This is a genomic window from Paenibacillus ginsengihumi DSM 21568 (assembly GCF_000380965.1).
Classification (GTDB): domain Bacteria; phylum Bacillota; class Bacilli; order Paenibacillales; family NBRC-103111; genus Paenibacillus_G; species Paenibacillus_G ginsengihumi.
In genome coordinates this window covers 1-49,987 of sequence record NZ_KB905583.1, presented here as the reverse complement: position 1 = coordinate 49,987, position 49,987 = coordinate 1, and the positions used below count along the sequence as shown (strand labels likewise).

Below are 49,987 nucleotides of genomic sequence, written 5' to 3'. Positions count from 1 at the left end.
GGAGCCGTGGTGTAGAGGCCTAACATGCCTGCCTGTCACGCAGGAGATCGCGGGTTCGAATCCCGTCGGCTCCGCCATGAGTTAGCTTCTTTGCAGGGATGAGAACCCGGGTGGGTTGGTCGGAGCGAAAGCTTCGAATGCAATTATAACTATGCCGTCGTAGCTCAGAGGCAGAGCAACGCACTCGTAATGCGTAGGTCGGAGGTTCGACTCCTCTCGACGGCACCATACTTATGGCGGTCGTGGCGAAGTGGCTAACGCATCGGATTGTGGCTCCGACATTCGAGGGTTCGATTCCCTTCGATCGCCCTTGTACATTGGGGATTAGCCAAGCGGTAAGGCAACGGACTTTGACTCCGTCATGCCTAGGTTCGAATCCTAGATCCCCAGTATTTCATTCTCCCAAAGTCAATATTCATGCTTGACTTTGGGTCCATCACGAGCCATTAGCTCAGCTGGTAGAGCACCTGACTTTTAATCAGGGTGTCGTAGGTTCGAGTCCTACATGGCTCACTTTTGTACGCGGAAGTGGCTCAGGGGTAGAGCATCGCCTTGCCAAGGCGAGGGTCGCGGGTTCGAATCCCGTCTTCCGCTCCATTTCATTTGCTGGTGTGGCGGAATGGCAGACGCGGCGGACTCAAAATCCGCTTCCCGCGAGGGAGTGGGGGTTCAAGTCCCTTCACCAGCATTTTAGCCGGGACGTAGCTCAGCTTGGTAGAGCACCTGGTTTGGGACCAGGGGGTCGCATGTTCGAATCGTGTCGTCCCGACCATGCTGCGGGTGTAGTTCAATGGTAGAACTCCAGCCTTCCAAGCTGGTAGCGTGGGTTCGATTCCCATCACCCGCTTTCTATAATGTCTGAACGACGAGGGCTAACGAGCTCTTTTTTGTTTGAATGAAGGCGAAACGTTGGTTTGAAGGTTCATTGATTTTTTGATGTTTTTATGATATTATATTCTAGCCTATGTCCCAGTAGCTCAGCTGGATAGAGCAACGGCCTTCTAAGCCGTGTGTCGGGGGTTCGAATCCCTCCTGGGACGCTCTTATTATATATAAGCGATGAACTCTCGCTGGTGCAGAATTCTGTATAGGGCGAGAGTTTTTTGATTCTACGAAGCAATAGCCAATAGAAGCCTGGCCGAAAGCGATGTGGCAAAAGCATGGAGGCATATGGCACATTCAGATTATATGGCTTATAATAGTAGAGATGGACAGGTGTGCTCGCAGAATGCCAGACTAGCAGAGGCAGCGGGCAAATGAGCAATGATTATGTTTAAATGGGGTGCTGAGATGAATTTCTTCGATTTGTCCGGAAAAGTTGCATTGGTCACTGGCGGAGCGGTCGGCCTTGGTGGAGGCATTTCTTTGGGCTTGGCGAAGGCCGGAGCCGATATTATCATCGTAACGAGCAACGACCGCAATCGCGAAACGCAGCAGCAAATTGAATCGATGGGACGCAAGACGCATACGATCGTCGCGAACCTGATGGAAGAGGGCGCAGTGGAGAAGGTTGTGAAAGAAGCGATCGCCGCATTCGGCAAAATCGACATTCTTGTCAACAATGCCGGCATTATTCGCCGCACGCCTGCAGCTGACCACAGCGCTCAAGATTGGCACGACGTCATTAATCTGAATTTGCATGCAGCCTTCTTCCTCTCGCAGCAGGTAGGGCGGCACATGATTGAGCAAGGTTCGGGCAAAATCATCAACATCGCTTCGATGCTCAGTTTCCAGGGCGGCATCAATGTTCCGGGATATACCGCATCCAAGCATGCGATTGCCGGCGTAACGAAGGCGCTTGCAAATGAATGGGCCAGCAAGAATATTCAAGTGAACGCTATCGCGCCAGGCTATATGGAGACCGATAATACGGCCGCTCTGAGAGCCGATAAAACGCGTAACGAGCAAATTCTCGTGCGTATTCCGGCAGGCCGCTGGGGCACGCCTGAGGATCTGCAAGGGCCGGTTATTTTCCTTGCCTCCCGAGCTTCGGATTACATGAGCGGCGAAGTGATCTGCGTCGACGGCGGATGGATGACAAGATAATGGCAGAGGGCAGCATGCAGAACCAAATGTTCCAGCCGGAGATTATCACTTTTGGAGAAACGATGGCGCTGATGATGCCGGACAATGCCAAGGGTATCGAGTATGCGTCGCATTTTCAAGGACTGTTTGGCGGTGCGGAAAGCAACGTGGCGATCGGCGTGTCGCGTCTTGGCCATCGCGTCGGATGGTTCAGCAGACTGGGCAAGGACCCGCTCGGCACGATGATTTTGAAGAAAATACGCGGCGAAGGCGTGGACGTCTCCCGCGTCGTACAGACGGCGGAGGCGCCTACGGGGCTTATGCTGCGCGAGGTCGTATCCGGCAAAACATCCGTTTATTATTATCGCAAAGGCTCAGCAGCGAGCACAATGAGGCCGGAGCATCTGGATGAGGATTACATCAAGCAGGCGCAATATTTGCACGTCACGGGCATTACGCCGGCACTCAGCGAAACTTGCCTCGAGACCGCGAAGGAAGCGGTGAGGTTGGCCAAGAAGAACGGAGTCAAGGTGCTGTTCGACCCGAATTTGCGGCTGAAGCTGTGGACTCTGGAAGCGGCTCGGCCGGTGCTGCTGGAGCTGGCCGAACAGGCGGATTATTTCCTTCCCGGCCTGGATGAGCTGAAGCTTCTCTATGAGACGGAATCCTTTGATGAGATCGTAGCGAAGCTGAGCGCCTTGCAGGGCGTCTCCATCATCAAGGGCGGAGACAACGTCACCTACATTGTGGAAAATGGCAAGGTCAGCTCCGTTCCGTACTTTGAAGCGAAGCAGGTCGTCGATACGGTCGGGGCCGGGGACGGCTTTTGCGCGGGCTTCATCGTCGGGCTGCTGAAGGGACAAAGCTTGAGCGAAGCGGTCCGGCTTGGCAACCTGATCGGTTGTATGGTCGTCCAAATGGAAGGCGACTGGGAGGGCATTCCGACGTGGGAGCAAGTAGAAGCTTTCCTGAACAACGTGCAGCACGTCGAACGCTAAACATCATATAGAAACGGATGATTCTGAATATGAAAAAGCTCAAATTGCTTCAGCAAATCTCGGAAGAAGGCGTTGTTGCTGTTCTGCGCGGCGAAACACCGGAGGAAGTCGTGGAAATGGCAGAGCAGGCGATTGAGGGCGGCATCAAGGTGATCGAAGTCACGATGACCGTTCCATTCGCGCTGCAGGCGATCGAGAAGCTGGCCAAGAAATATTCGAGCACGGCGAACGATAAGGGCAATTATGCCATTATCGGGGTAGGTACGGTGCTTGATCCGGAAACGGCGCGCGCAGCGATTTTGAGCGGAGCCGAATTCGTGGTCGGTCCGTCGCTGAATCCCGATACGGTTACCCTTTGCAACCGTTACCGCATCCCGGTCATGCCTGGCGTAATGACCATTCAGGAAATTCAGCGCGCATTGGAGCTGGGCGTCGACATCGTCAAGCTGTTCCCGGGCAACCTGTACTCCCCGTCGATGATTAAGGCGATCAAAGGGCCGCTTCCGCAAGCGAACATCATGCCGACCGGCGGCGTATCCTTGAGTAACCTCGGGGAATGGATCAAGGCCGGAGCGGTTGCTGTAGGCATCGGTTCCGATCTTACCACGGAGGCAGTCAAGACAGGAGATTACGGCCTCGTCGCCAAGAAAGCAGCGCAATATATCGAAGCTTACCGCGCCGCTAAAGCGTAAGAAACAAGCTAAGAAAAAGCCCGCTTCTTTGTTCCATAGGAACGAGGAAACGGGCTTTTTTTTCATATAAAACCGCCCTTCCAGGCTCGTTAAGCTTGAAAGGGCGCTTTGTCATGCGTGAGATTATTCTGTAGCAACGGATTGGTCGGCTTGCAGACCGACCGGAGCGATGCGCACGAAGTGGGCGCTCAAATCGCTCAGCAACGTCTCGATCTTCGCCGCGGCGTCCGGCTGGCCGGATTTGACGAGTTCATCGTGGTAAGCGCCGAGCAGCTCGTTCAGATCCTGGATGCTTTGTGGGCCGATCGGCTCGATTTTGACCTTGGCGCCTTTGGCGATCCGGCGCTCGATCGCTGCCTGATCGAGACCGAACTCAGGCACGAGGCGTTGATAAATGACGCCGCCGGTCATCCCTGCGCAAATCCACGGACCCGGGTCGCCCAAGACGACAGCGCGGCCGTTCGTCATATACTCGAAGGCAAAGCCCTTCAGGTTAGCGCGGTTTGCAATGCCGCCGAGTTCGTCCTGCAGCGGGGCGGTAATTTCTCCGCCAAAGACGACGTCCGCTCCGGAGAACCGGATGCAGGCGCGGGAGTCCGCATTGCCCTGGATCAGGAACAGGCCCTTTTGAGCGCCGTAGCCGAACGATTTGCCGACGGAACCGTTGATGAATTGCTTCAGCTTGCTGGGCGCCTTCATGATGGCGACGCGGCCGCCGAGCGACATTTTGCCGACGCCGTCCTCAGCGCCGCCGAGCACCCTGATGTTCACGCCGCGCGCATTGAATGCAGCGAGGCCGTTGCCTGGAATGGAACCATCGGTGATATGGATGGACACTTCCGGCAACTCGTCGTAGCTGCCGTCGAAACGGTCGCGCACCCGATGGCTCGAGTAACGGCTTCCGAGAATACGCGATTCGGCATCGACCTTGGACCATTTGCGCTCAATCGGTCCGTCCCAGGAGACGCTGTCCGGGAAGAACTCCTGGCCTTCGGCGCCGGCGGCGATCCGGATGTCGGAAGATACCGAGGCGGCAACCTCCGCATGCGCATCTTGAGCGGCGGCAAAGGACAACGGCGCCGGGCGCAAGAGATCGCTGAGATCGATGCGATCCAACTTGTTCACTTGCTGAAGCAGGTCGGAACGGCCGACAAGCTCCTGCAGGTTTTTGAAGCCGAGCTGAGCGACGATTTCGCGAATTTCCTCGCCCATGGAGCCGAACAGACGAACAAGCGATTCTACAGCGACATCGTACACCCGCGGAACGAAGCGGCGCAAGCCTTTCTCTTCGGCTTCCTCCAGCGAATCGATCTGGGTGGCGATACCAACGTGACAGGTATCGAGATGGCAGCCGCGGCACGTTGTGCAGCCGATGGACTGCATGGCGATGGAACCGAAGCCGACGCGGTTGGCGCCCAGCATCACCATCTTGACGACGTCAGCGCCGGACTTCATGCCGCCGTCCGACCACAGCTCGACCTTGTGACGCAGGCCGGCTTCGATCAAGGCGACGTGCGCCAGCTTCGTGCCGATCTCGGTCGGCAGGCCGACGTGCGTGATGGAATGAATCCGCGCTGCACCCGTACCGCCGTCGAAGCCGGACAGCGTGATGACGTCGGCGCCGGCTTTGGCCACGCCCACGGCGATCGTGCCGATCCCCGGGACGACGGGAACTTTGACGATAATTTTCGCCTTGCGTCCGCTGGCTTCCTTAAGCTCGGAAATGATCTGCGCCAAGTCCTCGATCGAATAGATGTCATGGTTGTTGGACGGCGAGATCAGGTCGGAACCGATCGTAGCGTTCCGCGCCGCCGCGATTTTCGCCGTAACCTTGGAGCCCGGCAAGTGACCGCCTTCGCCCGGCTTCGCCCCTTGCCCGATCTTGATCTCCAGGAAGGCGACCGCATTGGCCAGCTCGACGTTAACGCCGAAGCGTCCGGAAGCAACCTGAGCGCCGCGCGTCCGCTTGTAGCGACCGAGCATATCCTTGATTTCGCCGCCTTCGCCGTTCATCGTCACCATGTTCAGACGTTCGCCGGCTTCTGCATAGGCGCGGAACGCCGTCTCGTTCTGCGAGCCGAACGACATGGAGGAGATGAGCATCGGCAGATCATGTCCGCCAATGCCGATCTCAACCTCGGACGGGTCAAGCGGCTTGCGGCCATCGGACAACGCTTTTTCGTAATTGAAATCCGCAACGTGACGGATGGAAATCGGATTTTTCTTCTCTTCCTCGCGCAGCTTGCTGCTGTAGTCGCTGTAAGGAGCCGCGCCGGATGCCGCATCGCCGAGCGCTTTCCACATGCGTTGGAAGAAGCGGAAGTTTCTGGACGCTTTCGCCTTCGGATTGCTGAAGTCCGCGTAACGGGCTTCGGCATCCTGCTCCAGTTCGGCGAAGCCTGTACCGGCCTGCTCGCTGCCCAAATAGTTGACGATGTCGAGCACTTCGGCGACTTCCGGCTTCAGGCCGATGGATGAGAAGAAGCGCGTATATCCGCGCAGCTCGTGCGTGCCGATTGTGGAGATAACCTTCTCCAAGCCTTTCATGAAGGCCACGAACACTTTGCGCGCGCCGACAGCTCCGTCTTTGGCTGCTGCCGTCGCGAACAGGACGTAAGGCGACAGCACATCTGCGCCAAGACCGACGGCGACGGCGATGTCATGCAGATTGCGAATCGCCGCACTGCGCAGCAGGACGGTAACGTGGCGGCGCAGGTTGTCTCCGCTGCCGAGCTTCTGGGCGCGCAGAGCGATATCGAGCTTCGATACGGCCAGGTGCGGGTCCATCCACAGACGGTCGTTCTGATGAGCTGCGCTATCGTCGAGCACCAGCAGCTGCGTTCCGTTCCGGACGGCCTGCACCGCCTCCTCCGCCAACCGATCGAGCGCATCCTGCAAGGATGTGCCGCGGGCGAAGGTGAGGGAGAGCGTCGTTGTGCGGCCTTGATACAAGGCTTGCAGCTGCTCTTTGCTCGGTTGTCCGAGCTCCTGCAGCGAATCGACGCCGTTGCTGCCTTCCAGGACGACCGGATACAGAAGCTCCAGGCGAAGCTGATCGTCAGGCTGGCCGTAAATTGCAGGGCGCGGGCCTACGACGACGCGGGTCGAGAAATGCTCCATCTCCCGGTCGCGGTCGATCGCCGGGTTCGTGACGACAGCGACGCTTTCCTTGATAAAATCCGGAATATTCGTGCGTTCCCAGTTGAGAGCCGCATGCGGCGAGTCGTGGCCGAGCGAACGGATCGGCTCCGCGCCGGTTTCTGCCGTCGATTCGATCATCGAGATGCCGTCGCGATCCCAGCCGAAGGCGCTGTAGATCGAATCCGTCGGCACGATATCCGCGTCGGCTTCGGCCTGCACCTCGGGCAGCTCGTTCTTCAGGTGCTTGCGTAATCCGTCCAGCTTCAGACGGGCTCTGGCGCGCTCCAGCACGGCCTCCTGTACCTGATGATAGGAATAGACCTGAATATGCTCGCCCGGAGTCAGGACGACGCCGATTTTCTCCCCAGGGGCGATCGGCTTCGGATCGGCGACCATCTCGCCAACCGTGATGACGCCCTGCTCGGAGGAGAAGTAAAGCGACGTCTCGCTCTCCACCATCCACAGCGGACGAAGCCCCAGCGCATCGACGCTGAAAATGCACTCGTTGCCGTAGCGGGATACGATCGCAGCCGGGCCTTGCGCATAGTGGCCCCAGATTTGCCGATAATAGACGTAGAGATCCTGCAGCTCGGGACGATATTGCTTCATTTCGTTAATAATCGGAGGGAATACAATCTCCATCGCTTCGAACAGGCTGAGGCCGAAGCGGTGAATGAACGTTTCGATCGTCCGGTTCATATCCTGGGAGTCGCTGCCGCCGTCCACGAGCGGCACGCCGACCATCTCGGCTTCCAGACGCATTTTCTTAACAGTATTGATCTCCCCGTTATGACCAAGGAGAGAGAATGGCTGAACACGGAAAAAGCTCGAGGCCGTATTGGTGGAATAACGGTTGTGCCCGATCGTTACTTGGGCAGCAAACAGCGGATCGCGGGTATCATTGAAATATTTGGGCAAGATGCTCGCGGCGCCCATCACTTTGTAGGCAGCCGTCACATTGCTGAGCGTAGCGACATGAACGGTATACTTCTCTTCAATAGCGACATGAAGCTCGAACAGATGGTCGGCGATGTTCGCCTCCTGTTTCTCGCAGATCGCGGCGATCTGCCAAAATACCGGCTCGTCGTTTTTGCCGTTCGGTCCGAGCACGCTGCTGTCGACTTGATTCTCCTGCTCCAGAATGATGTTAACCTGGAACTGGGCGAACAATTCGCGAATGCCGTTCTGCATGTCCTGCACGCTGATGTCGAGCTTGCGCGGAACAAATATGTGCCCGATCGAAAAACGCGGGTCGTAAGCGAGCTTGCCGTCCAGACCGGCGTCCGTCAGCTTTTTCTCCCAGAGCGCTCTGGGAATGTCGGTCAAGATGCCGCAGCCATCTCCCTCGCCGTTAATGAAACCCGAGCGATGCTCGGTTTTTACCAATGCGTCGATCACTTTTTGCACATTGTTGCGGGAAGGATTGCCGTCTTTCTCGATGATACAAATGATGCCGCAGCTATCGTGCTCCGTTGCGAGCAGCTGTTGAAAACGGCCTTCGTTGCGCATAACTTCATTCATTCTTATGGTCAGCAGGCTGACCGTCACCTCCCAAAAAAAGTATCGTACGCCATTACTCCGCATCTTATACGTAAGGTTCGGTTCGCGCCGCCGCGCGGGCGACAGACGAAGCCATGCCGGCAGAAAAACGTTGCATATTCATACAAATATGCTGCATAAATTCCCCTAACTGCGATGGATCAACGAGCCTCGGAATTTTCCGGAGAGGGTCACGAGAAGAGAAAAAAAGTGACCGTCTCGACAAAATACGCGAACGCCGTTTTGGCCATCATGGCAAAAACCTTACAATATAGCCGTTTTTATAATGGTCAAAGTACATATAGAATAACATGAAAATGTCAACTCGACAATAGAACATTCCGGGTGCAAGCGATAATGAAAGCGATACCTGCAATGCATAACTGGTGAATAAAGCCAAAAAAGTCAGAACGGACGCGGCATCGATAAAGCCGAACGAAAGATACGGGTTGTCCTATAATAGTTCGTTTTTGGGGTGATAAAATGTGCTGATAACCGTTTGGAGGCGAAAAATGTTCATGGGCGAAAGCTCCATCATCCAGATCCCGGGAGCAAAAAGCAGCCCGCACGGCAAAGATCACGCAACAATTTTACCAGCCAAATAAGAGCAAATCTTGTAATGATATGTAACATTGGTACCCGTTGCTAGTTTTTCCGAAAGCGTAAGATGAACGGGCGGGTCATGAATGAGCGGAAGAATGTTCTGTGATGGCGGCAAAATTTACATGCTTCGGCAGACAGTCGCAGCGGCTTACGTCCCCGGATGAGTGAGCGGCTTGGCAGGAACGGTGCAGGAAGTGGCGTCCGGCTTGTCTGGACCCGTATCGGAAGCAGGCCAAGCCGGACAAATAACGATTAGGCAAGTCTGTACGAAGGAGCGCAGCGGATGATGCAACTCTGCTGCCGGATGTTAGGCTCCTTCGCAGCGGGTGTACGATATTAGAGCTTCGTGGGCTTCTCTGCGGCCAAGGCGGCGAGGGCGCGGTCTGCCGCCTGAATCGTCACGGCCACATCGTCCTCGGTATGAGCCGTTGTCAGAAACCATGCCTCGTACTTGGAGGGCGCCAGGCAGATTCCTTGATCCAGCATGAGCCGGAAAAACCGGGCGAATTGCTCGCTGTCCGTATCCTGCGCCTGGGCATAATTCGTTACCGGATGATCGCAGAAGTGGGTGGACAGCGCCCCGCAGATGCGGTTCACGGTCAGCGCGATGCCGTGGCGCTGCGCCGCGGCCGCCAGCCCTTCGGCCAGCGCGGCGCCGAGCTTGTCGAGGCGCTCGTATACGCCCGGCGCGGCCAGCGCTTCCAGGCAGGCGATGCCAGCCGAGATCGAGGCAGGGTTGCCGGCCATCGTGCCGGCCTGATAGGCGGGCCCGAGCGGCGCGACCTGCTCCATGATCGCCTTGCGTCCTCCGTAGGCGCCGATCGGCAGCCCGCCGCCGATGATTTTGCCAAGCGCGGTCAAATCCGGCTCGACGGCCGCGAAATCGGGCCCGCTGCCTGTTTGCTCGCGCAGCGTCCCCGGCGCGGAGCCCGCTGCCGGACCGGGCAGCCCGGCAAACGTCTGCGCCGCTCCGTAATGAAAGCGGAACGCGGTAATGACCTCGTCATAGATGACGAGCGAGCCGTTTGCGCGCGCCGCGGAGCACAGCCCTTCGAGGAAGCCGGGCTGCGGCATGACCATGCCGAAATTGCCGACGATCGGCTCGACCATGACGGCGGCGACGTCGCTGCCCCAGCGGTTCAGCGCTTCGTGCAGCGCGTCCAGATCGTTGTAAGGCACGGTGATGACCTCGTGGGCGATGCTGATGGGGATGCCGGCGCTGTCCGGGATGCCGAGCGTGGACGGGCCCGAGCCCGCCGCGACGAGCACCAGATCGGAATGGCCGTGATAGCAGCCGGCGAACTTGACGATTTTGCTGCGGCCGGTGTAGGCCCGGGCGACGCGGATCGTCGTCATGACCGCCTCCGTGCCCGAATTGACGAAGCGCACCTTGTCGAGCGAAGGGATCGCTTCTTTCAGGCGGCGGGCGAAGACGATCTCCAGCTCCGTCGGAGTGCCGTACAGCGTGCCGTTCCCGGCGGCGCGGCAGATCGCCTCCGTTACGCCCGGATGGGCGTGGCCGAGAATGATCGGCCCGTACGCGGCCAAATAATCGATATAGCGGTTGCCATCCTCATCCCAAAAATAAGCGCCTTGCCCGCGCTTCATAAAGACGGGGGCTCCGCCGCCGACGGCTTTGAACGAGCGGGAAGGGCTGTTCACGCCGCCGACAATATGCTGCAGCGCCTCGGCGTACAGCGCTTCGGATCGCTTGCGCGAAGAATGGTTCGACATCTTAGACGCATCCTTTCTTCTCTCATATTCGGCCCGGCTCTGCCGCGGCCGTGCTTCATATGTATAGTCTAAAAAAGAACAGGCCGCAGGTGCGGCCGTTCTAAAACATAGCGATAGTCACATAACGATAAACTCGTCATTCCATTATCTTCGGGAAGAGCCTCGTCCGGTGTCGTTCGAGACGGCCGCCGCGGGAGCTCCGCCGCCCGCCGTCGATGATTCGCCGCCGGCAGGCTCCGTCTCATCCGCCGGTTCTTCCTTGAACAAATCCTGCAAATAGGCGTGAAGCTTCTTCTGATTGGAGACCATGAGCACGTCTGCTCCGCCTACCCGCTTCTCGATCAGCAGATGGCTCGGCGGCACCTGCGCGCTGGCCATGCCTTCGGCCTTGGCGTCAAAGGCGAGCACCGCCAGCTTGAGCATATCGGTCGTCGACAGGTTCGTCTCGATATAAGGATCGACGCTGTTCAATATTTTCGGAAGCCGGATGATCGAGGTCGTGCTCTGCATCTTCTGGGCGACCGCCTGCAAAAACTTGCGCTGCCTCTCCGTCCGGCTGAAGTCGCTGAGCGCGTCGTGCCGGAAGCGCACATACTGCAGCGCATGCGTGCCGTCCAGGTGCTGGTAGCCTTTTTTCAAATTGATATCGAACTTATGCCCGTCTGCGGAGTCCGTATACTTCATGTCCTTCTCGACGTCGATTTCGATGCCGCCGATGGCGTCGACGAGCGCGATAAAGCCTTGGAAATCCGTATACACATAATATTGAATCGGGATGCCGAGCAGATCGCTGACCGTCTTCATGGCCAACTGCGGACCGCCGTATGTGACGGAGGCGTTGATACGGTCGTTGCCGTAGCCCGGGATTCGGACGTACGTATCGCGCAGAACCGACAGCAGAGCCGCCTTCTTGGTGACGGGATCGATCGACGCCACCATGAGCGTATCGGATCGCGGAATTTCATTCGGCTTGGAGGAGCGGGAATCGCCGCCGAGCAGCAGCACGTTGACCCGTTCCTTGCCTTCCCATTTCGGCGGAACGAGCGATTCCTCCGTCTTGTTGATCGGCGTCGTATTCAGGTTGCCGAATTTGCCCGATTCCGGACCGCCTTGAATATTATTGGCAAAATTGATGAATGCGTAAGCATAATAACCGATGGCTACCATCAGGAGGAGCACCAGAGCAACTGCAATGCGTTTGATCGAACGTATCATAAGATGGATGTCCTTTCGCCGGGAAGCCGTTCCCCTTTAAAAAATCGTATTGTATGATATTATCGGTGTGTCGAAAAAAATCAGGGGGATCGCTGCAGCCCGAATTTTCAACACCGCAGGTGACGACCGATGACGAAGGAGTCGTTCGTCATAGGCGTCTATACGTGCTATATAGGTTTTCAATAATAGCGGAGCTTCCATACCTTTAAACAGCAGGTAGTTTTTACATGACTCGTCCGATGGGTTACAATCATTATAAAAGGTTTCAGCCATAGCCCGCAAGCTTCGTCAAATTGCGACAGGAGGCGCAAAGCTAATGTATGCTATCGATGTGCGCAATTTGCGCAAGAATTTCAAGGTTCAGAAAAACCGGGAAGGGCTGAAGGGCGCCCTTCGCGATCTCTTTAATAGAGAATATACGGAAGTTGAGGCGGTTAAGAACATCAGCTTTCAAATTCCTCAAGGGGAAATATGCGGATATATCGGAGAGAACGGGGCAGGCAAATCGACGACGATCAAGATGCTGACCGGCATTCTCGTGCCGACCTCCGGGGAAATCCGGGTCAACGGCTTCGTGCCTCACAAGGAGCGGGAGAGCTTCGTGCGCGGCATCGGCGTCGTCTTCGGCCAGCGAAGCCAGCTGTGGTGGGATATCGGCGTGATCGAGTCGTTCCAATTATTAAGGAAGGTTTATCGCGTGCCCGAGGCGGATTTCAGGGAGCGGCTGGATGAGCTGACGGAGCGGCTGCAGCTTGGCGACCTGCTGAACAGGCCGGTGCGCAAGCTGAGCCTGGGCCAGCGCATGCGCTGCGAGCTGGCCGCTTCGCTGCTGCACAATCCGCAAATTTTGTTTTTGGACGAGCCGACCATCGGCCTCGACATCGTCGTCAAGACGGAAATTCGCGATTTTCTGAAATCGATCAACCGCCGCTACGGGACGACGATTCTGCTGACGACGCACGACCTGCAGGATATCGAGGCGCTATGCTCGAGAGTGATCATGCTCGACGACGGGCGCATCATTTACGACGGCGGCCTGGAGGAGCTGAAGGAGCGCTGGGGCCAGGGGAAAGAGGTCGTTCTCCGCTTCGCGGAGGAGGTGGCGCAGGAGCGCCTGGAGCAGCTGACCGCAGGGCTTGGCGTCGTCTGGACGGTGGATAACCGGCTGACGGCCAGCGTGTTCATCCCGTTCGGCAAGGCGAACGTGTCGGAGGTATTGGCCCGCCTGGTCGGGGCGATAGAGATTCAGGATATCAAAATTGTGGAGACGAATACCGACGATATCGTCCGCGAAATATACAAGTCGGGCTCGGCGTCGGCCGATGCGGCGCAAAGCCTGCAGCGGATTGCCGGCGGCTCCGGAGCAGCGGATGAGCAGGGAAGCCTCGGCTCCGGCTCCGGTAATGGCTCGCCCAAGGCGGAGGTCAGCCGTGCCGCGCAGGCGGCAACGTCCGAAAGCGACGAACGGGGCGTGAAAGCTCGTGTATAAAGCGTACGTAGAGATTATTCGCATGAGGTTTTTGATGATGCTGGCCTACCGGGTCAATTATTACAGCGGCATTATTATCTATGCGCTCAATATCGGCGCGTATTATTTTTTGTGGAAGGCGATCTACGGGGCTCAGGAGTCGCTGGGCGGCATGACGGTGACGCAGATGACGACGTACGTCGCCGTCTCCTGGATGGCGAGAGCCTTTTATTTCAACAATCTGGACCGGGAGATCGCCAACGAGATCAAGGACGGTAGCGTGGCGATCCAGTTCATCCGGCCCTACAATTATATCGTAGTCAAAATGATGCAGGGGCTCGGCGAAGGGTTGTTCCGCTTCGCGCTGTTTTCCGTGCCGGGGATGGTCATCGTCTCGCTGCTGTTTCCGGTCGAGCTGCCTACGGATCCGTTCGTCTGGGGCATGTTTTTGCTGATGCTGTTTTTCAGCTTCCTGATCAATTCCCAGATCAACATCATTACCGGCTTGTTCGCCTTTTTCCTGGAAAACAACGAAGGCCTGATGCGGATGAAGCGGGTCGCCGTCGATCTGTTCTCGGGGCTCGTCGTGCCGATGTCCTTTTTCCCCGGATGGGCGCAAGAGCTGATGAACCTGCTGCCGTTTCAGGCGATCACCTATTTGCCGGGCGCGGTGTTTACGGGCAAAACGGCGGGCGGCGGCGTCTATCATGTGCTGGGCATCCAGCTGATCTGGTTCGCGGTGCTGATCGTTCCGCTGTACGTCCTGTGGCGGGCTTCGCGGACGCGGCTGTTTGTGCAGGGAGGGTGAGGCTGACGTGCTCTTTTATGCGGGCCTAATCGGCGACTATTTGAAAAATTATATGAAAACGCGGCTGACGTACCGGTCCGACTTTTGGATCGAGGTCGTGTCGGACTTGCTGTTCAACGGGCTGAATCTGTTTTTTATTCTGATCGTCTTTCAGCATACGTCGCGGATCGACATATGGAACGAGCATCAGGTGCTGTTCATATACGGTTATTTTCTGGTGCCTTACGGACTGTTCACCACTTTCTTCAACCTGTGGAATTTTACCGAACGGTATATCGTCAAGGGCGAGATGGACCGGGTGCTCACCCGGCCGGCCTACAATCTGGTGCAGCTGATGCTGGAAAATATGGACCCTTCGTCGCTGTTCAGCGCGCTCACCGGCCTGGTTATCATGGGCTACTCATGGTCGCAGCTTGGTCTTGGGCTCGAATGGTACGATCCGCTGGTGTTCGTGCTGCTTGTTCTTGGCTCCATGGGGATTTACGGCGGGATATACATCTTTTTCACGTCGCTGTCCTTTTTCTCCGATGCGCCGACGGGCATTTTGCCGCTGCTGTGGAATTTGCAGAACTACGGGCGCTATCCGATGACGATCTACAACCGCTTGCTCGGTTTCGTGCTGACATGGCTGCTGCCGTTCGGCTTCGTCGGCTTTTATCCTGCAGCTTATTTCCTGGATCGGGCGAATTGGGGAACCTTCGCGCTGCTGACGCCGGCGGTCGGGCTGCTGTTTCTTACGATCGGGGTGTCGGTATGGAATTTCGGGGTCAAACGGTACCGCGGCGCGGGCTCCTGAAGCTTGTTTAACCGGCATTAAGCTCGGTTGTCCTTCCCGGGCCACAAAAGGTATGATAAAAGCATATTTCACAAGCGAAGGAGGACGACGATATGTCGCAAGTACAACTGGGCGAGCCTGTTCCCGATTTCGCGCTGCCCGCGCATCCCGGCGGCGAGCTTCGTCTGAGCGAGCTGCGGGGCAAGAAGGTTGTCCTGTACTTCTATCCCGCCGATATGACGCCGGGCTGCACGCAGGAGTCGTGCGAGTTCCGCGATTATAACGGACAGTTCAAGGAGTTGAATGCCGAGGTCATCGGGATCAGTCCGGACGATCTGGCCTCGCACAATAAGTTCGCCGCCAAGCACGAGCTGCCGTTCCCGCTGCTGGCCGATACCGATCATACGGTAGCCCGGCTGTTCGGCGTGTGGCAGTTGAAGAAGACGTTCGGCAAGGAGTATATGGGCGTCGTGCGATCGACCTTCCTGATCGACGAGGAAGGCAGACTAGCCAAGGAATGGCGGAAGGTAAAAGTAAAAGGGCATGTCCAGGAGGTGCTTGAAGCGGTCAAGGCGCTGCCGCGGCCGTGAACGCTCCGTTCCGGCATTTGTGCTTAAGTGAGTCCGGAATTATGCCGATTCAGGAGGCTGTCTCTCGCCAGGTTTTATAGCCGGGCTGGGGGAGAGCCTTTTTTGCTCAACCGCGGTCGCTCATCCTTGGATGGGCGTCGATAGATGGTTTTCTTACCAATGGGTTAGAACCGTTTTGGGCCGATCAATTGAAAGAATGTATACATTGGTATACAATGGAATTAAGATATAAGGAGTGCTATACGGTCGTGACGCCGGGCGTATTGTGAAAATTCGATTAAAGTGCTTCGGCCAATTTCCAGTACGGCAGGTGACGAACGAATGACGCAGGAATCGCGCGTCACAGGCGTCCAGCCCGATATTTGCGATACGATAAGAAGCCGTTCAGGCGTACAGGGGGGAGATCGGATGAGAACCGATTGGAGAAGGAAACTCAGACGGCTGGAACCGGCGGGGCGCTGGCTTGTTTTCTCGCTTGGGCTTGTCCTGATCGCCTGCGGCCTGGAGCTGTTTCTGACCCCGAACCGAATCGTTCCCGTGGGCGTGAAGGGCATCTCGGTCATCCTGGCGCATGTGACGGAAATGCAGATGGGCTTTTTTCTGCTGCTGATCAATGTGCCGTTCGTCGTGCTGTTCAAACGGGACGGCGACAAGCGCAGGCTGCTGCTCGCCCTGGTCGGGCTCACGGCTGTCGCCGGGCTGACGATTGTGCTGCATCCGTACCCGCCGTTGCTGGAGCATCCGCTGGCGGCCGCCGTGATCGGCGGGCTGACGCTCGGCAGCGGCCTGGGGCTTGCGATCCGCACGGGCGGTTACGCGGACGGGATCAGCGAAGCGGCGGTGCGGCTGAAGAAGAAGCTGCCGCTGTCCGTATCGGAGCTGATCATGATCGTCAATCTGCTGCTTTTGTCGGCGGCAGGCTTCGTCTTCGGATGGCAGCAGGCGCTGTATTCCATCATCGCTTATTTCGCGGCGTACCAGGCGCTGCGCGTGTCGCTTTCCGGCTACCGCCGCTACTGGATGGTATGGATTCAGTGCCGGGATGCGGGCTCTGTCCGGAAAGGCATCGTCTCTGCCTACGGCGACCGGGTGACTTTCGTATCGTCCGGCAATATGGACGACGGCGAGCTGATGGCTGTCGTCGAATCGCGGCACCGCAGGCCGATCCGGGAGCTGGCAGAGCGGATTGACGATACAGCGGCCGTGCGCATGGCGCCGATTGACGCGCAGGACGAGGCCTATTATTGGAGCTGAGACAGACGGCCGCGCCGCGCGTCAGGGGAGTGAGGTTCGTTCGGTCATTTCGGGCATTGCCTTGTTCATACGATGGGATCGGCGCTGCCGTTTGCCTGACTGGCGTCGCGATCATGCTGTGGGCGCCGAGGCCGAAACCGCCGCATCGGCATGAGCGGCTGCTTCCATCGTGCCGCCGAGCGCTCTAACGGAGCGCTCTTTTCCTTTTTGCGCCGCCTGGCGGTATTTCAGCCGATATTCCCTTGGCGTGACACCGATGTAATGCTTGAACAGCTTGTTGAAGTAGCTGATGTCGCCGATGCCGACGCGCTCCGCCACAGCGATGATTTTGTCGTCGGTATCGCGCAAATATTGCAGGGAGGCGTAATCCGGACTTCGTTGCGGTATTCCGTAAAGGTGACGCCGACGATGCGCTTGAATTTCGCGCGGAAGCTGCTCTGGCTCATGCCGCACATGCGGCTGACCTGCTCCAGGCTGAGCTGCTCGGCATAATGCGACTCCAAATATTCGCACAGCTATCCGATCGCCCGCGATTCGCCTGCCGGCGGCCGGGGCTGCACGAGGCGCTGCTCATAGCAGCGGCTGAGCCATACGAGCAGCTCGATCAGCAGCGCTTTGACGGTGATGCGGTAGCCAAGCGCTTTGCCGTTATATTCCTTGATGAGGCGGTTCAGGCGGCTTTTTGCCTCCTGTCCTTCATGCAGCGACAGCTTCAGGTGCGAGTCGAAGTCGGGATGGGGCTGCAGGAACGGCTCCACATAGAAGCAGCGTTCGAGCGGGGCGGAGCGGGACAGGGCCTGCAGCTCGGGAAGCAGGAAGGACGGCGTGAACAGGATGTTGTATACCTCCAAAGGGGCGGGGCCGGCGACGCGGTAATCGTGCTCGACGTAAGGCGGAATCACAAAAACATCTCCTTTGGACACCGGGATCGAGCAGCCCTTGTAAAGATGTTCCCCGCAGCCGTTCGCGATGTATACCAGCTCGATAAAATCGTGAACGTGCGGCAGCCTCGGCCGATCGGGCATCGTCAAGAATGGAACGGCGCCAAACGGAAAATCGGCACTCTCCAAATAGGTCTCCTTCGAATATAATCGCATTGTTCAAGCTCACCCTCGAATCGACGAATGAAAACCAACCTTCGCGATTTGCCCAAAACATTCGCTGAAAAATCCAAGACAAAACCTTCCCGTTACCTCAATATTTATGAAGGCGGCGAGTGCGCCATGCTGAAGTCGAATTTTGAAAAAGGGGGCGAACAGGGAAAGAAAACGATGGCAGTACGATGTCAATGAAATCGATTTCAAAGAAGGCGAGTCTTAAAAATCGGCGATGCCGCTATGCCCGCATGACCATCGTATCAAAAAGCGGTATCCGATTCCAAGGCGCCGCTGCACGGTTAAGCTAAGAATCCGAGGGGAGCGATTGCAGATGGTCCGCAAATATGCGGCAATGACGCTGGCCGTTGCGCTGGCGTCCGGCATGCTGGCAGCATGTGGAGGCGAAGAAGGGCCGGCCACGCCGGAGAAGCCGCCGATCGAGAACAAACGCACGGGGGAGGAGCCGGCCGAGCTCGTTATTTATGGAATGTCCAATACCGAGGAGGAGTTCAACCGGCGATGGGGAGACGATCTGCGCCAAGCCTTCCCCCAGTACACGATTCGCTACATGATGAACCAGAAAGGACAGTCGCTGCCCGAGCTGATTACGGCCGGCCAGCCAATCGATATCATTTTCGATTCCATCGGCAGCGCTCCGGCAAGCCTGATTCAGAACGGGTTCCAATACGATATCACCGAGCTGGCCCAAAAGCACGACGTCGATTTGAGCCGGTTCGATCCGGCTTTTCTCGATGCGATTCGGGAGCTGGGAGGCTTGTACGGGCTTCCTGTCAATGGCGGCGGTCTTGTCATCTACTACAATAAGGATATTTTCGATAAGTTCGGCGTTCCGTATCCAAGAGACGGCATGACGTGGGACGAATTGCTGGAGCTGTCCAGACAAGTGACGAGAAGCGAAGGCGGGAAGCAGTATGCCGGATTCGCGACCTCGGTCAGCCATATGATGAGGATGAACCCGCTGTCACTGCCGATCGTGAACGGCCAGTCGGAGATGGCCGTCATCGATAACGACGGCTGGAAGCGGCTGCTCCAGACGATGATTATCCAGCCGGTCGTTCAGGAGCGAGGGTACCGGGACTTGATTCGCGAAAGAAACGGCTTGCTGTTCACGAATGAATTCGTCAAGGATCAGAGCGTGGCGATGTTCATGATGAACTTCGGGCTGCAGTATGCGGTCAAGGAATTCGAGACCATCAACTGGGATATGGTGTCCGTGCCGACGTTTCCGGAGAGGCCGGGCATCGGCTCGCAGCCGTACCCGAACTATTTCTTCATTACGGCGACCAGCCAAAATAAAGATGCGGCTATGCAGGTGCTGAAATATGCGACCTCCGACGAGCATGTGATGAAGGAATCCCAATCCGGCAGCATCCCCGTGCTGAGAGACGAGCAGATCAGAGAGGCGTTCGGTGCGGAGACGATGTTCAAGGATAAAAATATGAAAAATGCCGTGTTTCACAACCAGTTCGCTCCGGCATACGCGAGGACGATTTACGACGACAAGGTCATCGGAGCGCTGAACAGCGGGATCATGAAGGTCATTGCCGGCGAGTCCGACTTGAATACGGCGTTGCGAACCGCGCAGGAAGAGGGGAACAAAGCGATCCGGGAGATGAAGGTGGCCCAATAACGCGAGCTGCTTTCAAAGAGGGACGGGCTGAACGCAATCGCCCGGCCTCGCGCAGCTGCCGTTGTGAGGGCGGCGGTCTTAAGGAGCTTTCGGCGCGCGGCGCTATCCTAATGAACCTTGGGGTCCAGGGTAGCGCCGATTTTTCGTTGTCATACATTCCACGCTCCTCCCATATAATCTAGCAAAATCAAATGGTAGACGAGGGCGACAAGCAAATTTCGTCATCGGTTGTCACCTGCGGGTGCCGACAGTTGGCTTGCGTTCATCATCCAATGATTGTAATAGATTTGACGGGGGGAGATCCGCATGGGAAGCAGAGGTCGGCGGCAGTTCAATGGCTGGAAGCGGTTCGGTCGGGCGGCGATGTGGCTGATTGCGCTACAGCTGTTGCTGCAGCTGCTCGCTATGTCTTTGCTGCAGGCAGAGACGGCGGAAGCGGCGGAAGGCAGTCCGGGAGACGAACGGGATTATGCCAGCTTGAGTCAAGGAATGCGGGTTAAGCGGGACAAGCCGTACCGCAGCCCGGAACGTCCGACCGTCTATTTGACCTTTGACGACGGGCCGAGCAAGCTGACCCCGGCGGTGCTGGATATTTTGAAAGAGGAAGGCGTCAAGGCGACCTTCTTCGTCCTGGGCAAGCAGGTCGAGGCGTACCCCGAGGTGGCGGGGCGCATCGTCAGCGAAGGGCATGCGATCGGCAATCACAGCTATAACCATGTGTACCAGGAGCTGTATTCGGACTTCGGCGCGTACTGGGAGCAGCTGCAGAAGACGGAGCGGGCGATCTCCGAAGCAACGGGCGCCGTCACCCCCCTGGTGCGGGCGCCGGGCGGCACGCATGGCAATTTCGACCCGTTCTATCATTATTATTTGGAGCAGGCCGGGTATACGGTGCACGATTGGAACATCGACAGCGGCGACGCGCGCCAAGCGGGCGTGCCGGCGCGGGACATTGTCCAGACGGTGGCGGCGGGCCCGTTCCGGCACGAAATGGTCGTGCTGCTGCACGACAGCGCCGGGCACGCAGCGACAGTCAAGGCGCTGCCGGACATCATTCGGCTGTTCAAGGAGCGGGGATATGAGTTTGCGCCGCTGGACGAGGAGGTGAAGCCGGTGCAGCAAGCGGCCGGCAAGCTCAAGTGGAAGCGAAGCGTCTCGCTGGAGCAGCATCTCGATTATGCTGCGGCGTCAAGGCAGTATGCGGCAGCGCGTCAGAAGACGATGCTCCCTCCGGAGCGGAAGGTCGCCCTGCAGGCGGCGGTGCGGGAACCGCTCCTGCCATCGGCCTCACGGCTGGCGCCGCTGCGCTACGCCGGCCCGCTGACCGTCAGGCTGGACAGCCGGGACATTCGGATCGCGCCGGATCGCTACTTTCTGCTGGACGGTTCCTTGCAGGTTCCGCTGAGAGAATGGGTGGAGGCGATGGGCGGCACGGTCGATTGGCAGCCGCAGACGCGCATCGCTGCGGCGGAATACGGACATCGGCGAATGGAATACGATCTGGGCCTGAACGAGCTCAGAGTGTACCGCCCGGGTCCCGGCGGCGTGTCTGAAGCGACGAAGATTCCTCTTCCGTCAATGGAGCTGCGGGACGGCATCATCTATGCGCCGCTTCGCTTGACGCTGGAGCAGCTTGGCGGCCGCATTGCCGATTATAGGTATGATGCGGCCCGGGACGGTTGGGAGGTGGAGGCGTCCGCCGTCAACCTGGGCCCGGCCTGGGAGAGCCTGCGCGCGCTCATGCCGTTGAGTGCTCTCGATGGCATAGGATGAAGCGGCTGCGGCCGGGCTTTTAAATCTCTGAAAAACGGACATACTAGCATTCATAGAATGCAAGAATGACGTTTTCAGGGAGGGATTTATTGTATGCCCAACAGTTCGCCGCTGACGGACGCGCCCCAGGCGCTGCTCGAGCGAATCGTCTATCAAATCGAGAAAGCGATCGTAGGCAAGAGGGAAGTGATTGAGAAGCTGCTGGTTTCGATGCTGTGCGGCGGGCACGTGCTGCTGGAGGACGTTCCCGGCGTAGGCAAGACGATGCTCGTGCGCACGTTGGCCCGGGCAGTGGACGGCAGCTTCCGCCGCATTCAGTGCACGCCGGATTTGCTGCCCTCCGACATTACCGGGGTGTCGGTATACAACCAGCGCACGTCGGATTTCGAGTACCGGCCCGGCCCGCTGATGGCCCATATCGTGCTTGCCGACGAGCTGAACCGGGCCACGCCCCGAACGCAGTCGGCGCTGCTGGAGGCGATGGAGGAGAAAAGGGTGACGGTGGACGGAACGGCGTATCCGCTGCCGGAGCCGTTCTTTCTGCTCGCGACGCAAAATCCGCTCGACTTTGAGGGCACCTTCCCGCTGCCCGAGGCGCAGCTGGACCGCTTCGTGATGAAGCTGCGCCTTGGCTACCCGCAGCCGTCCGACGAGATCGAGCTGCTCGGCCGCCTGGAGGAGGCGTCGCCGCTCGCCAAGGTGCGCACGGCCGTGCTGCAGGACGAGTTCGTCTTGCTGCAGCGCGAGGCCCGCTCGGTTCATGTCGACGAAACGATCAGGCAGTACATCGTCCAGCTTGCCGGCCTAACGCGCAGCCATCCCGAGGTGGCGATCGGGGCGAGCCCGCGGGCGTCGGTCGCCCTGCTGCGCGCCGCGCAGGCGTACGCGCTCATGCAAGGCCGCAGCTTCGTTATCCCCGATGACGTCAAGGAGCTCGTTGTTCCGGTATGGGCGCACCGGCTTGTACCGTCGCCGAACGCGCGCCTGGCGGGCCGCGACATGGAAGCGGTGGCGGCCTCCATCGCCGCTGCCGCGCCCGTTCCCGTACCGGCGCGGCGGGCGGCGGCAGGGCAGTAAGGAGGGCTTCGGGATGCTGCATGCGCTGCGCTTCGCCGTCCTTCTATTCCTGCCGGCCGGATTGTTCGCCGCCGCCACCGCTTGGGGCGGCCAGGCGTTGTGGTTTCTCGCGTACACGGCGGCTGCCGCATCCGCATACGCCTTGTTGTCCTGGATTTGCGTCCGGATCGCCCTGCGCCGCGTCGCCCTGGAGGAAACCGGCATCGGCCGCGCGGAAGCGGCCTACCGGGGAGAGGCGCTCCCGTACAGACGCCGGCTGAGCCTCAGCGGCCCGCTGCTGCCGGGGACATGGCTCGGCATCGAGGAGACTTGGACCTGCCGGGGCGCAGATCGGGTCGTAGCGCTGCGGGCCGCCGCGCTCTCCGGCTTTCGCGCCGCCGCCGAATGGGGCGGAGCGTGCGCCGTCTCCGAGCGGGGACAATATGTGCGGGAGACGGTGCTGCTGACCGCCTCGGACGCCTTCGGGCTGCTGCGGCTGAGCCGCAAGGTTCGCCTGCCGGGGCGGCTGTGGGTGCTCCCCCGGCCGTCTGCGGCAGGCGCCGCGGCGGCGTCCCGCGGCGGCGCCGGGGACCCGGCCAGAGCGGGCCTGGCCGCGGCCTGGGATGCCGTGCCGCTCGTCAGCGGCACGCGCCCTTACGCGCCGGGGGATCCGTGGCACCGGATCCACTGGCGCAGCAGCGCGCGCGTCGGCTCGCTGCGCGCGAAAGAGCTGGAGCTGCCTGCCGGCGGGCGGCAGCTCGTGGTGTTGGACGCGGCCGGGCGCGGGGTCTCCGCCCAGGAGACGGAGGCCGCCGTCGAGGCCGCGGCCGGTCTCGCCAAGCGCTGGCTTGAGCTTGGCGAGACGGTGCGCCTGGCCGCCGCTGACGGTGGCGGGCCAGGCGGCGCTTGGGAGGCGCGCGGAGCGGCGCGCCTCCCGGAGCTGCTGCGGCGGCTGGCGGAGCTGCCGCCTGCAGAGGGCGGCGGCGCGGGGCTGGCGCGCGCCGCGGGCGCCGCAGCCGGAGCGGTCAACACAGCCGGAGCGGTCAACGCAGCCGCAGTGGGCGCCGTAGCCGCCGCGGGCGTCGCAGCCGCCGCGGTCAACGCAAGCGCCGCGGGCGCTGCAGCCGCTGCGGGCGAGGCGGCCGCCCTCGCCGAAGCGGCGCTGCGCGAGGCCGGCGGCCTGGGCGCGGGCTGCGCGCTGACGGTGGTGACGCCGCGCGTGCTGCCCGGGCTGGGCGAGGCGCTGCTCGGCCGCCTGCCGGGCTGCCGGGCGCACATCGTCTATGCCGGCGGCTTGCCCGCAAGCGACGGGACGATTCAGGCGTGGGCCGGGCAGCTTCACGCGGCGGGCCTTCGCCTGACGGTGCTGGGAGCGCCGCCTGCAAGCGGTAGCGATGCGCCCGGGCTCGGCCGGATGGGAGGTGACGGTCATGGGCAACGCTCTGCTGGAGCATGATCGGCATCGGGCCGCGCGAATGGGGCGAGGCCGCGCCGTTGTGTCGGAGCCATCCGCGCCGCCGGCGTCTTCCGCCGCGGTTTCCCTGCTCATGGCAATCCTCCTGTATGTGCTGATGCTCGAATGGCTGTATCCGCTGAAGCGGCTGTCCGAGATCACGGATATCTACATGATCGGACCGTTCGCCGCGTCCTTCGCCTTTTTCATCGCGATCGATGCCTTGCGGATGCCGGCGTGGGGAGCGTGGACGCTGAAGGCCGCGTTCATCGCGGCGGTGACGGCCTGGCTGTACGGCGGCGCGGAGGCGCTGAGACTGGAATGGTGGGCGCACTGGGGCGAGGCGCTGGCGCTGGATGCGGGGGAAGGGCTGCGGGGACAGGCGAGCGATTGGGAGCCATCCACCCGGACGCTGCTGTTCCTTGCCGGCTGGAGCTTTTTTATCTCCGTTGTGCAGTCGTTTGTGAAGGAGCGCCAGCAGGTGCTATGGTTCGTGCTGCTGACGCTCGGCTATCTCGGCTTCATTCAGACCGTGTTCGCTCTGGATGTGCTGGCAGGCGCACTGCGCGTCTTGACTGCCGGGCTGCTGCTGCAGGGGCTTGTCACGATCGGCGGCTGGAAGCGGTGGGGCCTCGAGCCGGCTGCGTTGGAGGCGGAAGGGACGAAGCCGCGTTTCGCTATTCGCCCCCGGGAAGAGTGGCGGCTGCGCGAGGCGGCCCCGCTGCTGGCGATCATTGCTCTGTGCGCCGCGGCCGGTTGGCTGGGAGCCCGCTACAGCGGCAGCGAGACGCAGCTTGCCGGCTGGCCGCGGTTCATTCAGGCGTTCGAGCGATTTTACAACAATGACCAGGTGCCGCGGCAAGCGGCGAATACCGCCAAGGGAGTGACCGGTTACGGCTTAGACGATACGCTCCTGGGACGGCCGCTGACGCCGAACCCGAGCGTCGCTTTTAGCGCCTGGACGAGCCGGCCGACCTATTGGCGGGGGGAGACCAAGAGCAAGTACACCGGCCGCGGCTGGAGCGAGCCGGATCGCGGCCGCACGCAAAATATCGCGCAGGCGGCGATGGCCGTGCCGGACGAAGCGGCGCTTGCCGTGAGGCATCCTGTCGAGCAGCATGTGCTGCTGCAGGACAGCCGGCTGAACAGGCAGCTGTTCGCCGGAGGGGACGTCGTCCGGGTGGAGTCGATCAAGACCGCCAGCGGCGCCAGCCTCCCGGACCGGCTGATTTGGAAGCAGTCCGGCTCCGACCGGCTCCTCGTTCCGGCGCTGACCGATCCGGTCGTCTCGTACCGCTTGACGGCGCTGGCTGTCACCGACCGCAGCCTGCTGCGCGCTTTGCCGGAACAATCGGCTGACGCCGCTGCCGAAAACGGCGCGCTGAAGCCGTATCTTCAGCTACCGGACAGCCTGCCGGACCGAATCCGCGCGCTCGCCGAGCAGGTGGCCGGAGGCGAGGCTGCGGCCCTTGGCAAAGCGGAGGCGATCGAGCGCTTTTTGCGGACGAATTACGCTTATACGATGGAGGGCACGCGCATCCCCGCACCCGGAGAGGACTTGGTCGATCTGTTCCTCTTCGAGCAGAAGGCGGGATACTGCGACCACTTCTCCACTGCCATGGTCGTCATGCTCCGCACGCTCGGCGTCCCGGCCCGTTGGGCGAAGGGCTTCGCGCCGGGCGAGCTCACTCCGGCGGAAGGCAGCGCGGGAGGATATATGGCCAAGGTGCGCCATCAGGATGCGCATTCATGGGCCGAGGTATGGCTTCCGTCAGCCGGCTGGGTTCCGTTCGAGCCGACGCCCGGCTTCGGAGAAGGATCGAGCGGCGGGGGCAATCAGGCTCAGCCGGCCCAGCTTGCGGCTGACACGCCTGCGAGCGCGTCTGCCGTATCGGCGGATACGCCTGCGGAAAGGACGACGATCGGGGAGGCCCGAGACTGGGCTTCCGCCCGTTTGGCGGATCTCCGCCAAGCGATGGAGCAAGCGGCCGCGGCCGCCATGGAGCAGCTGAGCTGGACCCGCGAAGCGGCGCCGCTGAAAAAGCTGCCCGAAGGTCTCGCCGCTGTAGGGATCGGGCTCGCCGTTGGCCTTGTTGCGGCTGCGGGGGCGGCGCTGCTAGTGCTGCGGCGAAACCGTGCCGCGGGAGCGGGAAGCCTCGCTTCGTCTGCCGCAGCCTCCCGCCAGGCGGGTGTCCCCTTGCGCCTCATCGGGCTGCACCGGTATGGCGAGCGACTGTGGGGGAAGGTGCAGCGTTCCCTGGGACGGTGCGCTCCCTTCGATACGCTGCGCGAATACGCCGCCTCCCGCAGGCTGACCGGTCCCAGACAGCGTGCGCTGCAGGAGCTGACTCTGCTGATTGAGACGCTTCGCTACGATCGTCCTGCCGCACCTAGCCGGCACGTTACGCGCCGCATGCTGAAGGAAGCGTGGCTCCGTTTTCGGCGGGGCGAGTGATTGGATTGCAGCTAGGCCTTGGTTCGGGCTCGGGTTGTTACTTCCCCGGTCGTATTATGAAGAACAGGACGGTGTATTCATATGAGGGCGTCCCGTAAGTCAGCATAGCTGACGGAGGGGCGCCCCTCTTTTTTTTGAACTCCCGGCTCGGTAAGGAACGTCGCTGGCACTTGCGATCGGCCGCCCCGAGCTGCCGGGAATGGATGGATCGCTGTGCTAGCCTTGTTTGCTAGCCGTGGGCTCACGGTTTGCGGGGCGGACCTTAAGCTAACGCTAGCCACAGAGCTTATTTCACTCGAAACGACCGGTTTGAAATTGTAACGCAAGTGAGCAGCCTTATTTCGCATTTTGGGATATCCTTCTCAGCATTTTGGGCCAAATAGCGCTACTACGTTTCGTTACATTTTAAAAACGGTACGATTCAGCAAAATAGCGTTTGTCACGAGCGTTAGAGATGAGATTGTGCTCCAGACCTCGGTTTAGCGTATCCTTTAGGTATTTACTGCTTCAACCCGCTTTGTGGTTTACTCTCGCGCCTGGGCTAATCATGCTGATTGTTTCATCTTTTTCAAAAAAAACAATAAAATACAGAAGAAGGCCCTACCGTTCAAGGCAAAGAGCCTATGAAGCATAACGCCGATGATTTATATGGAGGCCAAGGATATGGAAGACATGGAAGTAAATTCGCATTGGAGGGGAAACAATATGTCTAGTACACCGGACCAGCAAAAAGTCTATATCATTCACGGCTACCGCGCATCGCCGGGCAGTCACTGGTTTCCCTGGCTGCGCGAGCGGCTTACGGAAGCTGGGGCGGACGTGGAAATATTGGCAATGCCGACGCCGCAAGAGCCGAAGCTGGATGCGTGGATTACTCAGGTGGAGGCTGCCGTTCGAGATATCGATAGCCATACTTATTTTGTGGCGCATAGCTTGGGCTGCATTACAACGCTGCGGTATTTGCAAAAGCAAAATCCGGCCAAGCCTATCGGCGGGATCGTCTTGGTATCCGGGTTTGCCAAGCCGTTGCCCGAGCTGCCGATGTTGGACGAATTCACGCAGCAGGCGCTTGATGATGAGCGGCTGATTCGCTCCGTCAAGCGGCGGGCGGTCATCGCCGCCAAAGACGATTCGATCGTCCCGCATGCCTACAGCAAGGAACTGGCGGAGCGGCTTCATGCCGATTTCTATGAGGTGGAGCATGGCGGCCACTTTTTGGAAAGCGACGGGTATACAGCGCTGCCGCTCGTTGCCGATGTGCTTGCCGGCATGATGGCCGAATAAGCGGAGCTCATGCTCAGCCGGGGAGTCGCCGCGCAGAAGATAAAACCGGCTGGAGCTTCATCAAGCAAAAGCGTGATTTGCAGTAACATTTTAACTTGATGCCGGCGGGGATTGCTGTTTGGGTGTCGGAGGCTTATAATAGTGTCTATTGATTTAGATCGAGACTAGGGCAGGAGGAAACCTTCGAATTATGGACAAGCCGAACGAAATAATTGTTGTGTTGGACTTCGGCGGACAGTACAACCAGCTGATCGCCCGTCGGATTCGCGACCTGGGCGTGTACAGCGAGCTGCTTCCGTACAATACCCCGGTGGAGAAGATCAAGGCGCTGCAGCCGAAAGGCATCGTTTTCTCAGGCGGTCCGGCCAGCGTGTACGGCGAAGAATCGCCGCTTGTCGATCCGGGCGTGTACGATCTTGGCGTGCCGATTCTCGGCATTTGCTACGGTATGCAGATGATGGCTCATCAGCTGAACGGCAAGGTGCAGCGTGCGGAGAAGCGGGAATACGGCAAGGCGGAGGTCGACTTTGCCGACAGTTGCAGCCTGGTGCACGGACTGGAGAAGCGCCAGACGGTATGGATGAGCCACAGCGATCTCGTCGTGGAGCCGCCGGCCGGGTTTGTCATCGATGCCGGAACCGAGCATGCGCCGATCGCGGCCATGAGTCATCCGGACAAACGAATGTTCGCCGTCCAGTTCCATCCGGAAGTGCGTCACTCCGTATACGGTAACGAAATGATCAAAAACTTCCTGTACCGCATTTGCGGCTGCGAAGGCTCCTGGAGCATGGAGACGTTCATTGAGGATACCGTGCGCGAGATTCGCGAGCAGGTCGGAGACAAGAAGGTGCTGTGCGCGCTCAGCGGCGGCGTCGATTCCTCTGTCGTCGCAGTGCTGATCCACAAAGCGATCGGCGACCAGCTGACGTGCATGTTCATCGACCACGGGCTGCTGCGCAAAGGGGAAGCCGAGAGCGTCATGGAGACGTTCGCCGGCAAGTTCGAGATGAAGGTCGTCAAGATCGACGCGCGGGAACGGTTCCTCGGCAAGCTGAAAGGCGTGGACGATCCCGAACAGAAGCGGAAAATCATCGGCAACGAGTTTATTCGCGTATTTGAGGAAGAGTCCGCGAAATTCGATGACTTTGCCTTCCTGGCGCAAGGCACGCTCTATACCGATATCGTCGAGAGCGGTACGGCGACGGCGCAGACGATCAAGTCGCACCATAACGTCGGCGGTCTGCCGGAGGACATGAAGTTCGAACTGGTCGAGCCGCTTAAGGCGCTGTTCAAGGACGAGGTGCGCAAGGTCGGCGAAGAGTGCGGCCTGCCAGCCGAAATCGTCTGGCGTCAGCCGTTCCCCGGCCCGGGCCTTGCCATTCGCGTGCTGGGCGAGGTGACCGAGGAGAAGCTGCATATCGTCCGCGAATCGGACGCGATCCTTCGCGACGAAATCGCCAAAGCCGGCCTGGATCGGGAAATTTGGCAGTATTTCACGGCGCTGCCGAACATGAAGAGCGTCGGCGTTATGGGCGACGCGCGCACATACTCCTACACGGTCGGCATTCGCGCAGTAACCTCGATCGACGGAATGACTGCCGACTGGGCACGCATTCCGTGGGATGTATTGGAGCGGATCTCGGTGCGCATCGTCAACGAGGTGGACAACGTCAACCGCGTCGTCTACGATATCACCTCGAAGCCGCCGGCAACGATCGAGTGGGAATAGCATACTAAAACCCTCTAAGTCCTTGATTTTTAAGGACTTAGAGGGTTTTTGCGCTCTAACGAAAGCTGAACTGAGCGAATAGCTGGTTTGTTTTGAAAACAAAGCACTGATTTTGGTTTTGAGCCGATTTTATAGGATTAATATTAGCTCTCGTTTAAAATCTCCAAAATTTTGAAGCGCTTCACTTAATATCTCTTTTAGCTCTATATGATTTCCAAAAACTAGGGACCGTACACTTTCATCAGACCCATCCAGCAACTCTTTTTCACTGTTTTTGGGGTATCGCTTCATGTGCAAACCAATGTATAATCATGGAAGAAGCACGGACTACGATGACCTGGCCACTATCGACACAAACCGTAGCGCTTGGCAACGCTTCAATGCACGGTGTTGCGATGTGGAATCCGGAAATACTTGTGAAACAACTTACCCTCGGTATTCGAAATTACATTGATCAGGTTTATGGAGGATGACAGGTGAAAGGGCAATTGGCAGGAGAGGGACTGCGCCGGAATTTCCGGCTGGGCGGGAAAGAAACGGAGTCTCTACGGTCATACAAGGTGCGCAGCTTGTTATCAGAAAGCGAGCTGGCTGTCGTATATATAGCCAGGGATCTAGACACGAATACGAAGTGTGTAGTCAAGGAGTTTTTTCCGAAATCGTTGGTACGGCGGGGGGATGACGGAAAGACCGTGCACCGCCTTTCGGGCACTTCCTTTGAGGCCTATGAGGCGTTGCGCGAAGCGTTTATCAATGAGGGGGAGCTCTTGAAGCAGTGCGAGCATCCCGGAATTGTCAAATGTCTGGACCGGTTCGAACAGAACGGGACAGCCTATATCGTTATGGAGTTTTGCCCCGGGGTCACGCTGGACCGTTATATCAGCAGCCTTCCGGAAGCGGCCAAGCCCGGCTTTCTTTACAAGACGATGCTTCCGCTGATGAATGCGCTCGGGCAAATCCACCGGAAAGGAATCATTCACCGGGATCTGAAACCAGGCAATATTTTGATTGACGATCAGGGGCGAGCGAAACTGCTGGATTTCGGTTCTGCCGTCCGTTACGGAGGGCAAGGAGAGTATCCGATTCTGACCACGGCTGGTTATTCCGCCCTCGAACTTTATTCCGGGAAGTCCCGTCAGGGTCCTGCCTGCGATATTTACAGCATGTCCGCTGTCTTGTATTACTGCTGTACGGGCACAGCCCCGCTGGATGTGCGGCAGCGCTTATTCGATGACCGGCTGGCGCCGATGAGGTCTGCGGGGCAAGGGCCGGCATGGCCTTTCCTTGCCAGGGCGGTCCGGCGGGGGCTGGCCGTGGCCCAGAAACAGCGTCCTTCAAACCTCAAAGGCCTGAAGAACGCCATACGTCTCGAATATATGACTAGCTGGTCTGCCCTTCGGCGCCGCCGCTTCGGATGAAGATATTGGTGCTCGGCTTGATCGGCTTGTAACGCAGTTCAATTTCTGTAACGCCGTCCTCGAATGTAATGTACAGCTTGTCATTATATTCGAGGATTTCTTGTTTGTTCTTCAGAATCGGTGTCCGGTTACGCACCAGTGAGCACCGGGTCATATGCTTGACCTTCAGCTTGCCCCCCTTGGCAGGCGTGAACACGATCTGGGCCGCTTCAGGTAACGGCTCATTGACATCCAGAGAGCGGAACAGATCGAGCAGCGTGATTTTCCGCGTTTGGAATGAGGTCAGCGCCCAATATTTGACCGGCACTTCGCTGCCGCTGGCTGTTGCGAGGAAGTAGCCTTCCAGTTTACCGGTGAAAGCCGGCTTCGGCCGCAGCCATAAATACAGGCCTGCCCCGAGGAGAATGGCGGCAAGAGCGCCTGCCGCTGACCAGATGAGAACGGTGTATTTGGAACTCACACTGACCTTCAGCACTGCCTTGGCTTCCGCTCCTTCCGGATCGGTTGCGGTAACGGTGATTTCGGACTCTCCGGTGTTCAGCGGAGAGATCGTAAGTATGCCGTCCGAAAGCCCGGCCTTAACCTTCTCGCTGTTCGCCTCGCTGATTTGATACGTTAACGGGTCCCCGTTCTCGTCGGTAAACAATTCCTCCAGCTTCAGCGACGACTCTCCATCCTCTTTGACCACATGAATATCCTGGCTGCCCGATACGATCGGCGCCGAGTTTTGGATCCATTGTTCTTGTTTGCCCCCTTCCCGGTAAAAGCTTGGACCGTTCATCCGGATATTCCACTCATATGCGGCAGAGTCGGGGAAAATATGTTCCGCGTAATACCGCCCGTCCCGATAATCCATCTTCACATTGACCGTTTCGTTGGATGACTTGTTGGTGATCGCCAGCTCGGCGGTCATGGAAGCGTACACCTCATAATCCGTGACCGGCTCTCCGGCCGGGGTAATGAGGGAGGCTTCGAAATGCACGGGCTTGCCCTTGACCGGCTTGTCGTCGGTTATTTTGGCCTCTGCCTCCAAGGCATAGCTGCCAAGCAGATTGATTTTAATCAGATCCCCGCTCGTTCCCCTGAATTTGATCTGCGCTTTGCCTTTTTCAGGCTGCTTCACTTTGATCAAGGTGTATGTCCCGGACTTGAACATCCGAATGTTTTCCGAGCTGTAATGCAATTGGGCTTCCTTCAGCGGATGCTCCGACAAAAGAATAAGATTGGCTTCCTTCATGCTGGAGTTCGGAATGTCCACCTGCACCTCCTGCAGCTGCCCGGTTGCGGTCACCGCTGCGATCGGCATCAGCACGGATCTCATTTCCACGGCAAAAATGCGATTGAAGATCTCCGGAAGATCAGCGGCACTGCTTGTTATGTACGAAGTTCCGCCTGTCTCCGAGGCGATTCTCTCCAATTCATCGGGGTTTACCGTTCCGTCGTGGTTCAGCCCGATCGTATAGATGGGATATCCGTCTTGCCTGGCTTTCTTGATGGCCGCCTCGATATCCTTGGCGGAATCTTTCTCGGTTCTTCCGGAGGAAGCATTCGGTCCAAAGTCGGTCCCCCCGTCGGATAGAAGAACCATGAACGGCTTGCTGCCGTTGTCCCGATCTCCGGCGGACGCAATATTCAGCAGGTTTCCGCCTGCCTTGAGCCCCAGCCCCAGATCGGTATAGCCGGTGCGGCGCAATGCCTCGATTTCCTGCTTCAGCTTCGTTTTGTTGGACGCCACCGACATCGGGGTGAGCTCTCGCGAGGCTACAATCTGGTGATTGTACGCGATGTAACCGATTCTCGTCCGGCCGGCATCGCTTAGATCCATGAACATGCGGAACAGCTCGCTCGAGATTTTGTCCGGGTCCGCATGGTTCATCGAATAGCTGGTGTCGAGAACAAAGACGGCGTCGAAAGCATCCCCTTCATGTTGATTTTCCGCACTAAAAGCATCGGTTGCTGGTCGAAATGAGGAAAATATCAACGCAAAAATAAAAATCAGGAAATAAGTCCTAGAAACTTTTTTTCTTGTCGTTTTATGTAACCGTAAATGCTGTTTCATTCTCTGATACCTGCCTTTTGTATTAGGATTTATGATCCGTGTCCGGGGGATCTCGATTTATGTATATCTAAGATTATATCGGATACTGGAGAGAATTTTGTATACTAATCCAAAAATTAGGACTATAATTGGATGAAATCCCCTATTTTTTATCCATAAATAGGGCATTAGTCTCATAAACCATCAAATGTTCTAAGTATTGACAAATTATGAGACTTCTGTTTAAGATTAGCTCTAAGGCGAAGGGACCAGCGACCTTGGTCGCACAAACTTGAATAAGCCGACATTTTGCCCGGATGTGTTGCAGGAAACGGGAGGAGGAAATTAAGGCGAATGGACATTATCAATCAAACGAATCGAACGATGCTGTTCGAGGAAATCAATCCCGAGAAACTGGACCTTGTTACGATCGTGGGGGACGTCAAAGGCATCGACAGCTTGAGCGATGACAAAATCAAAGAGATCAACGAGCAGCTTCTGGTACGGAGTTTTGACGAATTTCTGAAGAAATTCTCCCCGACCGTGTATTCATTTTTCAACGCAGCCAACCAGAAGGTGGTCTACACGCTGAAAAAGCCGGAAGGCATCGCCGAGGACGCCATTTCGGAAATCCGGATCGATCAGAACAATGACTTTCTGAAAATGCTGTTTACGCTGATCGACACGAAACGAAGCCAGGGCATGACAAATGTCGATTTCAAATTTGAGAACCTGCTCGACATGATTTCGCCGAAAAAGGTGATGGATGATATCCGCCAGGTTCGGAAAGAAATCCACTATCTGTACGGGGAATATGAAAAGCTGGATGACGAGGATCCGAAAAAGCTGGACATCGGCGACAAACTGAACGTGATGTTCGAGGAGGCCAGTGCCCATTACAACAACGTGATGGCGATGCTTCCGCTCGCGATCGAGGACATCAAGACACGTCTTTTGCTAGGAAAATCCAACGAGGATAGCGATGCGGAAGCGGTACAAATCGGGATGCTGACCATCGGCGATAACGGGGAACTGAAAATCATCGAAGCTCCGAAAAGCGAAAGCACGGATTTGGTGCTGCTGGACGAGGGCGGTTCGAATGACCTTGCGCTGGTGTTCGAGGAGGACTACAACTCCATCACCGAAGCGCCTTCCGGTTACGTCAAGGATCTGGTCGTCCGGACGTTCAGCCCGTTGCCGACGGTACATACGGAAGTGAACTATGAGACCGAAGTGCAAAACTACAACACGTACCTGGAATTTTACAAGACGGCAAAGGATGATTTCGTCAAAACCGTCAAGCCGTTGGTCGAAAAAATTCTTGGCGTAAAAATGTACTTTGATCAGTATGCGGTCAAGAACAAGGGGATGGCGCCGTCCTTGCTGATTACCAACGCCAAGCTGGACATGATGGTGAAGAGCTCGAACATTCCGCGGCTTGAAACGTACCTGAATACGGTCAATGCCAAGAACGATTTCTCGGATACGATCTGGTTCGGCATCGTGCCTTCTGTGGAGCTGGAAACCGCCGGCAAGGTGAAGGTAACCCGCGAGCGTTTCAAAGGCAACGAGAAGGTCGCGAAGCAGGACGGCAATACCATGGAATCGCTTGCTATGCTGCTTCAAGTCGTGAAGGATTTCAAAGTCCAAATCTTCTTCAGCTTCGAAACCGGAGAAGAGACGACGTTCAACAATATGGCGACTGCGGGCATCGAGAAATATATCGACAAATGCGCGCCGCTCATCCGCAAGGAATACAGCGAATATGCCATTCCGTGCATACCGAACTTCACGGTGATTCCGAAGGAGAAATCCGGAGTCGTCCTCGACAGCCGGATGGTTCGCACCGAAAACGGGGCGGAGCTTTCCAAGGAGAAGGAAGATATTCTCAAGCTGTGGATCGAAGGCGTTTATGTCGGTGCATCCTACGTCGCTGCAGGGCTGGTGTCCGCATATCAGTGTCCGGAATACTTGAAGGAATCCTTCAAGAATACGAGCAAGGAATTCCCGGGCGTGCGCTTCGATATCGAGGCGGGGGACAACAGCTTGCGCGCGGTCACAACGATGGCGAAGGAAATCACGGGCTTTACGAACACGATCAAGGATGCGATCAACCGCAGAAACTTCGGCTTTATTTTCTCCTCGGAGAATGCGCAGCTGCAAGGAAAGGAAATTCGCCGCATTACGGTTTACAAAGCAAGAAGCCTGGCCGCTTCGGAGGATGGTTTCGATTCCATATACAAGACCCTGGTGAGCACATACATAGAGCGGATTTTGAGATTCCAGACGGCCGACTTCAAGCATGAAAATATTATCAAGTTTTTCAGCAACAATCCGACAAGCCAGAAGAGCATGTGGCTGGCCAAGCGCGGGTTCATCAACTCGATCATCTATGACGGCGATGATATGAACTACGTCATCGACGAGAAGAACAACCTTTGCCACATCGACCTGATTTACAACGGCAATGTGAAGAATCTCGAAGTGATGATCACCAAGGGGACCAGTCCCGTTAAAGTCTAGGGAACACTAACGGTTCCCACCTGGAAACAAACGAATAGTTGTGTTATGTGGAGGGCGTGCCTTCCACGGCCCGCCCTTTTACATATACCCGGGCAGGGCTTGTCCTTGCCTGAAATCTATTCATCTATCAAGGAGGATTTAGAATGGGATTCAGATTGAAGGTTGAAGGCGCCGAAGTAATCGAGCTTGGAATGGACAACATCCAGAAGGTGATCTACGACACGGATACGCCGGACGATTCCAACGCAAGATCGACGGATGTTGGTTCCACGCTGAAAATCATCGGTAAAGTTATTACTGCCGTTGACGGAGACAAAGCGGACGACACGCTGAAGCTGGCGCAATGGTCTCTGGTGCCTGCCGAGAAGGCAGACTGTTACCGCAAACTGACTCTTGAAGTCATTGCAGCAGATCAAGTTGTACGGGAGATTTACTTCCCTAACGCATTTGTTGTCGATTACAAAGAAACGTTTGGCGATACCGAGGGCGTAGGCCAATTCGAGCTTTACGTCAAGCAAAAGAAAGACAAAACCGAACTGGCGACACTGAACGGCGGATACGCTGCAGATTAATCGGGACTCATACGATGCGCGTAAATCTCAAGAGGTTCTGCCTCTTGAGATTTACTATACCCAGTGACGAAAGCAGGTCATAGCCTTGGCGAATTACTACGAATGTCTCGGGGTCGCCCGGGACGCCGCAGCGTCCGAAATCCGGCAGGCTTACCGCAAACTGGCCAAAAGATATCATCCTGACGTGAACGGCGGAGATCCGCAGGCCGCGGCAAGATTTAAGGATGTTGTGGAAGCTTACGAGACATTGAGCGATGAAGGAAAACGGGCCGCCTATGACGAGAAATTGGCCCGGGAGAGCTTTGCTTCCCGGGAACAAGCGGGGAACGAGAAAGCGGGAGCAAACGGCCGGCAAGCCGCCGGGAATGCTGCCGCACAAGCGAATCCGTTCGATCCGGGGCGGGTGAAGGAGCATTTTGAACAGTTCTTCGGCATGCCGCCCAAAGGAAAGGGCGATGCGGGAAAAGCCGGAGGCAGCAACGCTAAATCGCGGAATCCGCTGGATACGACGGACATTTTCAATCACTACTTTGGAAAACGAAGCAAATAACGGTATGCATCATAACCTGGCATACAACTCTTGACGGGGGTAGCGGATGTGAAAACGGAGAGATCCGGATGGATCACAGTGATTGATCTGTTGATATATGCAATATTGGCCGGAATGGTGCTATACGCCATGCTCCGCCCTTTGCATTACACTTTGCAAATATCCGCCGTCGCGGTATCGGCAGTGATCGCCTCGTTCCTGATCTGGACCGGACGCCGTTCCGGGCGGGAGCCCGAAAACGGTGCGGAGGCAATCTCGAAAGTGATATTGATCGATGAATATGGCGAACGCATCAAGGAATGGTTCATCAAAGGGGAAGTTTCGGTTCTCATCGGCAAAAATTCGCACCGCGGCGAGGTTGATATAGATTTATCCGACTGCGAATATGCCTCGCTGGTCAGTCAGGAGCATGCCGTGTTGAACCGGGTCGGAAGCGACTGGTTCATCGAGGACGCGGACTCCGAGAGCGGCACGGGCATTCGCAAAGCGGGACGCAGCGATACAAAACGGCTCGCGGCGGAGGAGCCCGAGCGTATCGGTTCCGGTGACATGATTTTTATTGCCAATACGCGTCTTTTGGTCAAGTGACCGGCAGAGCGAGAAGAGTATACATACATTTTACGGGGGATTGAGCAGAACATGAGCTTGACGAGATGCCTTAACGGACACATGTTCAGCACCAGAAAACACGGAAGCACTTGCCCATATTGCAATACGACCGTGGAGCAGCCCGCGCGGAATGACGCCCGCAGGCAAGTGGCAGCTGCAGCGGAGATGGATGAGAAGACGATGCCCTATTTGGGCGAAACGACGGGGATTCAGCCGGTCACCGGCTGGCTGGTTTGTGTGGAAGGCCCTCAAATGGGTCAGGATTACCGGATTTTGGCGGAGAAAAATTTTATCGGCCGGGCGGAGGAAATGCAAATTCGGATTATCGGGGACAATACGGTGTCCAGAAGGAATCATGCGGTGATTGTCTATGATCCCAAGAAGCGGAATTTTTACTTGCTGCCGGGCGATGCTTCAGGGCTTGCTTACCACAACAACGAAGCGGTTTATACGCCTGTTGAATTGAACGCCTATGATCTGATCCAGCTTGGAAAAAGCAAATTCGTGTTTGTCCCGCTCTGCGGAACTCATTTTGAGTGGGATAACGGTTAGGACGGATGAGGAGTATGGGCAACGAGGCTTTTTTCGATTCTTACGGGATCCTGGCAGCTGCGTGGATAATGGTTGCATTGCTGCTCGTCGTGAGAAACAGACTCAAAGCCGGGTTAGCGGCGGAAAACGGCGGCAGCGGCGGCGGTAAACGCACGTCCGGTGCGGACGCGGGCAGATTCGGGCCAACCGTTGCGGGCGGGGTCAGGATCGGTAATGCGCAAACAATCGGAAGACGTCAGGAACAGGACGATTATTTCGCCACCTCGACCACGCAGACAGGTACGATGGCTGTCATTGCGGACGGAATCAGCGGCGTGTCCAACGGACGCATGGCCAGTACGCTCGCCGTTACTATGTTCTCCAAGGAATATTTGAAGGTGAATGAACCCGGTGAGATTCCCGGCTTTTTTCACAAAGCGGCATTGATGAGCAATCGGGCGATTCTGGAGCAGCTGGGCGGGGCGACGGGCGGTACGACACTGGTCGTTGCTGTTGTGTCCGGGGACCTGCTGCACTGGGGCGCGGTCGGAGACAGCATGCTCATCCTGTTCCGGGACGGGGAACTTATGCACGTGAACACCAAGCATACGCTGGAAGGCGTGCTGGAGGCCAGGTATCTTGCAGGAGAAATTACGGAGGAGGAAGCGCGGAACAATCCGCAGCGGAATCATCTGGTCAATTATCTCGGATACGGCGGCTTTAAAAGCATGGAGGTTGGCGATCCGGTGGAGCTTCGTCCGGGGGACACGGTCATTTTGTGCAGCGACGGGGTTTACGACACGTTAACCGAGGTGGAGCTGGAGCAGATCCTGTTCCGGAAGCTAACGCCCCAGGAGACGGCGGAGGAGATCATTTCTGCGGTCGACGCCAAGGGCTACAAGCATCAGGATAACGCGACGATCATCATCTTGGAGAAGGGGGACGCATGAGGAAGGAAAACAGCGATTTCAAGACGGCCTTTGTCTCCGAGGCGGGGTCACATCTGGATAACAGGGACTACTTTGCGTTCGTCGAGCTGGACGATCTGGCGTGCTATGTCATCGCGGACGGGCTGGATACCGACAAGGAAGTGCGCAGTGCGGAAATGGCGGTCAGCGTCATTCTTGAAAACTTCATGGAGTCGCCTTCCCTGTCGCGCAGAAAGCTGAAGGATCACCTGGAGACCGCCCATGAATGGCTCAAATTCGAAAGCCGCCGTGTCCGGCTTAAGGCAAGCGTGCTGGTTGTCATTACCGATTACACGCGAATGATTTGGGGGAGCTGCGGGAATGCGCGGCTCTACCATTTCCGGGGAGGCCGGCTCAATTTCCGATCCAGGGATCAGAGCTTGTCCCAGCTGCTCCTGGACCAGGGAAGAATCTCGGAAGATCGGGCAGGAACCCATGAAGAACGCGGAAACCTGTTGAATTATATGGGCAGACCGGATACGTTCGAGCCGTTCATTTCGAAGAAAACGCCGCTTGCCGACGGCGATGTGCTGCTGCTTTGCACGCCAGGCATCTGGGAGGAGGTCGAGCTTCCGGAATTGCTCGATGCCCTGGCGGATTCCAGCGACCCCGAAACGTTGACGGATACGCTGGAGGAGCTGGTGCTCAGCAGACAGCGGAGCTCCGTAGACAACTACACGGCCGCTGCGGTGTATGCCAACAAAATCTTTGCGGAAAAGCCGAAAAACCGAAAGAAATGGATCCTGCGGATTGCGATGATGCTCCTTGCCCTGGCGCTGGCCGGAGGAGGCATCTGGTACGCGAAGTACCGGCAGGCCGTCAAAATCGCGGAGGCGGTTGTCCAGATGACCGAGTTTGAGCAGGATGGCGACGGATACGCGGCGGCGGGGGATTACGCCAAGGCGCTCAAGGCTTACAGCGAGGCGAAAAATGCGGCAAGCAAGGTGAAGGACAAGCTGCATTTTCAGCTGATCCGGGGCAAGCAGCGCGTGGCCCAGGCCGTAACCGACGGCGACGGGTATGTGAAAGACGGCGAATATGATATGGCCGTGGAGAGCTACAACAAGGCGCTGGAGGATGCGGACGATTACAAGGTGTTCAAGCCGGAGCACATCAAGGAACGAATCGACCGTAGCAGAACGATCTCGAAGCTGGCCGAGGCGATCGCCGAAGGCGAGAAGCAGCTTCTGGCCCAGGATTACAACGGGGCGCTTAAGACGTTTAACGAAGCCAAGTCCTTGGCCATCGCCGCCGGTTACGACGCCGGCATGAAGCAGGCGGACGAGAAGATCAAGCAGGCCCAGGAGAAGATCGACAATCTGACCCGGGAGACGAAGACGCTCCGGGCGGACAACCTGGAGAAGAAGGGCGACCGCAGCTTTGAAGCGGAGGACTATGCCGGAGCGATGGAAGCATACGCGCAGGCCCAGGAAATATATCAGGAAATCGAGAAGCTGGAGCGGGTGCTGGCGATGGAACGCAAGATCGCCAAGGCGGACGAGAAGCTGAACCCGATCCTTCCGGCAGCGCAGACGCCGGATGCGGGAGCTGCAGCACCATCAGCGGCGGCGCCTTCAGCATCGGCAGCTTCGGCGCCATCGGCAGCCGCATCGGCGGCTCAGGCAGCCCGGGCGGAAGCGGCAACGGGAACGACTGCCGGCGGAAACGGCGGCGGGAGCCAGGCGGGCGGCAAGGAGAACGGCGGCAACGCAGAGGGACGGCAGGCAGAGGGTGCAGACGATAAAGGCGCGGAAGCGGAGACGGAGCCGAAGTCGGAAACGACGGAAGGAGGAACCGAATCATGAAGGAGTTCATCATGGATCGGCTGGCCAAAATGGAGGATTTGCAGCAGCGGAGCGTGCTGCGGAATCTGATGAGCGGTATATTCCTGAACCTGGTGGAGCATCAGGAGGAGATGAACCGCCGGCTGGAACGGCGCGTGTTCGATGAGGTCACGGATCATGGGGAGAAGCATGACCTGTTCGTCTCCATGTGCCGGAGAGAGGACTGGGATCCGCTGCATGATTATTTGTTTCCGATGCTGCCGGAGGATACGCAGCCGAGAAGGATCGATCTGAAGGAGGTCATCGCCGGATTGAGAGAAGGCGGGGAAGTGACGATTTCCCCGTTGTATCTGGAATGCGGCTATTCGCTCATTCGGCGGCTGCTGCTGAGCGGCAGAACCTTCGGCGGCATGCTGCGCACCGATAAAGGGCTGTATCCGGTTCGGGCGAAGCTGGAGCGCAATATGGCATATATACAGGAAATCGAGAAGCTGTACCATATCTTTTTGCGGAACGGACTGCCCTGGAAAACGGTAAATCATCCCTACGCCTACAAATTCGTCAATGTCGTATTGATCGGGGTAGACGGCAGCATGGGTCCGGATGAGGAAGTGCTGGAGCTGACCGTGCATCTGGAGGAGTACGAAGCCTATAAACGGGCGGATCTCGTTCCGCTGTGGAACATTCAACGGCTGGAGATGAACACGGTCGGATTTCCAATGCCGGCAGGGGACCATATCCATTTCGAGCATGTGCTGCCCCTGAACAAGAGCGGTTTGCAGCACGGCTATCTGGTGGATACGGACGATCCGAGCATCCGGTACATCAAACGTTCTCCGGGCGAGCTGACGATTGTGTCATCGCATGAAAATTCAAATGCCTGGCAGATCCTGAAGCTGGTTGAACCGGTGCAGTCGGGAATGAGCAAGCAAAGCTATCCTTTGATGTCCAATCGGCAGCGGTCGGATTTTATCGGGAATTTCGGGCGCAGACAGGCGCAAATCGTCCGTTCCAAGGGAGAGATTACGCGGCTGATTCATTCCTACGACATTTCCGATTGGCTGGAGCTGGAGAAGATCGCTATCCTTCCGCCCGGGGACGATGAGGGTGTGGTGACGTATGAGCTGAACCGGTTCATCAGCGATGAAGTGCGGGTGGATAACGGGAAATGGCGGATGCGCCTGACGTTCGGTAAACAGAAGCTGGCCCGGGAACTGCAGTACTTGGCGGAGGATCTGGTCAGTTTCCTGGTGTCCGAGGTTCAGCTGCTGTTTCCGGAATACCGCTGCGAAGGAGAATGGGCTTGAATTACATTTGGGATTTGCTCATTAAAGCGCAGGAAGCCGGGATCGGCAAGGAACAGATCGTGTTTGTCCCCGCCCAAGTTTATTCGCCGTACATGGAACTCAGTCTGGCTGAGCTGAATGCGAAGCCGGGGGAGCACGGTATCGAGGTGGAGGTGAACCCCCATTATCGCTTTCCGGACTTGTTCGACGGCTTGCTCGATATCAATTTGACCGAAAATGAAGAGCTCAGGCGGACCCTGACCGATATTTTGCTGCATTTTCTGGCCGAGCTTGATCTGACACAGGGCATGAACCGGCGGGAATTTTATATCCGGTTTGTTCTGCGGGATATGGAGGCCGGCTCGTTCGGCGACAGAGTTAAAGAAGGGCTGGGCCTGTTTTCGCGGGAAGAGCGGGATTTGATCGCGGAAGCGGTTTTGCGGATGTATGAAACCGGGGAGCCCTTGCACCTGCTCAGAAGCACTGTGGGGAAGGTCTTCCCTCGGTCCACCATTTATGTGAACAGCGAAGAACGGGATGAAATGCTGTTTTATATCGGGCAAAAAAAGAATGAGCAGCGGCTCCGGAAGCTGGAGCTGCTGATGGAGCTGTTCCTTCCGGTCCGATACCGTACCGAGGTGTACTGGGAATACCATGTCGGCATTCTGGATGCCGATGAAACGATGGTTCTGGACCGGATTGCGATGTATTGAACGGAGGAAAAAGCGCATGAGGGGATTTAAGCTGTATACCGATTCTTCCAGTCAGGAGCGTGTGCGCGGGAAGGTGCGTTACTCGCGGGAAGAGCTCGCAAGCATGACGACCTTCCAGCTGCGGAATATTTGCTACAGGGAGCGGCTGGTCGAAGGGCTGAATACGCGGCTGGATCGCGAGGAGACGATCCGCGTCATTCTGAAGTATTTGGGCGCGGACGAGCAGCTCCTGATTACCTCGGCTTTCGAAGGCGGGTTCGACCGGGTACAGACGGCGGTACGCAAATATATGCAGGGCCCGTTACAGGGGGACGGCGGCATTCGCGTTCCGGCCCGCATCGTCCTGTATTCCGGCCTTGCGGTAGACCGTTCGGACGGTTACAAGGTGGAGGCGCCCGCCGGTTTTGCGGACACGAATGTGCTCCTCGTCAACGAGCGGATGGAGCTGTGCGGCATCTTGCAGCTTCGGAAGGATGAGGAAGGGGACAGCGGCTATTATCTTGCGGCACACCGCAGCAGCGAATGGAAGATGACGGGCAATCGGCAGTACAGCCTTCTGTTCTTGCCCAAGCGCGAATCGGCTTATATATTCCAGACCTATTACGAACAGCGGGGACTTCCTCCGGTCCACCTCCGGTATTATAAAATTCCGCTGGCCGATCTGGAGATTCGTAAGCTGCAGAAGACCGACGCCGTGCTGGCGATCGACTTTGGCACCTCCAACACGACGGCAGGCGCTTTTCTGTACCCGGGTTATGCCGAATCCCTGTCCAGTCTGGATACGTTGAACGGACATATCCGGCTGAACGAGGTTAATTTCGTCAAATTCCCCGATCCCACCTACCGCAAAACGGAATGGACCGAAGCGCTCCCCACCGCGGTCAGCGTCCTGGATTGCTCAGACCCTTCGGAGGTGCGGTTCCAATTCGGTCACGAGGCGTTGTTAAATCTTCGGCGCAGCGGATACAGCAGCCGGGTGACGATATTCCAGGGGATGAAACGCTGGGTGAACGATTTCCGGAAGCCGGTCGAATTGATGGACGCGGAAGGGAATACGGCCGTCGTTTCTCGGAGCGATATTTTGCGTGCATACCTGGAGTATGTAATCGCGATGGCCGAGCATCAGTTCAAGTGCCAATTCAAGCACTTGCATTTTACCACCCCGGTCAAGATGAAGGCGCCTTACCTCGATATGTTCGAGGAGCTGCTTCCGGATTACCGGATCGAGCGGGCCGATGCCCTCGATGAAGGAATGGCGGTGCTGTACAACACGATTGCGGACGGGCTTGAGCGGAACGTCTTTGTCGAAGGCGAAGAATATCAGGCACTGGTCATTGACTGTGGCGGCGGAACGACCGATTTGTCCTCCTGCCGGTTTCGGATCGAGGACAGCCCGATTTCCTATAAAATCGAGATCGAAGCGGCCTACGAAAACGGGGATACCTATTTTGGCGGGAACAATATTACATACCGGATTATGCAGTATATGAAAATCATGTTTGCCGACTACTACACGGGCGGCAGACGCAAGCGGACCGACATCGACGATCTGATCGGCATTCCCGGCAACGAGCTGTTTCGGGTGGTGGACGAGCAGGGCAAGGATGCGGTCTACGCGGAGCTGGAGCGGCGTTACAAGGAAGCCGAGGCGGTGATCCCGACCGCGTTCGCGCTCTATGAAAACCGCTCCCGGGATGAGTATTTGCGGGTACGCGGCAATTTTTATTTCCTGTGGGAGATCGCCGGGCAGATGAAGGAGCAGTTTTTCCGGAAAACCGGGGTGCTGATGAACCGGTTTGATACGGAGCTGGGCGGCCCGAAGGACAATCTCCTGCACATTACGACGATGGAGCGCTGGTTCCTGTCCGTGTCCCGCGGCGGAGAGCTGAAGGACGAGTACGAAATTCCGGACGTCGTCTTCAACATCAAGGAGATTACGCAGCTGATCAAGGGCGATATTTACGATGTGGTGCGGAAGTTCCTGGACGACTATTACCGAGAAGGCGTGCTCGGGAACTACTCGATTATCAAGCTGACCGGGCAATCGTGCCGGATCGACGTGTTCCGCGAGGCGCTCAAGGAATTCGTGCCGGGGCGGAGCATCGAATTCCGGCAGAAGCCGGCGGAGGGCCGGGTTCCCGAGCTCAAGCTCGCCTGCCTGCGCGGAGCGATCCGATATCTGAACGCCCGCAAGGCAGGGCAGATCGAAACGAGCATGACGACGCAGGCCGCCGTCATTCCGTATTCCGTCTGCGCGTTGACGCACAACGGCCGGGAAGTGGAGCTGATCAGCCCGCTGGAGCGCAGCAACGGAGCGCCGGGCATGATCTCGCGCCCGTCCGGCGCAGCGCAGTTGGAGCTGTTTCTGCGCGGCGGCGACGGAACCTTGCGGCAGCGGTATATCTATCATAACCGGCCGGAGGAGTACAGGGAGGTGTTGTTCGAGGACATCCATGCCCAGTACGGCGGCCGCATCAGGCAGGACGACACCGACTCCATCGTCAACGGGGAGACGAAATTTTTCGTCTTCGCGGACGAAAGCCATTGGGGCTTTCACGTGCTCCCGATCGCACGCAAGGACGAGCGCCTGTACGTGGGACGCAGGGAACTGCTCCCGTTCGAGAACGAACGGTCGGAGCTCGATTATTTTGACGGGATGAAGTAGGGAGCAGGGGCGAAGGTGCGGGGCATGCTCGCGGCGTGCTCGCGGCATGGCGCCGATTGCTTGGCGCGGCCGAACTGATCGAGAAATTGACGGAAAAGCTGGGAATCGACCGCTGTGCGGCAGCCATTCAGCAGCTCGATAAGCGGAGAGCCCAATTGAAAAGGTTGAGCCGGTAAGCCGTAGCTTTTTTCTTATATAGACACCCATGCCGCCTTGCACGGCACCACCAGAAGATGAAAACGGGCCGCCCGCCCTGGGGGCTATTTTCAAGATCGGGCGGATGTGGCAAGAATCGTATGAAGCGATCAGAAGAGCGCGCGAATCATAGAACGGGAAAGGAGGAGGCCGTTGTTTACCCATATCATACCGAAGTTTGAGAAGGGCCGGGTTTTGAAGACACGGATGCTGGAAAATCTGCGGGATTTCCCGCGTGAATTCACGGACGTGATGTTCCGGGAATATGTCGATGGCATCGTGACGGGGGCGGAGATTGAAGTTGCGGCCGACCGCTTGATCATCTCCCCCGGGATCGTCAAACATCAGGGCAGACTGTACCTGCTCCATGAGCCGGTCACTATGCCTTACGAAACGACAGGCCGGGAGAAGTCGGTGAAGATTCGCTTCCATGAAGGGAAGCAAGAGCATGACTGGATCAGCCACGGGAGCGAAATCGTGATGGACGAACTGGTGGAGCCAGGGCCGGCCGAGCTGGAGCTCTGTCGCTTCAAATTGAAGGAGGGCGCGAGGCTGCGCCAGGACTACCAGAGCTTCCGGGACCTGGCGACCGAGTTTAACACCGTAAACCTGCTTCACGTCAAGTACGCGCTGCCCGGAAAAAGCACCTTGTCGCCGGTCATCCTGCGTTATTTTGCCGATGAACTGTTGCGCCGGGGGAGCCAGGAGCCTTACGACCTCATGTTCGGCATGATGTGTTTAAACGAAGGCGTCCTCAACCGGGACGTCATTCTGCATTACATCACAAGCCGCCTCGGCATCGGCTTCCGCGACTACACCAATGTAGAGCTCCATAAACATCTGGCCCGGATTCTCGATACGATTCGCGGCGGCGGCCGGATGGGAGGGGGCGCGAGCGGGAGTTTGAGGGTGATTGTGGATTAGGGGTTTCATCAAATCACGGTAAGGGAGAGAGTATAGATGTCATTCATGGATGAGAAAATTACGAGGTTTATCATCGAAGCGGAGCAGGCGATGACCCCGCGCTCCATTAGCGAGGGGCCTGTCAAAATTGGTAAGCGGTACTATGATTTTCAAGTGCATTCTTTTTATGAGAACAAGCTGACTGTCTATCTGCCGGTTGATTTTGAGGAAATGCCCAAGGAAGCCCGGGCGATCAAGTACCCCCATGAACAACGCCCGGAAATTATCCGTTCGGATGCAGCAGGATCTATCAATTTCACATTCAAACGCATCGACCATGAACTCGAGGATGAATGGGTCGAGGAATTAACGGCCGGCATGCGAACGATGATTGCGAAATCGAACCCTTCTCATGTGTTTTACGAAACCGGAATCAAGCAGGCCCGGGACGGCAAGCCGGTAGGATTCTTCGAGTTCAAAAGCATGGTACTGGACGGATCGCTGTTTAACATGATGTTCTTTCTGGAAATGGGGGGAGAAGTTCTGATGGGAACCTTCTGCTGCCCTTATACGGACTATCCGGATTGGAGAGACATTGCATACCAGGTGATTGAAAATATAGCTGTCGTGCAGGATCCGAACGGTCAGGAGGGTGAGTAAGAATGAACGAAACGGTAACAATCCATTCTTCGGCAAATCTTTCGGTATCGAATTATCAGTTTGAACGAATTACCGAGTTCCGGCTGACTCGAACAGTGAACGATCACGCGAAGATGACCGTAAGCGGGCTTGTTCCCGAAGAAATGCTGGACAAGTATGTGGAACGGTTGGAGGCCAACGAAAACCTTGAAGTGAAGCTGCGCGAGAGCGGCAAGGATATCGTGATCTTCTGCGGTCCGGTCACCAATATGAAGGTGGAAGCGGTCAGGGATGTCCGCAGGCTGATGATTGAAGCGCACAGCTCCACGATCAACATGGATTACCGGAAAGAAAGCCGTTCGTTCCAGAATAAGCAGATGACCTATAAACAGCTGTTCGAGCGTGTAATGTCGGCGTATCCGAAGGCGGATTTCAAGGATATGGCGACAGACGGGCAGGCGATTGGAACTCTGCTTGTCCAGTACAAGGAGACAGACTGGGCATTTATCAAGCGGCTCGCCTCCCACTTTCATGCACCGTTGATTCCGGCAAGTTCGCATTCCGGGATCAAATTTTATATCGGACTGCCCGAATCCGGACAGCCCAAGAAGCTGGAGGCATACAACTATACGGTCCATAAGGATCTCCGCGATTATCAAATCAGATTGGAAAACGGGGTCCAAGGCCTCCAGGAACACCACAGCCTCAGCTACTCCGTGAGCAGCCATCAATGGCTGGAGTTGGGGAGCGCGGTCACGTTCCAGGGGCGGACGATGTATGTCAGCCATGCGGAAAGCAGCATTCAGCAAGATCTGTTGTGCCATGTGTATGAGTTGAGAGACCGCGGCGGACTGCGCTGCCGTACAACGTATTGTTATGCGCTGGCGGGCACATCGCTGTTCGGGGAGATTTTGGATGTGGCCAAGGACAAGGTCAAACTGAAGCTTCAGATCGACAGCGATCAGCCGGTGAATGAAGCGATGTGGTTTCCTTACTCGACCGTCTATTCTTCGCCGGACGGCAGCGGTTGGTATTGCATGCCCGAGATTGGGGATGAGGTGCGGCTTTATTTTCCGGATGAACAGGAAAAGAACGCATTTGCGGCAAGCTCGGTCGATAAGGATTCATCGGATCCGACGAGACGAAGCGATCCTTCGGTCAAAAGCATCAGCACGAAATACGGCAAGCAGGTGATTTTCAAGCCGGGGGCGATCGAAATTATTGCCGGCGGCCAGCTGCTCATGAAGCTGACGGACGACGGCGGGATTGAAATCAACAGCGACAAGAAAATTTCGCTGAACGCGGCAGAGGACATCGAAATCAACGGCGGCGCCAAAATTTTGCTGCAGGGCGAAAGCGGCATCGAGATCGTCCAGGCCAATGCCACGATGAAAATCGAGGATGAGGTGACGCTGACCGGCGGCCGGGTGAACATCGAATGAGACCGGTGATGGATCGGGATGCGGCGCTGGGCGATTTTCTGGAAAAGCATGTGCTTGAGCGGTGGCAGGAAGATCTGTTGGCGATCAACGACGCTTATATGGAGAAGCAGGCGCAAATTGAAGCGTCATTTACCGGAGCGGTGGACAGGGTGTGCAGAAAAGCGGCGGAACTGCAGGCTCAAGGAAGAAAAGGCGAGATTCAGTACATCTATTTGTCCTTATTGCGGACGAGCGTGAGAGAACACCGCGCAGAATACCGGATCGATCTTTACGATTCGCGTTGGTTTCTGGACTCTGAGGAGTGTGCGGGAAGTTGGCAGGCGGATTTTATCTTCACGCCACTGTTCCAGCGCTTTGCCGGACTTCCCACGGTGAAGCGCGAATATGCCCGCAAAGTGACCGATATGGATATCGAGCGGATTTTGCAGCTTGAGGCGGTTCGGTATCATTTTTTGGCGATCGAATTTATGAGAAGTCTGGTTCCTTCTTTGCTGGAAGGCGAGGGGTATCGTCAGATGGGCAAACACCCCGAAATCTGTATTTTGGCCGGAGAATACCGGGATCAGAGCGAGATTTTGTACGGGGGACCGGAAGGTGTGCAAGAAAAAGATGAAGCGGAGGTGAGATTCTGAGTGGATTACTTTGTGATGGAGCAGGACGAGCGGTATGCGGAGTTTCCCGTGTTGCAGGATGTGAGGCAGCATATCGATATCCGGCATGTGAACCGGCTGCAGGCTCATCACCTGGCGGATACGACCGTTTTTCAGGTGAAAGCGTCGGCCGAGGCGGAGTATCTGGATGTGCTCACCACGCAGTTGTATCTGGTTTCGGAGAAAATGAAGCAGATCATCGAAATGTATGAACCGGACTGCCTGTTCAAGCTGATTCCTTTAATGAACCGGGAGCTAGGGAAGCAGAAGCTGTATTACCTGCCGCTTTTTGCTGAGGTGGAAGCGTTAAGTCCTTCGGCAGAGTTTAACCTGGACCGCAGCGTAATCCGAAAACTCGTGCTTCAGGAAGACAAGATCAAGGGGAAGCGGATTTTTCGGGTGAAAGAAAGCGAGAAGCCGCTTATTGTCGTCAGGCTGGATGTGGCCGAAAGTATGCTGCGCCGGGATTTGGTGGGAGTCGGGTTGAAACGGGTGCCGGTAGAAAAAGTCGGACCGTAACAAGATTAAATTTGGATACACGGGAGGGAATGGGATGTCGGACATCAGCGAATATGTCGTTCGCGGCGCGGAGATTTGTTGTAATTACGGGTCGCATCCACGGAAATTGAATCTGCCGGTGAGTCATGGTTCTTTTGTGAATGGGCAGCCGATGATGAACGAGACCGATTGTAAGCCGGAGGTTAATATCTCGCATTTCGGAATTTGCAATCATCCGGCCAATACGAGCGGGGAGCAGGTGTATTTAATACTTCCGGATGGCACTCGGGCAAGAGGGAAGCCTTGCCAACTGCTGCTGACGGGAGAGCCCTGGACCAGAACCAAGGCAACGGTAAAGGTGGACGGGCAATCTGCCTTGACTACGCAATCGTTGCTGTTCTGTACGGTTGGGGGAAATATCCGGTTTATCAACAGCGGGCAGCATGAGGGAACTGGGAAGGACGCGGCACGCAACACTCAAAAATGAAGCATACATACCGGAGGGCTGGGACAGCATGAGCAGTGATGCGAACGGAGGCTGACGAAGGTGACGGGATATGAGCAGCTGAGGATCGTCTCACCTTACCCGATCAAAATCATCGAAGAGATCCGCCTGGACTGGAAGCCGAATGAACACGGGAAGCTGATCGTGCGGGGCCTGGT

38 protein-coding genes and 10 tRNA genes are annotated in these 49,987 nt (G+C 57.2%); 42 read left to right on the top strand and 6 right to left on the bottom strand.

What is annotated here, in order from left to right; all coding sequences use genetic code 11:
- The 13 genes from F591_RS0117215 (at nt 1) to F591_RS0117155 (ending at nt 3,715) form a co-directional block, all read left to right on the top strand.
- Nucleotides 1–77: transfer RNA gene (locus tag F591_RS0117215), tRNA-Asp, on the top strand.
- A 76-nt stretch (nt 78–153) separates the two neighbouring features.
- Nucleotides 154–228 (top strand) — tRNA-Thr (locus tag F591_RS0117210).
- A gap of 8 nt (nt 229–236) precedes the next feature.
- Nucleotides 237–309, top strand: a tRNA-His gene (locus tag F591_RS0117205).
- A gap of 9 nt (nt 310–318) precedes the next feature.
- Nucleotides 319–390 (top strand) — tRNA-Gln (locus F591_RS0117200).
- A 50-nt stretch (nt 391–440) separates the two neighbouring features.
- Nucleotides 441–513: transfer RNA gene (locus F591_RS0117195), tRNA-Lys, on the top strand.
- 9 nt (nt 514–522) lie between these two features.
- Nucleotides 523–597 (top strand) — tRNA-Gly (locus F591_RS0117190).
- Between the two features lie 8 nt (nt 598–605).
- A tRNA-Leu gene (locus tag F591_RS0117185) sits at nt 606–688 on the top strand.
- A 7-nt stretch (nt 689–695) separates the two neighbouring features.
- A tRNA-Pro gene (locus F591_RS0117180) sits at nt 696–772 on the top strand.
- A gap of 4 nt (nt 773–776) precedes the next feature.
- A tRNA-Gly gene (locus F591_RS0117175) sits at nt 777–847 on the top strand.
- 119 nt (nt 848–966) lie between these two features.
- Nucleotides 967–1,040: transfer RNA gene (locus F591_RS0117170), tRNA-Arg, on the top strand.
- A 250-nt stretch (nt 1,041–1,290) separates the two neighbouring features.
- Nucleotides 1,291–2,046, top strand: a complete 756-nt coding sequence (kduD, locus tag F591_RS0117165; protein WP_019535858.1) for a 2-dehydro-3-deoxy-D-gluconate 5-dehydrogenase KduD — start codon at nt 1,291–1,293, stop codon at nt 2,044–2,046.
- Nucleotides 2,046–3,023, top strand: a complete 978-nt coding sequence (locus F591_RS0117160) for a sugar kinase (RefSeq protein ID WP_019535857.1) — start codon at nt 2,046–2,048, stop codon at nt 3,021–3,023. Before kduD ends, F591_RS0117160 begins: the two co-directional genes overlap by 1 nt.
- A gap of 29 nt (nt 3,024–3,052) precedes the next feature.
- Nucleotides 3,053–3,715 carry a bifunctional 2-keto-4-hydroxyglutarate aldolase/2-keto-3-deoxy-6-phosphogluconate aldolase gene (locus tag F591_RS0117155; RefSeq protein WP_026326687.1) on the top strand — a complete coding sequence of 221 codons (663 nt, stop codon included), beginning with the start codon at nt 3,053–3,055 and terminating at the stop codon, nt 3,713–3,715.
- Nucleotides 3,716–3,838: 123 nt separating this feature from the next.
- Here the strand turns inward: F591_RS0117155 and F591_RS0117150 are convergent, their stop codons facing one another.
- From F591_RS0117150 to F591_RS28325, 3 genes are all read right to left on the bottom strand, one after another.
- Nucleotides 3,839–8,377, bottom strand: a complete 4,539-nt coding sequence (locus F591_RS0117150; RefSeq protein WP_019535855.1) for a glutamate synthase-related protein — start codon at nt 8,375–8,377, stop codon at nt 3,839–3,841.
- Between the two features lie 957 nt (nt 8,378–9,334).
- On the bottom strand, nt 9,335–10,732 hold the full coding sequence (locus F591_RS0117145; protein WP_019535854.1) for an aspartate aminotransferase family protein: 1,398 nt from the start codon (nt 10,730–10,732) through the stop codon (nt 9,335–9,337).
- A 144-nt stretch (nt 10,733–10,876) separates the two neighbouring features.
- Nucleotides 10,877–11,947 (bottom strand): LCP family protein, encoded by a 1,071-nt coding sequence (locus F591_RS28325; protein WP_019535853.1) that lies wholly within the window; start codon nt 11,945–11,947, stop codon nt 10,877–10,879.
- 316 nt (nt 11,948–12,263) lie between these two features.
- On the opposite strand from F591_RS28325, the gene F591_RS0117135 reads away from it, so the two are divergent.
- The 5 genes from F591_RS0117135 (at nt 12,264) to F591_RS28320 (ending at nt 16,842) form a co-directional block, all read left to right on the top strand.
- Nucleotides 12,264–13,436, top strand: a complete 1,173-nt coding sequence (locus F591_RS0117135) for an ABC transporter ATP-binding protein (protein WP_019535852.1) — start codon at nt 12,264–12,266, stop codon at nt 13,434–13,436.
- On the top strand, nt 13,429–14,223 hold the full coding sequence (locus tag F591_RS0117130; protein ID WP_019535851.1) for an ABC transporter permease: 795 nt from the start codon (nt 13,429–13,431) through the stop codon (nt 14,221–14,223). Before F591_RS0117135 ends, F591_RS0117130 begins: the two co-directional genes overlap by 8 nt.
- A 7-nt stretch (nt 14,224–14,230) precedes the next feature.
- Nucleotides 14,231–15,019 carry an ABC transporter permease gene (locus F591_RS0117125; RefSeq protein ID WP_019535850.1) on the top strand — a complete coding sequence of 263 codons (789 nt, stop codon included), beginning with the start codon at nt 14,231–14,233 and terminating at the stop codon, nt 15,017–15,019.
- A gap of 92 nt (nt 15,020–15,111) precedes the next feature.
- On the top strand, nt 15,112–15,588 hold the full coding sequence (gene bcp / locus F591_RS0117120; RefSeq protein WP_019535849.1) for a thioredoxin-dependent thiol peroxidase: 477 nt from the start codon (nt 15,112–15,114) through the stop codon (nt 15,586–15,588).
- 408 nt (nt 15,589–15,996) lie between these two features.
- A complete protein-coding gene (locus F591_RS28320) occupies nt 15,997–16,842 on the top strand; it encodes a YitT family protein (protein ID WP_019535848.1) in 846 nt (281 codons plus the stop codon).
- A gap of 111 nt (nt 16,843–16,953) precedes the next feature.
- Here the strand turns inward: F591_RS28320 and F591_RS32915 are convergent, their stop codons facing one another.
- Nucleotides 16,954–17,190, bottom strand: a complete 237-nt coding sequence (locus F591_RS32915; protein ID WP_425414363.1) for an AraC family transcriptional regulator — start codon at nt 17,188–17,190, stop codon at nt 16,954–16,956.
- 167 nt (nt 17,191–17,357) lie between these two features.
- A complete protein-coding gene (locus tag F591_RS0117105) occupies nt 17,358–17,939 on the bottom strand; it encodes an AraC family ligand binding domain-containing protein (RefSeq protein WP_019535847.1) in 582 nt (193 codons plus the stop codon).
- Between the two features lie 331 nt (nt 17,940–18,270).
- Between F591_RS0117105 and F591_RS0117100 the strand changes: the two genes are divergently transcribed.
- The 8 genes from F591_RS0117100 (at nt 18,271) to F591_RS0117065 (ending at nt 30,758) form a co-directional block, all read left to right on the top strand.
- Nucleotides 18,271–19,590: an ABC transporter substrate-binding protein gene (locus F591_RS0117100; RefSeq protein WP_019535846.1), complete on the top strand. Its 1,320-nt coding sequence runs from the start codon at nt 18,271–18,273 to the stop codon at nt 19,588–19,590.
- 306 nt (nt 19,591–19,896) lie between these two features.
- Nucleotides 19,897–21,363, top strand: coding sequence for a polysaccharide deacetylase family protein (locus F591_RS28315; protein ID WP_019535845.1), 1,467 nt, complete (start codon nt 19,897–19,899; stop codon nt 21,361–21,363).
- A 93-nt stretch (nt 21,364–21,456) separates the two neighbouring features.
- Nucleotides 21,457–22,440 (top strand): AAA family ATPase, encoded by a 984-nt coding sequence (locus F591_RS0117090; RefSeq protein WP_019535844.1) that lies wholly within the window; start codon nt 21,457–21,459, stop codon nt 22,438–22,440.
- 13 nt (nt 22,441–22,453) lie between these two features.
- Nucleotides 22,454–23,875, top strand: coding sequence for a DUF58 domain-containing protein (locus F591_RS0117085; protein ID WP_019535843.1), 1,422 nt, complete (start codon nt 22,454–22,456; stop codon nt 23,873–23,875).
- Nucleotides 23,850–26,327, top strand: coding sequence for a transglutaminase-like domain-containing protein (locus tag F591_RS28310; RefSeq protein WP_019535842.1), 2,478 nt, complete (start codon nt 23,850–23,852; stop codon nt 26,325–26,327). The genes F591_RS0117085 and F591_RS28310 overlap by 26 nt, the downstream gene beginning before the upstream one ends.
- A gap of 705 nt (nt 26,328–27,032) precedes the next feature.
- Nucleotides 27,033–27,611 carry an RBBP9/YdeN family alpha/beta hydrolase gene (locus F591_RS0117075; RefSeq protein ID WP_026326684.1) on the top strand — a complete coding sequence of 193 codons (579 nt, stop codon included), beginning with the start codon at nt 27,033–27,035 and terminating at the stop codon, nt 27,609–27,611.
- A gap of 190 nt (nt 27,612–27,801) precedes the next feature.
- Nucleotides 27,802–29,340, top strand: a complete 1,539-nt coding sequence (gene guaA / locus F591_RS0117070; protein WP_019535840.1) for a glutamine-hydrolyzing GMP synthase — start codon at nt 27,802–27,804, stop codon at nt 29,338–29,340.
- A 476-nt stretch (nt 29,341–29,816) separates the two neighbouring features.
- Nucleotides 29,817–30,758, top strand: a complete 942-nt coding sequence (locus tag F591_RS0117065; RefSeq protein WP_019535839.1) for a serine/threonine protein kinase — start codon at nt 29,817–29,819, stop codon at nt 30,756–30,758.
- On the opposite strand, the gene F591_RS0117060 is transcribed toward F591_RS0117065, so the two are convergent.
- Nucleotides 30,721–32,817, bottom strand: coding sequence for a VWA domain-containing protein (locus F591_RS0117060; protein ID WP_019535838.1), 2,097 nt, complete (start codon nt 32,815–32,817; stop codon nt 30,721–30,723). The two genes, F591_RS0117065 and F591_RS0117060, sit on opposite strands and share 38 nt — an antisense overlap.
- Before the next feature lie 333 nt (nt 32,818–33,150).
- Here F591_RS0117060 and F591_RS0117055 point away from each other — a divergent pair, with 333 nt between their 5' ends.
- The 16 genes from F591_RS0117055 to F591_RS0116975 all read left to right on the top strand — a co-directional run bounded on the left by F591_RS0117055 (nt 33,151) and on the right by F591_RS0116975 (nt 49,811).
- Nucleotides 33,151–35,319 carry a hypothetical protein gene (locus tag F591_RS0117055; RefSeq protein WP_019535837.1) on the top strand — a complete coding sequence of 723 codons (2,169 nt, stop codon included), beginning with the start codon at nt 33,151–33,153 and terminating at the stop codon, nt 35,317–35,319.
- 143 nt (nt 35,320–35,462) lie between these two features.
- Nucleotides 35,463–35,891 carry a hypothetical protein gene (locus F591_RS0117050; RefSeq protein WP_019535836.1) on the top strand — a complete coding sequence of 143 codons (429 nt, stop codon included), beginning with the start codon at nt 35,463–35,465 and terminating at the stop codon, nt 35,889–35,891.
- A gap of 85 nt (nt 35,892–35,976) precedes the next feature.
- Nucleotides 35,977–36,441: a J domain-containing protein gene (locus F591_RS0117045; protein ID WP_019535835.1), complete on the top strand. Its 465-nt coding sequence runs from the start codon at nt 35,977–35,979 to the stop codon at nt 36,439–36,441.
- 48 nt (nt 36,442–36,489) lie between these two features.
- The gene (locus F591_RS0117040; protein WP_019535834.1) at nt 36,490–37,029 is read left to right on the top strand and encodes an FHA domain-containing protein; all 540 of its coding nucleotides are present in this window, start codon (nt 36,490–36,492) and stop codon (nt 37,027–37,029) included.
- Between the two features lie 51 nt (nt 37,030–37,080).
- Nucleotides 37,081–37,602: an FHA domain-containing protein gene (locus F591_RS0117035; RefSeq protein WP_026326683.1), complete on the top strand. Its 522-nt coding sequence runs from the start codon at nt 37,081–37,083 to the stop codon at nt 37,600–37,602.
- A gap of 68 nt (nt 37,603–37,670) precedes the next feature.
- Nucleotides 37,671–38,531: a PP2C family protein-serine/threonine phosphatase gene (locus F591_RS0117030; RefSeq protein WP_245581063.1), complete on the top strand. Its 861-nt coding sequence runs from the start codon at nt 37,671–37,673 to the stop codon at nt 38,529–38,531.
- Nucleotides 38,528–40,354 carry a hypothetical protein gene (locus F591_RS0117025; RefSeq protein ID WP_019535831.1) on the top strand — a complete coding sequence of 609 codons (1,827 nt, stop codon included), beginning with the start codon at nt 38,528–38,530 and terminating at the stop codon, nt 40,352–40,354. The genes F591_RS0117030 and F591_RS0117025 overlap by 4 nt, the downstream gene beginning before the upstream one ends.
- Entirely contained in the window at nt 40,351–41,640 is a 1,290-nt protein-coding gene (locus F591_RS0117020; RefSeq protein WP_019535830.1) for a hypothetical protein, read from the top strand. Before F591_RS0117025 ends, F591_RS0117020 begins: the two co-directional genes overlap by 4 nt.
- On the top strand, nt 41,631–42,332 hold the full coding sequence (locus F591_RS0117015; RefSeq protein ID WP_019535829.1) for a hypothetical protein: 702 nt from the start codon (nt 41,631–41,633) through the stop codon (nt 42,330–42,332). Before F591_RS0117020 ends, F591_RS0117015 begins: the two co-directional genes overlap by 10 nt.
- Nucleotides 42,333–42,348: 16 nt before the next feature.
- On the top strand, nt 42,349–44,997 hold the full coding sequence (locus F591_RS0117010) for an acetate and sugar kinases/Hsc70/actin family protein (RefSeq protein ID WP_019535828.1): 2,649 nt from the start codon (nt 42,349–42,351) through the stop codon (nt 44,995–44,997).
- Nucleotides 44,998–45,345: 348 nt separating this feature from the next.
- On the top strand, nt 45,346–46,116 hold the full coding sequence (locus tag F591_RS0117000; protein ID WP_019535826.1) for a hypothetical protein: 771 nt from the start codon (nt 45,346–45,348) through the stop codon (nt 46,114–46,116).
- 36 nt (nt 46,117–46,152) lie between these two features.
- Nucleotides 46,153–46,755 carry a hypothetical protein gene (locus F591_RS0116995; protein ID WP_019535825.1) on the top strand — a complete coding sequence of 201 codons (603 nt, stop codon included), beginning with the start codon at nt 46,153–46,155 and terminating at the stop codon, nt 46,753–46,755.
- 2 nt (nt 46,756–46,757) lie between these two features.
- Complete coding sequence (locus tag F591_RS0116990) at nt 46,758–48,176, top strand: contractile injection system protein, VgrG/Pvc8 family (RefSeq protein ID WP_019535824.1); 1,419 nt, start codon at nt 46,758–46,760, stop codon at nt 48,174–48,176.
- Nucleotides 48,173–48,808: a hypothetical protein gene (locus F591_RS0116985; RefSeq protein WP_051109212.1), complete on the top strand. Its 636-nt coding sequence runs from the start codon at nt 48,173–48,175 to the stop codon at nt 48,806–48,808. The genes F591_RS0116990 and F591_RS0116985 overlap by 4 nt, the downstream gene beginning before the upstream one ends.
- The gene (locus tag F591_RS0116980) at nt 48,809–49,345 is read left to right on the top strand and encodes an imm11 family protein (protein WP_019535822.1); all 537 of its coding nucleotides are present in this window, start codon (nt 48,809–48,811) and stop codon (nt 49,343–49,345) included.
- 34 nt (nt 49,346–49,379) lie between these two features.
- Entirely contained in the window at nt 49,380–49,811 is a 432-nt protein-coding gene (locus F591_RS0116975; protein ID WP_019535821.1) for a DUF4280 domain-containing protein, read from the top strand.
- Nucleotides 49,812–49,987 lie beyond the last annotated feature (176 nt).

Coding starts and splice junctions, on each gene's coding strand:
- kduD (WP_019535858.1), top strand. CDS start 1,291: ATGAATTTCTTCGATTTGTCCGGAAAAGTTGCATTGGTCACTGGCGGA.
- F591_RS0117160 (WP_019535857.1), top strand. CDS start 2,046: ATGGCAGAGGGCAGCATGCAGAACCAAATGTTCCAGCCGGAGATTATC.
- F591_RS0117155 (WP_026326687.1), top strand. CDS start 3,053: ATGAAAAAGCTCAAATTGCTTCAGCAAATCTCGGAAGAAGGCGTTGTT.
- F591_RS0117150 (WP_019535855.1), bottom strand. CDS start 8,377: ATGAATGAAGTTATGCGCAACGAAGGCCGTTTTCAACAGCTGCTCGCA.
- F591_RS0117145 (WP_019535854.1), bottom strand. CDS start 10,732: ATGTCGAACCATTCTTCGCGCAAGCGATCCGAAGCGCTGTACGCCGAG.
- F591_RS28325 (WP_019535853.1), bottom strand. CDS start 11,947: ATGATACGTTCGATCAAACGCATTGCAGTTGCTCTGGTGCTCCTCCTG.
- F591_RS0117135 (WP_019535852.1), top strand. CDS start 12,264: ATGTATGCTATCGATGTGCGCAATTTGCGCAAGAATTTCAAGGTTCAG.
- bcp (WP_019535849.1), top strand. CDS start 15,112: ATGTCGCAAGTACAACTGGGCGAGCCTGTTCCCGATTTCGCGCTGCCC.
- F591_RS28320 (WP_019535848.1), top strand. CDS start 15,997: ATGAGAACCGATTGGAGAAGGAAACTCAGACGGCTGGAACCGGCGGGG.
- F591_RS0117105 (WP_019535847.1), bottom strand. CDS start 17,939: ATGCGATTATATTCGAAGGAGACCTATTTGGAGAGTGCCGATTTTCCG.
- F591_RS0117100 (WP_019535846.1), top strand. CDS start 18,271: ATGGTCCGCAAATATGCGGCAATGACGCTGGCCGTTGCGCTGGCGTCC.
- F591_RS28315 (WP_019535845.1), top strand. CDS start 19,897: ATGGGAAGCAGAGGTCGGCGGCAGTTCAATGGCTGGAAGCGGTTCGGT.
- F591_RS0117090 (WP_019535844.1), top strand. CDS start 21,457: ATGCCCAACAGTTCGCCGCTGACGGACGCGCCCCAGGCGCTGCTCGAG.
- F591_RS0117085 (WP_019535843.1), top strand. CDS start 22,454: ATGCTGCATGCGCTGCGCTTCGCCGTCCTTCTATTCCTGCCGGCCGGA.
- F591_RS28310 (WP_019535842.1), top strand. CDS start 23,850: ATGGGCAACGCTCTGCTGGAGCATGATCGGCATCGGGCCGCGCGAATG.
- F591_RS0117075 (WP_026326684.1), top strand. CDS start 27,033: ATGTCTAGTACACCGGACCAGCAAAAAGTCTATATCATTCACGGCTAC.
- guaA (WP_019535840.1), top strand. CDS start 27,802: ATGGACAAGCCGAACGAAATAATTGTTGTGTTGGACTTCGGCGGACAG.
- F591_RS0117060 (WP_019535838.1), bottom strand. CDS start 32,817: ATGAAACAGCATTTACGGTTACATAAAACGACAAGAAAAAAAGTTTCT.
- F591_RS0117055 (WP_019535837.1), top strand. CDS start 33,151: ATGGACATTATCAATCAAACGAATCGAACGATGCTGTTCGAGGAAATC.
- F591_RS0117050 (WP_019535836.1), top strand. CDS start 35,463: ATGGGATTCAGATTGAAGGTTGAAGGCGCCGAAGTAATCGAGCTTGGA.
- F591_RS0117035 (WP_026326683.1), top strand. CDS start 37,081: ATGAGCTTGACGAGATGCCTTAACGGACACATGTTCAGCACCAGAAAA.
- F591_RS0117030 (WP_245581063.1), top strand. CDS start 37,671: ATGGTTGCATTGCTGCTCGTCGTGAGAAACAGACTCAAAGCCGGGTTA.
- F591_RS0117025 (WP_019535831.1), top strand. CDS start 38,528: ATGAGGAAGGAAAACAGCGATTTCAAGACGGCCTTTGTCTCCGAGGCG.
- F591_RS0117020 (WP_019535830.1), top strand. CDS start 40,351: ATGAAGGAGTTCATCATGGATCGGCTGGCCAAAATGGAGGATTTGCAG.
- F591_RS0117015 (WP_019535829.1), top strand. CDS start 41,631: ATGGGCTTGAATTACATTTGGGATTTGCTCATTAAAGCGCAGGAAGCC.
- F591_RS0117010 (WP_019535828.1), top strand. CDS start 42,349: ATGAGGGGATTTAAGCTGTATACCGATTCTTCCAGTCAGGAGCGTGTG.
- F591_RS0116995 (WP_019535825.1), top strand. CDS start 46,153: ATGTCATTCATGGATGAGAAAATTACGAGGTTTATCATCGAAGCGGAG.
- F591_RS0116990 (WP_019535824.1), top strand. CDS start 46,758: ATGAACGAAACGGTAACAATCCATTCTTCGGCAAATCTTTCGGTATCG.
- F591_RS0116985 (WP_051109212.1), top strand. CDS start 48,173: ATGAGACCGGTGATGGATCGGGATGCGGCGCTGGGCGATTTTCTGGAA.
- F591_RS0116975 (WP_019535821.1), top strand. CDS start 49,380: ATGTCGGACATCAGCGAATATGTCGTTCGCGGCGCGGAGATTTGTTGT.